Genomic DNA, 57,671 nt, shown 5'->3' with positions numbered 1-57,671 from the left:
CGCCACGAACACCAACCGCCAGCTTGCGAGGTCTACAGCAACGCCGCCAAGCGCCGGCCCAAATGCCGGTGCCAGCACCACGCCGATCGAGAACAGTCCCATAGCCGTTCCGCGAAGGCGGTCCGGAAAGGTCTGGAAGATCAGGAACATCGACATCGGCTGCAACAGACCGGCCGAAACGCCCTGCAGCGCCCGCGACAGGATCAGGAATTCCAGCGTGTGGCTCATCGCGCCCATCAGCGAGCCGACGAGAAACGAAGCCATGCCGAACACATAGGTCGCACGCGGCCCGTACGTGGCCATCGCCCAGGCATTCGCCAGCATCGCCAGCGTGGACGAGGCGAGAAAGGCCGTCGACATCCATTGCGCCTGGTCCTGGCCAAGGCCGAAGGCGCCGATAATGGCGGGCAGGGCGACATTGATGGTGGTGGCTGCAAGCATCGTTGCCATCGAGCCCATCAGCATCGTCAGCAACAGGAACCAGCGATAATTCGCGCCGAACTGTGCAAACCGGTCGCGTATCGCATTGCTGGCGTTGCCGGGAATTTCCAGCGGCGCAGCCACGCCGCCACCCAGCGCCGCCTCGGCACTCACGGCGCCGCCGGGGCGTCCGGCTCGCCGCCAGACTTTCGGATGCGTACACTGACCATTGTGCCGGTGCGAAGGTGAACCGGCTGGGAATCAAGGTCGATGCGCACCTTGATACGCTGGGTGATCTTGGTGAACACGCCATTGGCGTTGGGATTCGGCATCATGGCGGCTTCCGAGAGCGTTGCCTCCCGGATGCTGCTCACCCGGCCCGTCAGGGCATCACCCGGATTGCTGTCAGCGCGCACGCGCACCGGCGCGCCGACATGCACGTTGCGGATGTCCGTTTCCTTGATGTTGGCCGAAACCCAGACCGCGTCCGGATCGTGCATCAGAGCCATGCGGAAACCCTGCAGGGAATGTTCGCCGGCATCGTAGAAGAGCTCGTCGATTACGCCATCGATCGGCGCCCGGATCGTGTGTTGTTCGAGCACGACCTTCTGCGCCTCAACGCGTGCCTCCGCTTTTTGCAGGTCAGCGTCCAGCACCGAGAGATCGAAGTCGATCAGCCGTACTTCCTGGCCGGTGATGCTCGCCGTGCGCTGTTCGGCCGCCGCCGTTTCGCGCTCGGCCTGCGCCCGCAGCAACGCCTGCTGCGCGGTATCCAGTGCGTTCTTCGCCTGGTCATAGGTGCTCTTCGGGATGCGGCCCTGGTCAAGCAGGTTTTTTGTGCGGTCGTGTTCCTGCTGCGCCGTTTCGAGATTCGACCGTGCCGCTTCTACCGACGCCGAAGCCGACCGCGTACCGGCCTGCCGCGCCGCCACCTGGCTTCCCGCCTTGGAGGTTGCCAGTCCGGCGCGCGCTTCCTCGCGCGCAATCTCAGCGCGCAGCCGGTCCGCCTCGGCTTGAAGTTCTGCGAGCAGGAACACCGCCTCGCGGTCGTCAATCGTGTAGATGACGTCGCCCGCCTTCACCCGGTCGCCTTCGCTGACCGCGACGCCGGTGATCCGGCCCGATATGTCGGTCGAGACCGCAATCATGTCCGCGGCAATGCGTGCATCGGAGGTCGAGACGAACGCCGCCCGGTCCATCACGAAATGCACCGCCATCAGCAGGAATACCGCAACTGCGGCCAGCGCCAGACGCCGGCGGGTTGCCGGCGCCCTCAGCATGGCTGCCGCACGCCGGGTGGCCGTCTGCGGCTCGTCTGCAAGGAGTTTAGCGTCGCCGTCCATGTTCTGCACCGGCGGGTAGGCCGCCAGATTTGTCCTCCCTGACGGACCATCCGGGCACATTTCCTGTGCTCTCCGCGCCGCCTCGGCCAATGATCAGACCCTAACGCTGAGGTAAGCAAGCCCTATTCTCCCGCTGTCGGGCAGCGCGCCGCAGCACGGCTCAAATTCGGCATGTATCTCTCCAGCCTGTGCGCCTATAACGCCCCCAAACCTGAGGAGACACGCCATGCGTGAAGTGCATCATTTCATCGGCGGCAAGCCGGTCAAAGGCCAGTCAGGCCGCTTTGGCGACATCCACAACCCGAACACCGGGGAAGTTCAGGCCCGCGTCGCGCTTGCCACCTCGGCCGAGCTGGATGCCGCCGTGGCCGCGGCGAAGGCCGCATTCCCCGCCTGGGCCGCGACCAACCCGCAACGCCGGGCCCGCGTGATGTTCGAGTTCAAGCGCCTCGTGGAGGCCAACATGAACGAACTGGCACACTTGCTGTCGTCCGAGCATGGCAAGGTGATCGCCGACTCCAAGGGCGACGTGCAGCGGGGGCTCGACGTGGTCGAGTTTGCCTGCGGCGTGCCTCATCTCCTCAAGGGCGAATACACCGAAGGCGCCGGCCCCGGCATTGACGTCTTCTCGATGCGTCAGGCCCTCGGCGTCTGCGCCGGCATCACACCGTTCAACTTCCCCGCCATGATCCCGTGCTGGATGGCTGCTGTATCGATCGCCTGCGGCAACACGTTCATCCTTAAGCCGTCGGAGAAAGACCCGTCCGTGCCGATGCGCCTCGCCGAGCTGATGCTTGAGGCAGGTCTTCCTGCCGGTGTCCTGAACGTCATCAACGGCGACAAGGTGGCTGTCGATGCGATCCTGCATCACAAGGATATCAAGGCCGTCAGCTTCGTCGGATCGTCTGACATCGCACAATATGTCTACGCCACCGGCGCCGCCAACGGGAAACGCGTGCAAGCGATGGGCGGCGCGAAGAACCACGGCATCATCATGCCAGATGCGGATATGGACCAGGCCGTCAAGGATATTGTCGGCGCGGCCTACGGCTCGGCCGGCGAACGCTGCATGGCGCTGCCGGTTGCCGTCACGGTCGGCAAGAAAACGGGCGACGAATTCGTCGAGCGCATGCTCGACGCAGCGCGCGGCCTGAAGGTTGGTATCTCGACCGATGCGGATGCGCACTACGGCCCGGTCGTCTCGGCCCAGCACAAGGCGAAGATCGAAAGCTATATCCAGATGGGCGTCGATGAAGGCGCCACGCTCAAGCTCGACGGCCGCGGGCACACGCTGCAAGGCCACGAGAACGGCTTCTTTGTCGGCCCGTCGCTGTTCGACAATGTGAAGCCCGGCATGCGGTCCTACCAGGAGGAAATCTTCGGGCCGGTCCTGCAAGTCGTCCGGGCGGAGTCGCTCGAGGAAGCCGCCGCCCTCGCCACCAACCATCAGTACGGGAACGGCTGCGCCATCTTCACCTCCAACGGCCGCGCCGCGCGCGAGTTCGCCGCGCAGGTGAACGTCGGCATGGTTGGCATCAACGTGCCGATCCCCGTGCCGGTCGCCTACCACACGTTCGGCGGATGGAAGCGCTCCGCCTTCGGCGACACCAACCAGCACGGCCCGGAAGGCATCAAGTTCTGGACCAAGATCAAGACAGTCACCCAGCGCTGGCCGGATGGCGATGTCGGCGACCAGGCCTTCGTCATCCCGACGATGGGGTAGGGCGCATGCGCCGGTTTGACGTCACGGTCACCGGCGGTTGCCAATGCGGCGCCGTGCGCTACCGCACGGACGTCATGCTAGACAACGCCCACCTCTGCCATTGCCGCATGTGCCAGAAGGCGGTCGGCAATATCTTCGCGGCGCTCGTCGCGACACCAAACGTGAACCTCGTCTGGACGCGCGGCACACCGGCTGTCTTCCAGAGTTCTGCCCATGCCGAACGCGGCTTCTGCCGCGATTGCGGCACGCCGCTTTTCTACAACAGCCTCGACAACGACCGGATCAACCTGACCATCGGCTCGCTCGACGATCCGGACCAGTTTCCCGCGCAGGGCCAGGTCGGCGTCGAATCGCGGGTTGCCTGGTTCGCCAGCATCGCTGCCTTCGAAGAAGGCCAGGTCACCGGCGCTGGTGACGACGCCGATTGGGCGGCTTCGATCCGCGCGTCGTCGCGCCAGCATCCGGACCGTGACACACCGGACTGACCCGGGCTGTCAGCCGTCTTGTGGCGCCCTGCCAGCTGAAGTAACTTTCACCTCTGATCAGGCCTCCGGGGGGATTCTATGACGGCTGCTGCGCTTGACGTTCCGGTTGCGGACGACAGCAAGTTCTTTCGCGCGATCATTACGGTCATGGCGATTGTCCTCGTCGCCGGCTTCGTCGTGCAGCTTGCGGCAGGTCGGTCCAGTTTCAACGCCCCCCTCATCGTGCACGTCCATGCCATCTTCTTCATGGGTTGGGTTGCCATTGTCCTGTCGCAGGCCTGGCTCGCGACCAGCGGCAACATTGAGCTGCATCGGCGCCTCGGCCGCGTCGCGGCTGTCTGGGCGCTTGGGATGGTCGTGCTTGGCACGGCCGTGACCGTGCATGCGATACAGTCGGGCCGCACGCCCTTCTTCTTCCAGCCCCAGCATTTCGTCATTGCCAATCCGCTCTCGGTCATCGCCTTCGCGGGCCTGCTGTTCGCAGCCATCCGCATGCGCAAGCAAACCGACTGGCATGCCCGCCTGCAGATTGGCGCGCTGTTGCTGCTGATGGGGCCGAGCTTCGGCCGAATCATCCCCATGCCGCTGCTGATGCCCTACGCCTTCGAGACAGCGGGGCTCGTCGCGCTGGTTTTCCCGGCCTACGGCGCGCTGCGGGACTGGCGCGTGCATGGCAAACCTCATCCCGCCTGGACCTGGCAAGTCGCTGTGTTGATCGGTGTGATCGTGCTGGCCCGCGTCCTCGCGTTCTCGCCCGCAGGAGAGGCCGTTTACGCGGCCGTGACCGCGAACACACCGCTCGCCGGAACCGACGGTCTGGCCTTCCCGCCGCCGCCTCCCATGCCGATGTAGCGTTCCCGGCGACGGTCGGCCCGCCGCACCGCGCCGCGCCCGCGTGGGCTGGCCGTCGCCGCCTGTTCGTCCTAAACCAGCGCCAGCCAAACCTTCACCACGCCAAGCTGGACCGCCTGACATGACGACTTACAAGACCATCACCTTCGAACAAAAGGGCCGCATCGCCCTCGTCACGCTGAACCGGCCGGACAGCCTGAATGCGCTCAACGCCGAGGTTATGTCGGAAGTCGTCGACTGTTTCGTCGCCATCGACCGCAACAAGGACATCGCCGTCAGCGTGCTGACCGGGGCAGGGCGCGCCTTCGCCGCCGGTGCTGACATCAAGGAAATGCAGCCACAATCCTTCGCCGACATGTATGTCGAAGACTACTTCGCCGGCTGGGACCGGTTTGCCGCCAGCCGCAAGCCCGTGATCGCGGCGGTCAACGGCTTCGCCCTCGGCGGGGGCTGCGAACTCGCTATGATGTGTGACCTGATCATCGCATCCGACAAGGCAAAGTTCGGCCAGCCCGAAATCAAGCTCGGCGTCACGCCCGGCATGGGCGGCTCCATCCGCCTCACCAAGGCCGTGGGAAAGGCAAAAGCCATGGACATGGTGTTGACCGGCCGGATGATCGACGGCGCCGAAGCCGACCGGATCGGCCTGGTCTCCCGCGTCGTGCCGCACGACACGCTGATGGAAGTCGCCATGGGTGCCGCCAATGAGATTGCCGCCTTCTCCGTGCCGTCCCTGATGGCGGCGAAGGAAATGGTCGGCCGCGCTCTCGAACTTCCGACCACGGAGGGTGTGAAGTTCGAACGCCGCCTGTTCCAGGGCCTGTTCGGCACCGCCGACCAGAAAGAAGGCATGGCCGCCTTCAGCGAGAAGCGTGCACCCAGCTTCAAGGACAGCTGACGGTGATTCCGTGAAGCGCACGAAGCTTGTGCCAATCGCTGCCGGGCTGTTGATTTTGGGTCTGGTTGCCACATGCGCGTTGTGGCCTGCAGACCAGAGGCTTCGTTGCGCCGATGACGGCGGCGTTTGGGTCAATAGACTGGATGCTTGCATTTGTAGCTACACCGCACTCGGAACTTACTCCGAGAATCCGACGAACGAACAACTTGCGAAGCGCGACGAATGCGAGCGCAAGCCGAGAGGAATAGATTGGGAGGAAGTAGAATGAACATCGCCTTCATCGGCCTCGGCAACATGGGAGGCGGCATGTGTGCCAACCTCGTGAAAGCCGGCCACACAGTCGCCGCCTTCGACCTGAACGCAGACGCGGTCAAAGCGGCGGCCGCCAAAGGTGCGCGCGCTTCGGCGTCCGTTGCGGACGCCGTCAAGGACGCCGAAGTCGTTGTCTCCATGCTACCCGCCGGCAAGCATGTGCATGGTGTCTATTTCGGAGCGGATGGCGTCGCCGCCCACGCTCCCAAAGGCGCGTTGTTGATTGATTGCTCCACCATTGCCGTCACCGAAGCACGCGAAGCACATGCGCAGGCCGACATTTCCGGCTTCATCATGGTCGACGCGCCGGTCTCCGGAGGCATTTCTGCAGCCGAGGCCGGCACGCTCACCTTCATGGCCGGCGGCACGGCCAAGGCCTTTGAGAAGGCCGAACCGATCCTGAAGAACATGGGCAAGAATATCTTCCACGCAGGCGGCGCCGGTAACGGGCAGGCGGCCAAGATCGCCAACAACATGCTGCTCGGCATCTCGATGATCGGCACCTGCGAAGCCTTCAATCTCGCCGAAAAGCTCGGCCTCGACGCTGAAACCTTCTTCAAGATCTCGTCGGTCTCGTCGGGCCAATGCTGGTCGATGACCAGCTATTGCCCTGCGCCTGGCCCCGTTCCGACGTCTCCAGCGAACCGCGATTACAAGCCCGGATTCGCGGTCGCCATGATGCTAAAGGACCTGCACCTCGCCGCCTCCGCCGCTCAGTCTGCCGGGGCCGAAATCCGTCTCGGCGAGATGGCCGAAGCGATCTACCAGTCGTTGTCAGATCGCGGCCTCGACGGCCTCGATTTCTCCGGCGTCATGAAGGACGTGAAGGGCGAAATCCCCCGCAACTGAGCCAGATTACCCGCTCGTCTCAACACCCGCTTAACCATGTCCCGCTGGCATGGGGTTTGCGCCCTCCTTGCCTGAAAGCGCCGCCAGAAGAGCGGCGCCTGAAGCGATTTGGGACAGGCGAAGCCAAAAATGGCCATCGGGGCGCTCGGAAACATTCTCGTTGTAACACATGGAGCCGGCCGTGGACGTCAGGTGCCGACCGGCGAGGTGTTCCTGGCGCGCCTGCGCGAACACGATCCCGCGCTCGCCGCGCGCCTCGTTTTCCACGCCACCGGAACCTCGGCGCCGAGCCTTCAGGGCATTGCCCTTGTCGTCTTCTGGCTCGGCGATCCGCTGCGGCAGAAATACCCGGACTGCTATGCCGAAGCATCCGAGATCGCAGCGGCGGCAACCCGCCGCGCCATCCCGCTGATCAACGCCCCTGACGGCCTGTCCAACACCGCTAAGGCCGTACAGTCCGACATCTGGGCCGCTGCCGGCATCCCGAGCGCGCCCGTCCGCCACGTCACGACCGGTCACGAACTGCTCTACGCCTACGACAAGCTCGACGGCCCCTGCATGCTGCGCGGCAACGAAACCCACGCCGAGCGCGACATCCGCGTCCTGTCCACCCGCGCCGAAGCCGTGCGCGCTGCCCGCGACCTGAAAGCGCCTGCCGCGCTGGTGCGCGTCTGCGACGTGCGCGACGAATTCCGCCGCGCCGGCGCGCCAGCTGACTGTCTCTACAGCCGCTTCCACCACAAGGCCCGCGTCTTCGTTTTTCGCGGCGAAGCGAAAGCGAGCCACCTGTTCTTTTCGCGAAACCTCGCTGTCGGCCTCTCCAGCAGCCTGCTTGAGCGCGAAGACCGCCCGAAGCGCCGCCTCGCCCGCAAGCTGGGTTTCCGCGCCAATCTCGTGCACGAGATGATTGCGGAAGACTGCGCCTATTTCGATGCGCCGGTTGCGAACAAGGACGTGTTCGTCCGCGCTGTGGCAGCGCTGGGGCTGGATGTCGCCGCAGTCGACTACAGCATCCGTCCGGACGGCACCCCCATCCTGTGGGAAGCCAACCCCTACTTCTGCCTGCCGCCGGGCGAGCAGAGTGTGTTCAGTGCCGAACGCGGCGCCGTCGCCCGTGTGCACCAGTCGCTGGACTGGATGGCTGGCTGCCTCTGGGCTGCGCTGCCCGAGCGGCTCGCCTCGTGAGCCTCGTGATTCCCTTCCCCGCCAGTCAGGGCAGGGCGGACCTTGCCCGCAAGTTCGGCTGGACCAGTCTTGCTTCGATCGTGCAGATGCTGGCCGGCCTCGCCTCGGTGATCGTGCTCACGCGCTTCCTCGCGCCGTCCGACTACGGACTGTACGGCATTGCCATCATGGCCATCGCTGTAGGCGAAGTGCTGACCGGCGGCGTTCTCTCCAGCCCGATCGAGCAGAAGGCAGACGTCTCTCGCGCGGACCTCAACTCGGCATTCTGGGCCAATCTCGGCCTCGCGCTCCTCTGCAGCGCCATCACGCTGCCGGTCGCGGCGCTCGCAGCCAACGCCGCAGGGTTCCCGCAAGCTCTGCCGGTGATCGCCGCCGCCTGCATGCTGATGCTGATCACGGCCGCAGGCATCGTGCCGGAAAGTCTGCTGCGCCGCCAGCAAGCCTTCCGTCCGCTCGCCCGCGTCGGCATGGTCTCCGCCCTTACGGGCCTCGGCGCGGGCATTGCGCTTGCGGCCATGGGCACCGGTGTCTGGGCCCTGATCGGCCTTGAAGTCGTGCGCCGGCTCGTCCTCGTCACAGCCAATTTCAACCTTTCCCGCTGGCGTCCGGATGGCGGCCTCGATCTCGCCAGCGTGCGGTCGACGCTGCCGTTCGTTTCCGGCATGCTCGCCGCCAACGCACTCGGCCGGATCGACCGCCTCGCCCCTCAGATTGCGGCCACCGTGTTCTTCGGTCCCACGGGTCTTGGCCTGCTCGCCGTCGCGACCCGGATTGCGGACCAGATACAAGCCTTCGTCGCCCAGCCCGTCGGCGCGATGGCGCTGCCCGTCCTGTCAGATGCCGCCCGCGACACCGGCCGCTTCCACGGCCTGATGGCAGATGCCTGGCGCGCCATCGCGATCACCAGCTTCCCGATGCTCGCCGGCTTCGCGGCGATCGCACCCTTGCTGGTGCCCATGGCCGTTGGCGACGCCTTCGCCAGCGTCGGCCTGATCTCTGCCGTCACCGTGCTCGCGCATATCCGCGTCGTCTCGTCCAAAGTGAACATCGCCGCCACGCAGGCCGCTGGCAAGGCGCTCACCGCCAGCGCTTCGATTGCCGTCAGCGTCGCCGCCCACATCCTGCTTCTCTTTGTTCTGGCACCCCTTGGCATCCTTGCGATTGCGCTGGCTTCCCTTTTGCGCGGCTGGCTGACCTGGCCGTTCGCGGCAGCCTTCGTGAAATCCACCACCGGCTTCGCCTTGTTGCGGCAGGCTGCGATCCTCGTGCCGCCGTTTGCCGCGAGCCTGGTGATGGGCGCGGCCGTCTATGCTGCCTTGCCATTCCTCGCGGCCCACCTGCCGGCGATCGCTGCGCTCGCGCTGCTCGTCGCCGGCGGCATCGTGCTCTACGCGGTCGTGCTCTGGCTCTTCGACCCCTGGGTGCGCCGCGCCCTCGCGTCCGGCCAGCTGCGCCGCCTCATCCGGAGAGGGCGGCCCGCATGATCGTCATCCTCTCCACCTTCAACGGTCAGAGCAGGTTGCGCGACATGCTCGACGCCATGCTCCGTGTCCGGATTCCTGCAGGCACCTCCTTCCACGTCGTCGACAATGACAGCGAAGACGACTCGTTCGCCTTGCTTGAATCCTATGCTGACCGGCTGCCCCTCGTGCTCTACAAACAGTCCGTACGCGGCAAGAACCATTGCCTCAATCTCGTTCTGGACGCTGTGGCCGACACGCTCGATCCGCGCGAACTCGTGGTCTTCACCGACGACGACATTCTGCCCACGGCGGAATGGCTGGAAGAGCTGCAGCTGGCAGCGCACGCCAACCCCGAGTTCGATGTATTCGCCGGCCGTATCCTGCCACACTGGCCGAGCACCGGGAACGACCACCTGGCGCCGGTACGTGCCCATTTCGGCATCCTCTTCTCGCTGACCTCGCAGGCCGAAGGGCCCTGCAAATGCGCGCTCGCCTGGGGCCCCAACATGGCAGTCCGCGCCAGCCTGTTCCAGGCGGGCATCCGCTTCGATCCGAAATTCGGGCCGAACGGCGGGATCGGCTATCCGATGGGGTCGGAAACCGAGCTGATGGAGCGGCTGGAAGCCAGCGGACACCGCGCCTGGTTCGCGGAACGCGCCAGTGTCCGCCACATGATCCGTGCTGCCCAGCTCGACCTCTCCAGCGTCATCCAGCGCGCATTCCGGCACGGCTACGGCGTCGGTTGGCGCCAGCAGCGCCGGAAGGGCAGGGCCGTCCTGCTCGTCAGCCTCTGGTCTGCCACCCGCGGCGTCGTCGCGGCACGCATCCGCCGGGCGCTGGCGCCGAAGGCGAACCCGCTGCTGCATGATTTCCGCGAAGCCTGGGCGATCGGCTTTGCGCAGGGCACCCTCTATGCCTACCGCCGGGCACGCGCGGCGCGGAAGTTCGCCGAACAGTTCCCCGAACGTCGCAGCAGCGTCCGCACCCAGCTTTCCGACTGACCCTGCGGCATCACCGCTTTCACTTGCTTGCCTTCGCGGCAGGTCGGGTCGAATACGTATTGAGCCACCTTCCTCCCGGGTGAAACCTGCAGGCACCAATGGATTGAACGCGCCATCCCGAAGGCGCGCGGGAGGAACACATGGCCGACACTGCAACGCTCAAATCTCCGAAACCCAAGGCGAAGGTCGAACATTTCGATGTCCTGATCGTCGGGGCCGGCATCTCTGGCGTGGGCGCCGCCTGGCACCTCAAGACCCGGATGCCGAAGAAGAAATTCGTTGTCCTCGAATCCTATGAGTCCTTTGGCGGCACCTGGTACATGCACCGCTATCCCGGCATCCGGTCAGACTCTGACCTCTACACCTTCGGCTATCGCCACAAGCCCTGGGTCGGCCCGCCCATCGCCAGCCGGGAAGAAATCCTCAAGTACATGGATGAGGTGATCGCCGAGAACGATCTCGCGCAACACATCCGCTACCGCCACCGCATCACGTCGGCCACCTGGTCTACCGCTCGCAAACGCTGGACCGTGAAGGCAGAGCGCCTCGATACGGGTGAGGCGCTGACGTTCACCGCCAAATTCCTCTGGATGTGTCAGGGCTACTACAAGCACGCCGCCGGTTACACGCCGGAATGGCAGGGCATGGACACCTTCCGTGGCCAGATCATCCACCCACAGACCTGGCCAGAAGGCCTTGACCTGACCGGCAAGAACGTCATCTGCATCGGATCCGGCGCCACGGCCGCCACCGTGGTTCCGGCGATCGCCGGCAAGTGCAAGCACGTTACGCTGCTGCAGCGTTCGCCGACCTATTTCATACCGGCGCGCAACGAAAACCTTCTGGCCGACGAACTGCGCATGCTTGGCATAGACGAGCACTGGATCCACGAAATCGTCCGCCGCAAATACCTGTTCGAGCAGGCCGAGTTCACGCGCCGCTCGTTCGAGGACGCCGAAGCGCTGCGCAACGAGCTTCTGGAAGGCGTCAAGGCCTGCCTCCCGGAAGGCTACGACATGAAACACTTCACGCCGGCCTATCGTCCCTGGCAGCAGCGTGTGGCCTTCGTGCCGGAAGCAGACCTGTTCGAAGGCATCAAGGCCGGCCTTGCCAGCGTCGTCACCGACGAGATCGACCGGTTCACGCCGAAAGGCATCCTGCTGAAATCCGGCAAGGAACTGGAGGCCGATGTCATCATCACCGCCACCGGGTTCGACCTGTCTGTCCTCGGCGGCATTCCGTTCGAGGTGGATGGCAAGCCGGTCAACTGGTCCGACACGATCACCTATCGCGGCATGATGTTCACCGGAGTCCCGAACCTCGTCTGGGTATTCGGCTATTTCCGCGCCAGCTGGACCCTGCGGGTCGACATGCTGGGCGATTTCGTCGTGCGCCTGTTGCAACACATGGACGAGAAGGGCGCCAAGCAGGTCGAGATGGCGCTCAGGCCGCAGGACCACAACATGGAAGTCCTGCCCTGGATGGATCCGGACAATTTCAATCCCGGCTACCTGATGCGATCGATGGACCAGATGCCGAAGCGCGGCGCCAATCCCGAATGGGCCCACTCCCAGAATTACTGGAAGGAAAAGGACGAACTGCCCCGGATCGACCTCGACGCGCCGGAATTCCGCTACAGCTGACCAGCCGGTTTGGCGCCCTCTCTTGCCGTTGCCTTGCAACCCCGGCATGAGAGGCGCCGATGACCGATACCAGCGCCGCCACGCCTGCTGACCAGGGCAAGATCGATCCGGTCTTCCTGAAGGACCTCGCCGACGCCGTCGATGAGCGCGATATCCGCTGGCTGTCGCGCACGCTGAAGCGCCTCCACCCGGCCGACGCTGCGGACGCGCTGGAAGCCCTGCACTACGACACGTTCGAAGAAGCCGTTGAGCTGCTCGGCGGGGAGCTGCCGCCTGAAATCCTGATTGAGCTGCGCGACTCCTATCGCGAAGGCGCCGTCGAGATGCTGCCTGACCAGGCCGTCGCGCAGGCGCTCGACGAACTCGACTCGGACGATGCAACCACCATTCTCGAAGACCTCGAGGAAGACCGCCGCGAGCGCATCCTCGAAGACCTCGCCCCGGTCGACCGGGCCGAGCTGGAACGCAGCCTCGGCTACGAAGAGGAAACCGCCGGCCGCCTGATGCAGACCGAATTCGTGGCAGTGCCCGAATTCTGGACGGTCGGGCAGACCATCGACCATGCCCGCAATCTCGGCACCGACCTGCCGGAAGTGTTCTACGACATCTACGTCGTCGATCCCGCCCACCGCCTTCTGGGTATCGTCTCTCTCGCGAGCCTCCTGCGCCAGCCGCGCGAGATTGCCCTCGAAGACATCATGCACGAGCCGACCACTGAGCTGAACACGTCCACGGACCAGGAAGACGTCGCCTTCCAGTTCCAGAAATACTCGCTCGCTTCCGCGCCGGTCACCGACGCAGCCGGCCGCCTCGTCGGTATGATCACGGTCGACGACATGGTCGATGTCATGCAGTCGGAACACACCGAAGACCTGCTGGCCCTGTCCAACGTGTCGTCAGCCGACGCGTCCGACACCGTCCTCGAAACGGTCAAGGCGCGCCTGCCTTGGCTCGCGATCAACCTGTTCACCGCCTTCATCGCGTCGGCGATCATCTCGATGTTCGAAGGCGCCATCGAACAGGTGGTCGCGCTCGCCATCCTGATGCCCGTCGTCGCAGCCCTTGGCGGCAATGCCGGCAGCCAGGGCCTTGCCGTGGCCGTGCGCGCCATCGCCTCGCGCCAGCTGGACGGCGCCGCGTCCCGCCGCGCCATCTTCCGCGAGATCATGTCCGCCGCCATCAATGGCCTGTTGATCGGCACCGGGGTCGGCGCCATCGCCATGTTCTGGTTCGGCGACACCTCGCTCGGCCTCGTGATCGCTTTCTCGATGTTCGGCACCTTCCTCTGGGCGGGCCTCTCCGGCATCCTTGTGCCGCTCGGCCTCAAGCGCCTCGGTGCCGACCCCGCTGTAGCCTCGTCGGTTTTTGTATTAACCTTGACCGATGTCATGGCATTTTTCAGCTTCCTCGGTCTCGCCACCCTCGTCCTCCTGTAAACAGACGGAAATTCGGCCGTTTCTCGCGTTCGAGGCGAATGGGCGCGCGTTTTGCAGGGCTGGGCTGTAGGCATTTTGGCCGATGTACCAGAACGGGAGCTAAGTCGTTTGGCCCGTCCCATGCGCACGTCTGCACAGGGACTCGAGCTCATCCAGAGCTTCGAGGGCTTCCGGCCGCGCGCCGCCCGCTTGCCCGGTGGCGGCTGGCTGATCGGCTTCGGCCACACCGCCACGGCCCGCGCCGGGCTGCAGATTTCCATGCGCGACGCGCTGCTCATCCTGCGCCACCATGATCTGCCCGCCATCGAGCAGCAGATTGCCGAACAGGTGCTCTCGCCGCTCAGCCAGAACGAGTTCGACGCGCTCGTGTCCTTCGCCTTCAACATCGGTCCGGAAGCCTTCGCCGCCTCCGAGGTCGTCACCGCGCTGAACGCCGGCGACCGTGCCCGCGCCGCCGACGCAATGTGGGCCTGGCGCCTCGCCAATGTCTCCGGCGAACTGCGCGTCGTTGACGCGCTGGCCCGCCGCCGCGCTGCTGAAGTGGCGCTGTTCCTCGAACACCCCACCGGCCGCGCCGCCATCCCCGGCGCGCTCGTCCGGCCACTCGCCCGCCAGGGGCATGACGACGAAGACACCGGCGCTGCCGCGCGTTCGGTCGTGATCGGACCGCGCCCCGCCGATGCCGCGCCGGACGCCGCCGAGAAATCGACCCAGGCCGCCGCCCGCGCCGTCAGCGAGCGCATCGCCCGCATCCTCGGCGAAGCGCCGCCCCAGCCGCCCGCGCCGCCCCCACCGCCGCCGCTCGGTCCCGGCGACGGCCCGACGCCGGAAGAAATCACCGACGCCCTGAAGGCCCTCGTCGGCGACGAACCTTCCGCCACGCTGCCTGGCCGCACCAAGGGTCCGCCGGAGGGTATCGAGCGCCGCCGCGTCGCCCGGCCCGCTGCCGATACGCCGGCTGCAGCCGACGACAGTTTCCTGACCCTGCCACCGGCCGAAGGCGTCGTCGTCGACGACCTCGAAATCGTGCAGGTCGACCAGCGCGACCTTGAGCGCGCCATCCAGGAAAATGGCGACCTCGACACCACCGCCATCCGCAATCTTGGGGCCTGGATGCCGTATGCGCTGCTGTCCGGCCTCGGCCTCGTCGGCCTGATCGCCGGCATCCAGCGCGCCGCCACAGAGGGCAGCAATGCCATGGCGCGCCAGGGCGATGCGCTGGCCGGGCCCGTGCTCGCCCTCGGCGGCGGCTTCCTGTTCCTGATTGCCAGCTACTACCTGTTCCGCGCGCTCACACGCCAGGATTAGCCGCTGACAAGCGCGGGCAGCCTTGCTAGTCAGGGCGCATGATCCCGAACACGTATCCCACGCTGAACTTCGATCTCGGTGAAACCGCGGACATGATCCGCGAAACCGTGAAAAACTTTGCCCAGAACGAGATCGCCCCGCGCGCCGCGGAGATCGACCGCACGGACAAGTTCCCGCGCGACCTGCTGCCGAAGATGGGAGAGCTTGGCCTCCTCGGCATCACGGTCGAAGAGGAATGGGGCGGCACCGGCCTCGGCTATCTCGAGCATGTCGTCGCGATGGAGGAAATCTCCCGCGCCTCTGCCTCCGTCGGCCTCTCCTACGGCGCCCACTCGAACCTCTGCGTCAACCAGCTGCGCCGTTGGGGCAATGACGACCAGAAGGCGCGCTACCTGCCGAAGCTGATCTCGGGCGAACACCTCGGCTCCCTCGCCATGAGCGAGAGCGGCGCGGGCTCCGACGTCGTCTCGATGAAACTGCGCGCCGACAAGAAGGGCGATCGCTACGTCCTCAATGGCACCAAGATGTGGATCACCAATGCTCCGGATGCGGACACTCTGGTCGTCTACGCCAAGACCGATCCGAACGGCGGCTCGAAAGGCATCACGGCCTTCCTGATCGAGCGCGGCTTCAAGGGCTTCTCGGTCGCCCAGAAACTCGACAAGCTCGGCATGCGCGGCTCGGAAACCGGCGAACTCGTGTTCGAGGATTGCGAAGTGCCGGAAGCCAACGTCATGGGCCCGGTCGGCGCCGGCGCCCGCATCCTGATGAGCGGCCTCGATTACGAGCGCGCCGTTCTGTCCGCCGGCCCCACCGGCATCATGCAGGCCTGCCTCGATGTCGTGATCCCCTACATTCACGACCGCAAACAGTTCGGCCAATCCATCGGTGAATTCCAGCTCGTCCAAGGCAAGCTCGCCGACATGTACGTCCAGATGAACGCCGCCAAGGCCTACGTCTACGCTGTCGCCAAAGCCTGCGACCGCGGCGAGACGGCCCGCAAGGACGCCGCTGGCGCGATCCTCTATGCGGCTGAAACCGCCACCAAGCTCGCCCTCGACGCCATCCAGCTTCTCGGCGGCAACGGCTATATCAACGAATACCCCACCGGCCGCCTCCTGCGCGACGCCAAGCTCTACGAGATCGGCGCCGGCACCAGCGAAATCCGCCGCTGGCTGATCGGCCGCGAACTGTTCAGCGAGACGGCGTGACGCAGCATGAGCGCTGCGCCGGTCCTACGCATCGCCGCGCCCGGCGACGCCGAAGCCATCGCCGACGTCTATGCACCCTTCGTGCGGGACACGGTCATTTCGTTTGAGACCACCGTGCCGGACGCCGCCGAGATGCGCCGCCGTATCGCCGCCACGCTTGAGATGTATCCCTGGCTCGTCGCTGAAGACGCAGGCCGCGTCATCGGCTACGCCTATGCCTCACAGCACCGCACGCGCGAAGCCTATCGCTGGTCCTGCGACGTCACGGTGTATCTCGCTGAACAGGCAAGAGGCCGTCGCCTTGGAACCCGTCTTTATACGGAGCTGATGGGATTGTTGCGCCAGCAAGGCTTCCGCAATGCGTTTGCCGGTATCGCGCTTCCGAATGCGGCCAGCATCGCGTTGCACGAAAGCCTCGGCTTTCGCCACCTCGGCACTTACAGAGACGTCGGCTTCAAGCTTGGCGCCTGGCACGATGTCGGCTGGTGGCAACTGGGGATTTCCAGCGGCGAGGCTGCGCCGGCCGAGATCACACCGTTCCGCGATCTGAACCGCTAGGCTTACTTGAACCGCTCCGGCTGGCTCGCAATCAGCGCCTCCAGCTTCGGCATGCCGTCCTTGAGGCCCTTCGTCAGCTGCCCGGTGACCAGCGCGCCAAGGAACAGCGGCGCGCTCGCCTTGCCGCTCCAGTGCAGCTCGCACCCACCTTCGACCGGCACGACCCTGTAGTCTTCAACAGCCGCCGAGACGGGCAGGGTGGAGCGCTCGAACCGGAATGCCATTCGCTTGCCTTCGTCCCACGCAAAGAAAGTCTCTTCGACCTTCTGCGCGCCGATTTCTACCGTGCGCGTCGTGCCCGGACCAAACGGCTTCGGGCTCGTCCACGTCACCTGGGTGATCGCCAGCCACTCGGTCCAGGCCGGCCCGTCCAGCAATGCATTCCAGACCATCTGGGGCGGGAAGGGGAACCGGTGCACCACGCTCGATGGCTTGGCGGTCGCAAGATATTCCTCGCCAACCTGTTTGTGGGCTTTCAGGGCATTGGCCATGGCGGGCTCCTTCAGTCTTTGCGGGACTGGCCTGCCATCATTCCTGCGCACCGTCTACGGACAATCCCGGCCGGAACCGGGCTCACCCAGCGTCAGCCCGCCTGCAGCATCGTGCGCGCCGGCGCGTCCGGCAGGCTGAGTATCTGCGTGATCGCCGTCACCAGCGAGCGCTCGTCGATCGGCTTGGACACATAGCCGTCGAAACCCTTTGCCAGGAACTTTTCCCGGTCGCCGTGCATCGAATCGGCAGTCAGCGCGATCACTGGGGTCAGCCGGTTCAGGCTGCCGGATGTCCGCAGCCGCTTGAACGCTTCGGCGCCGTCGAGACCCGGCATGTGGATGTCCATCAGGACGATGTCGAACTTGTCCTTTTCAAGCACGGCCAGCGCTTCGTTGCCGTCGGCCGCCTCGCTGATGTGGATGCCATGGATTTCGAGGAATGAGCGCGCCACGCGGCGGTTGATCGCATTGTCATCGACCACAAGCGCCCGTCCGCCCGTCAGCCCCTCGCGCGCCTTGCGCGCTGGCGCCGCTACAACGACCTTGCCGCTCTCCATCACCACCGGCTCATCGACATCGGCCTTGAATGTCAGTGTAAAGATCGAGCCTTTGCCCGGCTCGCTGACCGCTGTCACATCGCCGCCCATCATCCGCGCCAGCTTGCGCGTGATCGACAGGCCAAGGCCGGTGCCGCCGAACCGGCGCGTCGTCGAGCCGTCTTCCTGGGCGAAGGATTCAAACACCCGGTCCATCTTGTCGGGCGCGATGCCGCAGCCTGAATCGGACACGTGTATCTTCACCGTATGGGCCGCCGCGCCCGCCGGCTCGCTGCTGACCACGATCATCACCTCGCCCTGCGCGGTGAACTTGATCGCGTTGGACACGAGATTGCCCACGCACTGGCGCACCCGCACCGGATCCAGCACCAGCCGTGACGGTACGCTCGGATGAACGAACAGCTGGATGCCGATGCCCTTTTCGCGCGCCGCGGCCTCGTGCAGCTTGAACAGCCCGCTCAACTTGTGGCGCAGGTCGCAGGCCACCGCCGACACTTCCATCCGTCCCGCTTCGATCTTGGAAAGGTCGAGAATGTCATTCAGCAGCACCATCAGCGTGTTGCCGGAATCGAGGATCACCGCCACCTGTTCGGCCTGCGCCGGCGTCAGGTTGCCGTGCGCCAGCACCTGCGCCATGCCCAGCACGCCGTTGAGCGGTGTACGGATCTCATGGCTCATGTTGGCGAGGAATTCGGATTTCAGGCGCGTCGCCTGCTCGGCGCGGTGCAGCGCATCGCGCAGCTCATGCGCCTTGCGCCGTTCTTCGCGCACGTCCCGCAGCACCGTGATGAACAGCATCTGTCCGGTATCGCCCCAGGGCGTGCTCGAGGTCGAGAACTGTACACGGATGTGTTCGCCGGATTTTGTCACCGCCGCGGCATCGCGCTCCACGCGGATGTTCTGCCCACGTTCGATTTCGGCAATCGTCTCCTTGCCGAATGCGCGCGCACTGTCGAGCTTCTTCACCCCGAACAACATGCCGATGTTCTGTCCGACCACTTCTTCCGGCTCATAGTCGAGCAGGTCGCAGATGGCCTTGTTCACGTACAGCACGTTGCTGTCGATGTCCGACAGCACGATCCCGTTCAGCGCATTGTCGCACGCCGCCCGCGCCAGTTCGAACCGGCGGTAGGCGTCGTCGCGTTCAGCCGCAATGTCGGTCACCTCGTGCGAGCAGGACAGCGCCCCGCGCGGCGTCGGGATGATCATCGTCTTCATCACCTTGCCGAGCATCTTCGCGGCGCGGCCTTTGCCGGTCACGAACGTGCGCGGCTCGCCGGTGTTGATCACCTCAAGAACATGCTTGACCATTTCCGAGCCGCGATAGGCCGGGTCGAATTCGAATATCCGCATGCCCACAATCGAGCCGCCATCCGGCAGGATGGACTCGTTCATCAGCTGGTTGGCGGCCACCCATTCGAGATCCACGATCTCGCCGAGTTCATTTCGCACCGGCGCCGTTTCACAAACGACAATAGGCAGCAGGTCGAGCAGATTCGTATCCATGCCCAATACCCTCCAGGAAAATCAGACTTTTCCCGGCGAATCCTGACGCAACATGCTTAATGCTCTGTTGATGATACAACAGGATATGGCTCAGGCGGGGCAGCACAGCGTGGCAATTTCGCTGGTCTCCAGCGCGGCCTTCGCGGCCACATAGCCCGCCTCCACAGCGGCATCGTAGGCCGTCCAGTCGCGCAACTCGATGCCCGGCAGGTCCGGCAAGACCACCACATCCGCCAGGTCCCGCCCAAGCTTCGGATCATTGCGCACGGTGGCCGCCCGCATCAGCAGGCCCGCAATCGGAGGTGGCGACGAGAAGCCGTTGCGCACCACCCATTGCCAGAAACTCAGCGGCCGCGCGAATTCGTCCTTGTTCAGGCCTTCGGGCTGGCCCGACACATCCGAGCCGATGACAAAGCCGAGGTGCAGCTCCCGCATCATCTCGACCGGGAAATTGTTCAGCACCGCGCCGTCCACGAGGATGTCTTCGCCATCAACCACAGGCGGCAGGATACCCGGCAGGGAAATGGTCGCCCGCAGGGCCTGGCGCAGCTTGCCCGACTTGTGCAGATGCACCTTGCCATTGGTCAGGTTCGTCGACAGCGCAAAGAAGGGGATCTGCATGTCGCCGATCTCGGTCTCGCCGAAATGCTCTTCCAGTCGCATGTTGACGCGCCGGCCCTTCACCATGCCCACCACCGGAAGGTTATAGTCGCCCAGCGGGTTCGACTCGACGAACGCCTTGCGGATGCGCTGGTCGATTTCCGAATCACTCCACCCCATCGCCACGCAGGCCGCGATCACCGCCCCCATCGAGGCGCCGCCCGCAAAGTCGATCGGGATGCCTTTCTCGCGCAGCGCACGCACGACGCCGATATGGCTGTAAGCCCGCGCGCCGCCGCCGGAAAACACGACCCCCACGGAGCGTCCGGCCATCACGCGCGCGAGGCGCATCGCATCGGCCGTGCTGTCGCCGTACCAGTGGAACAGGCGGTTGGCGCCCGCCGCTTCGCGCCACTCCTGCGGCCGCGCCGCGCGGCGCTCTTCGCCCGGATGGATCAGCACGACGTCGACCAGCTTCAGGCGCTGCGCCGGCGAGGTTTCCTCCGGCATCAGCGGCACCGACGGGCGCGCATCGCCCCGCGCCAGCACCCAGATCCGGTCGGCCTGGCGCGTTGCCAGCCGGAACCAGTTGGTATCGCCCACCGTGGCGATCAGGATCACGGTGTCGAAAGCCTGCTCCAGCTCGTCGAAATAGGCCGCCGGCTTCTCGTCGCCCTGCACCTCGTCAACGATCGCCACCTTCTGTCCGAACCGCATCAGCGCCTCGCGCAGCGACCGGGCCCGCTGGCGCGGGTCGATCGTCGGCGATGTGGCCAGCAGCGTGTAGACCTTCGGCACCGTGGCCGCGTCGCGCTGTCCGGTCCGGCCGAGGCGGCGCAGGATGATCCGGATCATGCCTTCCAGCAGTTCCGGCTCGGCCTTCACCAGCTTGTTCCAGCCCGTCCGCGACAAGGCCACGACTTCCGAATCCCGCAGGGCATAGACCGAGCCGGTGTGCGGCTTGTTTTCGACGACGCCGTCGCCGTTCAGGTCCGCTCCGCCGAGGAACAGCGCCATCTCGCCGACCGGCTCACCCGGGCGGATATGCCCTACGAACTCGCTGTTGGCGCCGAACGCGCCCAGCGATCCGGACACCACGAAATAGATCGAATCGGCCAGTTCCCCCGCCAGGAACAGCGGCTGGCCGGCCGGCAGCGAGAACCATCGCGCCTCCTTGCCAGCCGAGCGCATGGCCCGCTGCGACACGTCCTTGAGGAAAGAAATCGTCTTCAGCCCGGGGTTAGGGTCGGTCCGCATCCCGCGATACATGAGCGTTTCCAGAGGGTTTTTGAAGGCAGCCACACCGCACCGATAGCACAAAAGAGTTACCGAACGGGTGACAGTTCCTTGAGGCGCCGCTAATCCTGCGCGTCAATTAAAGGGTGTGTGAATGACCGTTCTCAAGTCGGCGCTGGATGTTTCGGGCGCAAAATTTGCCGCCAACCGCACCGCCATGCACAAGCTGCTGGCCGAGCTGCAGGACAAGACGGCGACAGCCGCCCTCGGCGGTCCCGAAGACTCCCGCCGCCGCCATACCGAGCGCGGCAAGCTGCTCCCCCGCGAGCGCGTCGAACGCCTGATCGACCCCGGCAGCGCCTTCCTCGAGATCGGCGCACTGGCCGCCAATGGTATGTATGACGGCGAAGCCCCTGGCGCCGGCCTCATCACCGGCGTTGGCCGCGTCGAGGGCAGGGAATGCCTGATCGTCTGCAATGACGCGACCGTCAAAGGCGGCGCCTATTTCCCCGTCACCGTGAAGAAACACCTGCGCGCGCAGGAAGTGGCGATGGAAAACCATCTCCCGTGCATCTACCTCGTCGACAGCGGCGGCGCGAACCTGCCGCACCAGTCCGAAGTCTTCCCGGACCGCGAACATTTCGGCCGCATCTTCTTCAACCAGGCCCAGATGAGCGCGAAAGGCATCCCCCAGATCGCCTCCGTCATGGGCTCCTGCACCGCGGGCGGCGCCTATGTGCCCGCCATGTCCGATGAAACCGTCATCGTGCGCAAACAGGGCACCATATTCCTCGGCGGCCCGCCTCTGGTGAAAGCCGCCACAGGTGAGGAAATCAGCGCGGAAGACCTTGGCGGCGCCGATGTCCACGCCCGCCGCTCCGGCGTGGCCGACCACTACGCCGCCCACGATTCCCACGCCCTCGCCATTGTCCGCTCCATCGTCCGTACCCTGAATAAACCGAAGCCTCAGCCCTTCGAGCTGACCGAACCGCGCGAGCCCCTGTACGATCCTGCCGAAATGCACGGCCTCGTCCCGCAGGATGTGCGCGAGCCCTATGATGCACGCGAAGTCATCGCCCGCCTCGTCGACGGCTCCGAGTTCCACGAGTTCAAGAAGCTCTATGGCGAAACCCTCGTCTGCGGCTTTGCGCGCCTTTACGGCATGCCGGTGGCCATCCTCGCCAACAACGGCATCCTCTTCTCCGAAAGCGCACAGAAGGCGGCGCACTTCATCGAGCTGGCTGACCAGCGCCGCATCCCGCTCGTCTTCCTGCAGAACATCACCGGCTTCATGGTCGGCTCGAAATACGAAGCCGGCGGCATCGCCAAGGACGGCGCCAAGATGGTCACCGCCGTCGCCACCGCCTCCGTGCCGAAATTCACCGTCGTCACCGGCGGCAGCTATGGGGCAGGGAATTACGGCATGTGCGGCCGCGCTTACTCGCCCCGCTTCCTCTTCATGTGGCCGAACGCCCGCATCTCCGTCATGGGCGGCGAGCAGGCGGCCTCCGTCCTCGCCACCGTCAAGCGCGACGGCATCGAGCGCAAAGGCGGCAGCTGGAGCGCCGACGAAGAGAACAGCTTCAAACAGCCCATCCGCGACCTCTACGAAGCCGAAGGCAACCCCTACTACTCCACCGCCCGCCTCTGGGACGACGGCATCATCGACCCCGCCGACACCCGCCGCGTCCTCGGCCTCGCCCTGTCCGCCAGCCTCAACGCCCCCTTCGGCGACCGCGGCTTTGGCGTGTTCCGGATGTAGATGAGCCTCGGCTCCGCCAACCGCTTCGACCTGATCCGCCTGCTGCTCGCAGCGGGCGTGTTCGCGTACCACGCAGTGGCGCTCTCGGCCGTCGCGCCGGACAGCGCACTGGAAGTCGCGTTATCCCAGCTCGCGGAAGTCTCGATCCAGGGCTTCTTCATCGTCTCCGGCGCGCTTGTCGCCGGCTCCCTCGCGCGCGCCCGCAACCTCGCCGACTACGCCGGCAAACGCGCTCGCCGCCTTTATCCGGCTTATGCCGTGCTCATCCTCATCCCCGCCGCCATCAGCTTCGCCGCCGCACAGGACGGGCAGGGCGTGCTGCGCTACCTCGCCGCCAATCTCACCTTTGCCAATTTCATTGAGCCAAATCTCCCGGGCCTCTTCGCCGGCAATCGCTTCACCGAAGTCAACGGCGCGCTCTGGACGCTCAAGATCGAGGTGATGTTCTACATCGCCCTGCCGCTGATCCTCCTTGTGCTGAACAGCCTGCGCCGCTTCTGGTGGGCCGGCATCGCGCTCCTCTACATCGCCGGCGAAGCCTGGGCGCTCGGGCTGCCCTCGCTGCAAGACGCCCATCTCGGCAACGCGCTCGCCCGCCAGCTGCCGGGTCAGATCGCCTTCTTCGCGATGGGCATCACCGTCTGGAAGCTGGAACCCGCCTTGCGTCCGCGCTGGGCGGTGCTGGGTCTCGCCGGCGCCATCCTGCTCGCCGCTTCGCTCGCGCACCCGCTGCTCGCGCCGCTGCGCGCCCTGGCGCTCACCGGTCTCATCGCCGCCATCGCCTTCGCCCCGGGTCCGTCCCTGAACGCCGCCCGTTTCGGCGACATCTCCTACGGCCTCTACATCACGCATTTCCCGATCCTGCAGGCCATGCTCGCCGCCGGCCTGCTGCCCGCGCTCGGTGCGCCTGCCTTCTTCGCCCTTGCGACGCTCCTCGTCCTCGCCGCCAGCTACGCGCTCTGGCACCTCGTGGAGAAGCCCGCCTTGCGCCCGTCGAGCCACTACCGCAAGGTGGCCGGAAAGAACCCGCCGCACGAGGAAACACCCCATGAGCGACCCGAGTTTTGACCTCATCCAGTTCGACGCCACCCGCGCCGGCATCGCCATCGTCACGCTGAACCGGCCCGAGGTCCACAACGCCTTCAACGCCGAGCTGATCTCGGAACTCACCGACGTCTTCAAGATGATCGCCGACCAGCCCTCGATCCGCATGATGATCCTGCGCGGCGAAGGCAAGTCCTTCTCCGCCGGGGCCGATCTTGAATGGATGAAGCTCGCCGCGCTGAACTCACGCGAAGACAACGAGGCCGATGCCGGCCGCCTCGCCGAGATGCTGCAGACGCTCTACGAGATGCCGCAGATGACACTCGCCCTCGTGCAGGGCGCGGCCATGGGCGGCGGGGCAGGGCTCGTCGCCGCTTGCGACGTGGCCATCGCCATGAAGGAGGCGACGTTCCGCTTCTCCGAAGTCCGCCTCGGCCTCACGCCCGCTACCATCAGCCCATTCGTGATTGATGCCATCGGCCCGCGCTGGGCCCGCGCCCTGTTCGTCACCGCCGAGTCGTTCGACGCCGCCTATGCCGAAAAGATCGGCCTCGTCCAGTATGTTGCTCAGTCAGCGGATGAAATGGCCGAGCTTGAGGAACACCTCGCCAAGCTGGTGTTCGCCGCCGCCCCCGGCGCCATTGCCGATTCGAAGAAGCTCGTGCGCGATGTCGCAGGCCGCCCGATCGACAAGGAACTCGGCCACAAGACCGCAAAGCGCATCGCCGCGCGCCGGTCATCTGCGGAAGGAAAGGAAGGCGTGGCCGCCTTCCTGGAAAAACGCCGCCCGGACTGGAGTGCCTGACGCGCCCCTAGTCAGGCGAGGGCAGGGGAATGCCCCAGCTGCTCAGCGTCTTGTAGACGGCGTCCACCGGGTTGATGCCCGTCAGCCCCTCTATCGTGTCCCTGAATATGTACACGACCAGCCCCATCATGATCACGTAGACCACGAATTGCATCGCCGATTTCAGGATGAAGGCGCCGGCGCTGAAGGCAATCATGCCCACCGCGCCGAGGATCAGCGCGCCCTGCACCGGCGGCATGCTTTCCGCGATCGCGTAGTTGTAGCCGAAATAGGCGCCAAGTCCGCCGCCGACGATTCCGGCAAGGCCTGCCAGTTGAACACCCGAATTGTAAGCCATCGGACTCCCCCGTTGCATGGTCACCCCGTCATGCTTACGCCATCCGGCGGGCCGGACAAAGCCTCAAAATCACCCTTGCGCCGGCCCACCAGTTGCCGCCATTCAGCCGTGAATTGCGTGCAACCGGGGCTACCATGACAGACCTTCCGCCGCCGCCCCCGCCCAATCGCCTGCGCCAGTTCCTGCACGGGGCCCGCGAAGCCCTGCGCGCCCGCTGGGTGCGCGGCCCCGTCAGCCTCGGCATTTTCGAGTTCGTCAGCTTCGGCATCAAGCAGGCCTGGGCCTGCCTGTTCGGCGGCGCGATGCTCGGCCTGCTGCTGCTCACGCACTTCTTCTATCCGGAGGGCGCCGCCCTCTCGCGCTACGATTTCCTCGTCCTCGCCGCGCTCGCCCTGCAGGTCGCCCTCCTCGTCAGCGGCCTCGAAACGCTGGAGGAGGCGCGCGTCATCCTCGTCTTCCATATCGTCGGCACCATCATGGAGCTGTTCAAGACCGCCCATGGCAGCTGGATCTATCCCGAACACAGCTACCTGCGCATCGGCGCCGTGCCGCTCTTCTCCGGCTTCATGTACGCCGCCGTCGGCTCCTATCTCGCCCGCGTCTGGCGCATCTTCGAGTTCCGCTTCACGCATTTCCCGCCGCTCTGGGCGCAGGGCCTGCTGGCCGCCGCGATCTACGTGAACTTCTTCGCCCACCACTGGCTGCCGGATGTCCGTCTCGCCCTGTTCGCTGTCACGGCCGTCCTCTACCTGCGCACCGTCGTCCGCTTCCGGCCGGACCGCGTTCACCGCCCGATGCCGCTGCTCGTCGGCTTCTTCCTCGTCGCCATGTTCATCTGGTTCGCCGAAAACCTCGGCACCTTCGCCCGCGCCTGGGCCTATCCGGGCCAGGAGGACGTCTGGCAGATGGTGTCTTTCTCCAAGCTCGGATCATGGTATCTGCTGATGATCATAAGTTTCGTCCTGGTCGCCACGGTGCACCGGGCGCCGGGAGGCAAGACCAATGCAGATCACGAAAGTCCTCGTGGCGAACCGGGGCGAGATCGCCGTCCGCATCTTCCGGACCTGCCGCCGGCTGGGGATTGAAACCGTCGCCGTCTATTCCGATGCAGACCGCGCCGCGATGCACGTACGCGAAGCCGATGAAGCCGTGCACATCGGCGCAGCCCCCGCCGCCGAAAGCTACCTGCGCACCGACGCCATCCTCGCCGCTGCGCGCGAGACGGGCGCCAACGCGGTCCACCCCGGCTACGGCTTCCTGTCGGAGAACGCTGGGTTTGCGGAAGCCGTCATCGCCGCCGGTCTCGCCTGGATCGGTCCGCCGCCCGCCGCAATCCGCTCCATGGGCCCGAAAGATGAAGCCAAGCGCATCGCCGAAGAGGCGGGCGTGCCCGTGCTGCCCGGCTACCGCGGCGAGTCGCAGGACATCAGCACACTGACCAAAGCCGCCGAAAAGGTCGGCTACCCGCTACTCATCAAGGCCGTCGCCGGCGGCGGGGGCAGGGGCATCCGTCAGGTGTCGAAAGCGGCTGACCTCGAAGCCGAACTCACCAGCGCCGTGCGCGAGGCGGAGTCCTCCTTCGGCGATGGCCGCGTGATGCTCGAAAAGCTGGTCGAACGCCCGCGCCATATCGAAGTGCAGGTCTTCGGCGACCAGCACGGCAACGCCGTCCACCTGTTCGAGCGGGATTGCTCCCTCCAGCGCCGCCGCCAGAAGGTCATCGAGGAAGCCCCCGCGCCCGGCATGCCGGAAGCTGTCCGCAAGGCCATGACCGACGCGGCCGTGAAGCTCGCCAAGGCCGTCGGCTATCAGGGCGCTGGCACCGTCGAATTCATCGTGGACGGATCAAAGCCGCTGGCGCCGGACACGTTCTGGTTCCTCGAAATGAACACCCGCCTGCAGGTCGAACACCCGGTCACCGAAGCCATCACCGGCACCGACCTTGTCGAATGGCAGCTGATCGTCGCCTCCGGCGGCAAGCTCCCGCTGAAGCAGAAAGACATCAAGCTCACCGGCCACGCCTTCGAAGCCCGCATCTGCGCCGAAGACCCCGCGGACAATTTCCGCCCCGGCGCCGGCCTCATCCTCGAGTTCGGTCTGCTGGAGGAGCTTGACGGAGAAACCCTGCGCTGGGATACCGGCTTCGAATCCGGTGACCGCATTCCCTCGAACTACGATTCCATGATCGCCAAGTTGATCGTCCACGGAGAAACCCGCGAAGACGCGCTGGAGCGGCTCACCGACGCGCTTGCCCACACCCAGCTTGCCGGCGTCGCGTCAAACACGGGTTTCCTTCGCCGCTGCGCCCTGTCGGACGAGTTCGCCGCCGGCACCCACCATGTGAACTGGATCGGCGAGAACCTCGACCAGCTCGCCGCCGTGCCAGACGCACACCGTGCCGCTTCGCTCGCCGCCGTCGCCAGCATCCTGCTAGACGATGAGGGCGCCGCCAGCCCGTGGGACCTGCATGACGGCTTCCGCCTCAACGCGCTTCCCCGCCGCAGCGTCCTGCTCGCCGCCGACGGCGCCGCCACCTTCGTCGACGCGGATGCGCCGCTCGCGGAGGAAGCGCCGTTTCCTCTGGTCACGGATCTTTCGCCCCGGCGCTTCGCAGTCACCTCGGGCGGCGACACCTTCCTCGTCACCATCCCGGAATTCAGCGCCGATGCCGATGCCGCCCTCGGCGGCGACTCGGTCAAGGCGCCGATGCCGGGCAAGGTGCTGTCCGTGCTCGCGAGGCCCGGCGCGCAGGTCACGCGCGGCGACACACTCGCCGTCCTCGAAGCGATGAAGATGGAACACGCCCTGACCGCCCCGCGCGACGGCACCATCGAAGCCGTCCACGCCTCCGCCGGTCAGCAGGTCTCTGAAGGCGAGCTTCTCGTGGCGCTGGTGGAAGAGTGACCTTGCTCCCCTCTCCCTTGGGAGAGGGGTCGGGGGTGAGGGAGTGCCCCGCCCGCCGTCTCGCGCCACGTTCCGGGCGAAACGCCCCCTCATCCCCAACCCCTCTCCCAAGGGAGAAGGGGCTTGAATATCTAAGCCCAGCCCAGCTGCGCCTGCATCGTCGCTCCGCCATCCGCTTTCACGACGCTGAGGTCCAGCTTGCCCAGCGTGGTCCGTCCACAGACCATCGCCGCGTCCGCTGCAAAAAGCGGCCGCACACCCCGGAACGCAAACGACGCAGCGCGCCGCTCCGGCGCCCGCCGCCGCGCCGCTTCCATCATCAGGATCGCCTGCAACGGCCCGTGCACCACCAAGTCCGGATACTTCTCCACATCCCGCGCATAGTCACGGTCGTAGTGGATGCGGTGCGAATTGTAGGTCAGCGCCGAGAACCGGAACAGCAGCACAGGGTCGATCGCCGCTGGCTCCGACCAGTCCTGCGGCTCCGCGAGCAGGGGCTCCACCGGCACATAGGCCTCCGGCAGCGCCGTGTAGACGATGTCTTGTTCCTCGTTCATCAGCTCGGCCCCGCCGCGCGACCAGGCATGGCGCACCGTCACGAACACCATCGCGCCGCTGCGGCCCGTCTTTTCCGCCACCTTGGCAATGGTCGACACCTTGGTCAGCTCATCGCCGATCCGTACCGCGCCTGAAAACGTGCACCGGCTACCCGCCCACATGCGCCGCGGCAGCTCGACCGCCGGCAGGAACCCGCCGCGCGCCGGATGCCCGTCGGGCCCGGTCCCGGCCGCCGTCACGACAGGGAGGAAATACAGCCAGAGCCAAAGCGGCGGCAGCTCGCTGCGCAGCGCATACGCCTCCGGATCCTGCCCGAGCGCCGCCGCCAGCGACCGCGCCGGGCCAAGGCCTACCGCATCGATCTTCACTTCCGTGCGCCCGATCGCGCCCTGGTACGTCCCTGTGCTCATGGCCGCACCGATAGAGCAATTGCCTCAGGCCCGAAAGCCGAAACCGGTGTCGTCAGGCGAGATTGAGCCCCGCCATCCCGCCATCCTCGCGCCATTGCTTGATGATCGCGAAATAGGCATTCGGCCCGCCGCCATAGGGATTGTTCTGGGCCGTCCGGTCGCCCGGCTTGCCCTCGTTGTTGTAATAGCCCGGCGTGCATTCCTCGAGGAATTGCTGGCGCATGATCGACTTGTCGATGATCGTCTGCACCCAGGCGGCTTCGTCCTCCGCCTTCGCCTCGAACGTGGTTGCCTGCCGCGCCTTCACTTCGCGCAGCGTATAGCCGATATGCTCGGCCTGCTCGTCCAGTGCGTGCGGATAGTTCGCGGTGAAGCCCGCCTGTCCGGTGCCCATCAGGAACATGTTGGGAAATCCGTGCACGGTCATTCCGTGCAGAGAACGCATGCCGTCTGCCCAATAGTCGTTGAGGTGCAGGCCGCCGCGCCCCACGGCGTCATAGCCGGCGCGCCGCGCATAGTCGGTGCCCACTTCGAAGCCTGTCGCATAGACGAGGCAGTCGATCTTGTAGGCCTTGCCATCCACCACGATCGAATCCTCGGTGATCCGGTCGACGCCCTGGCCATTTGTGTCCACCAGCGTCACGTTTGGCCGGTTGAACGCGTCGAGGTACTGGTCATGGAAGCAGGGCCGCTTGCAGAACTGGCGATACCAGGGCTTCAGCAGCGCCGCCACGGCTGGATCCTTGATGATCTCGTCCACGCGCCCGCGCACCTGTTCCATCTTCTTGAAGTCGGCGAGTTCCGCCAGCTCCGCCAGCCGCTCCGGCGTCAGGCCCTGGCTGTCGCCCTTCGATGCGATGAACAGGATGTTGCGGATAATGTCCGTCCACCCATCATTCACCAGGTCTTCCGGCTCATAGCCGCCCGAAACCAGCGTATTGAAATTCTCCATCCGCCGGCGCTGCCAGCCGGGCTCGAGGCTCTTCGCCCAGTCCGGATCGGTCGGCCGGTCATTACGCACATCGATGGAGGAGGGCGTGCGCTGGAACACGTAGAGGTGCTTCGCGCCGGCCGCGAGATGCGGCACGCACTGCACGGCGGTCGCGCCGGTGCCGATGATGCCGATCACCTTGTCGCCGATCTTGTCCAGCCCGCCGGCCGGTCCGCCGCCCGTATAGTCATAGTCCCAGCGGCTGGTGTGGAAGCTGTGCCCCTTGAACGTCTCGACGCCGGGAATGCCCGGCAATTTCGGCCGGTTCAGCGGCCCGTTGCTCATCACCACGAACTGCGCCGTGAACTTGTCGCCCCGGTCGGTCTCGATCACCCAGACCTTCTTCTTCTCGTTCCAGGTCATGCCGGTCACGCCGGTGCCCATCAGCGCCTTGTCATACAGGTTGAACATCCGCGCGATGCGCGCCGAATGCTCGAGGATCTCCGGCGCCTTGGTATACTTCTCCTTCGGCATGTAGCCGGTCTCTTCCAGCAGCGGCAGGTAGATATAGCTCTCGATATCACACGCCGCGCCCGGATACCGGTTCCAGTACCAGGTGCCGCCAAAGTCGCCGCCGGTCTCGATCATGCGGATATCGTCAAAGCCCGCCTTGCGCAGGCGCGCCGCCGCCAGCATCCCGCCAAACCCGCCGCCGATCACCGCCACCTCGACATGATCCGTAACCGGAGCACGTTCCACCCGCTCCATGTACGGATCTTCCAGGTAATGCGCGAACTGCCCGGTCACGTTCACATACTGCTCGTTGCCGTCCTTGCGCACGCGCTTGTCGCGTTCCGCCAGGTAGCGGGCCTTCAGCGCCGCCGGGTCAAATCCAAGATCAATCGCACCGGTATCGGCCATGTTCGAGTTCCTCCGAAACAATGCAGGTCCCGCGTCTCAAGCCGCGCCGGTTGCCTGCGTCCAGTTGCGAATTTACCTGCTTCGACCGCCCGGCAACAGTCCTGACCCGGCGTCAGCCGCCTAGTCCGCCCAGCACGCGAACTACCTGGAAAATAAGGATTCCCGCGCCGATCCACAGCCATTTGCTGCTGCCCTTGGAGGTGTCCGGCCCGGCGCTCAATTCCGCCAGCGCCTCGCGCCGGTGGTCCGCCTTGCTTTTCAGCGGCGCCGCCATCGTGCGCCGCAGGCCCGCCATCCAGTCGTTCAGCTGGCGCACATAGGCGTTCGTCACCGGCTGACGCGTCCAGCCATAATACTGGTCCAGCGCATCGAACACCGGCAGGGTCAGCCAGTCCGGCACCCGCTGCTGCGGCGGGTCGAGAAACATGCCCGTCCGGTCACACAGGAACTGGCGCACCCGCCATTGCATCGTCTGGTATTCCTCGATGCCGCTCACCGCATCGTCGTCGATCACCGACAGCACGCGCGCCGGCGCCGGCCCGAAAGGCGAGCCCGTCAGTACATCCACCAGCGCGTCCATCGTCCGTGTGATGCGCGCATCATAGGCGGCCTCTTCCGCTGAGGGCTGATAGTCATAGCCGTCATCTTCGTCGTCATCGTCTTCGTCGTCGTCCTGCGCCAGCATTGCCTGCACGTCCACGACAGCCGGCGCCTGCGGCGCGGCGTCGATGGGCTGCGCGGCGGCCGCCTCGGTGTCCGCCTCATCTGCCTCGTCTTCGTCCTCGAAGTCATCGCCCCGCCAGCGCACCCGCTCGCGCGCCTGCTCGAACGCCTGCCGCAGTGCCACGAAGCCCGCGCGGTCATCTTCCGGCCGGGTCACTTTCAGCCGCTCCGCGTATGCCCGGCGCACATCGGCGTCGGTGGCCGTGCGCGGGTTCAGGCCGAGCAGCTCGAACGGATCAGAAGACATCGCCGCCTTCATAATGGCCGAGTATCTGCTCGATCTGCCGGCGCGCCTCGTTGATCTCGCGCGGATCCTGGCGCGCCATCGCGCCTTCGAACTCTGCAATCAGCCGGCCCACCGATTGTCGCCGGTCGCCCAGCGAATTCTCGAACGCCGCCCGCATGCGCGCGATCAGCGCCGCATTCTCCTGCTGGTCGCGCGGGTGGATCTTGATCGCGGCCAGCGCCTTCAGCCGCTTCTCGATCTCGGCGCGGGGCAGGCTGCCCGGATTGCCCTCGATCACCAGCCGCTCCGTCTTCTTCGTCGCCAGCGGTGTCGCTTCCACTTCCAGCACGCCGGAAGTATCATACGTGTAGCGCAGCTCCACCGACTTGTCGTCCTTAACCCCGCCGCGCAGCGCAACCGTCAGTGTGCCGATCAGGATATTGTCCTTCACGAACGGGCTCTCGCCCTGGAAGATGCGGAACAGGATCTCATGCTGGTTCGGGTGCAGCGGCGACACGACATCGGACTTCGACACCGGCACCACCGTATTGCGCTCGATCATCGGAGAGAAATGTCCGCCCTCGAACTTTCCCTCGCCCACCGGGATGCTCGTCTCGAAGCCCAGCGTGAACGGGCAAACATCCGTCATCACCACATCGTCCAGCGCCTTGTGCCGCGCCGCCAGCCCCGCCTGAACGGCGGCGCCCAGCGCTACGACATGGTCGGGGTCGATCGAATATTCGGGAAACCGCTTGAACAGCCGCGTCACCAGCGCCCGCACGCTGGCCATGCGGGTTGCTCCGCCTACGGTAATGATGCGGTGCAGGTCGTCCGCCCTCAGGCTCGCATCCGAGATCGCCCGCTGGATCGGCAGGCGCAGCCGCTTCAGGATCGGATCGGTGATCTCGTCAAACTTCTCGCGCGTGATGCTCAGCGCCCGCGCCTCGCCCTTCAGGGCAAAGCTCGCTGTCGCCTCCGGCGCCTCGGTCAGCTGCACCTTCATTCGCTCCGCCAGCCCGCGCAGCCGCGCGCCGTCCTCGCGGCTCACATCCTCTGGCTTGATGCCCAGCTGCCGGCCAAGCTCCAGCGCCAGCGCGTCGGTGAAATCCTCCCCGCCCAGGAAGGCATCGCCCGCCGAGGCGCGCACTTCCATCACGCCGGAAAACATCTCGAGGATCGACACGTCGAACGTGCCCCCGCCGAGATCCACCACCAGGAAGGTCGATTCGCCCTGCCGGTCCTGCAGGCCATAGGCGAGCGCCGCCGCGGTCGGCTCGTTGATCAGGCGGTTCACCTTCAGGCCCGCAAACTCCGCCGCCGTGATCGTCGCCTTGCGCTGGATGTCGTTGAAATAGGCCGGCACCGAAATCACCGCCTCGGTCACCGCATGGCCGAGATAAGCCTCCGCATCGGCCCGCAGCGCGCGCAGCACGAAGGAGGAAAGCTCCTCCGCCCGGAAAGCCTTCTTGCCCAGCATCAGCTCATGCTCGGTGCCCATGTAGCGCTTGAACCGCGCCGCCGTCAGCGCCGGGTGCGTCAGCAGCCGGTCCTTCGCCGCGCGCCCCACCAGCAAGGTGCCATCGTCGGCGTAGCCGACCGCCGAGGGGGTCAGCATCTCGCCCAGGCTGTTGGGTACCAGCATGGGCCCGTCATCGGTGAACACCGCGACCAGCGAGTTGGTCGTGCCAAGGTCTATGCCGATCAGGGTACGGGCAGGCTCGGTCATGGGCGGTTGAGGCTTTCTGCGCAGGTCATGGCCGCAGCCTTAGCCGCTCTGCCCGGCAGGTCAAACACCTCCGGGGCCCGGAATTCGGCGTCAGCGTCGCAGCAACAGCCGCTTGCCTTCGCCCGTCTTCAGTTCCAGCGCGCCATCCTCGGTATAGCTCCAGGCGAGGCCATCCGAAGGGCTCGCATTCAGGATGGCGAGGTAGGCGGCTTCCTGGTTCTGCAGGGCTTCGGCGAGACAGGCCCGCTCCGTCACGGCGATGTCGCTCAGCATCACCTTGGTGCTGGTTGACTTGAAGCTACCGCTGAACGTGTTGCAGTTGGTCGAGCCTGAGACACGCCCACCTTCGCCGAACGTCAGCGTCAGGCGCGTATTGTCGATCACGCCGCCGCGGTTGATGTCTTCGACCACCCATTCGCCATTCTCCAGCGACGTGCGATCCGGCATCGGGCGCGGCGGCGGTGCGCGCGGCACCACGGGCGCGGCGGTGAAGCTCACGCCATTGGCGCCGGTGATCACCAGCTTCTCCGGGAAGCCGTCCGCCTTCGGCGCTTCCACGCTGACCGCCGACTCGCCGCGAAGGATCGAGGTGAACACCGCTTCCTGCTGCATCAGGCCGCCATCCAGGCACGCCATCTTGGTCATGCCGAGCCCGTCGATGACGAGTTTTGCGCCGCTCTGCGTGTAGCTGCCGAAGAGGCGGTTGCAGCCGGTCGTGCCGCTCACCTTGCCGTCCGCGCTGAAGGCGATGGCCGGTTCCTTGCCGGCAAACAGGCCGGCGGAGCCCATCTTGAAGACCGACCATTCCGTGCCGGCCAGCGCCATCGTCTTCGGCGCCGGCGCTGCGACGATTTCGGTGCCATTCGCGCCGGTCAGCAACAGCTTGCCGTCACCAGCGATCACGTATGTCGCGGCGCCGCGCAGCACGCTGCCGATGGCCGATTCCCTCGCATTGCCGTCATTGTCGGCGCACGCCATCATGGTCGAGACGACGCCGGTGAAGTCGAGCGACACACCGGACTTGGTATAGCCGCCGGAGAAGCGGTTGCAGCCGCCGAAGCCGCTGACGCGGCCATCCGCGCCGAAGTTCAGGGTCGGCGGATTCGGGCCGGTCACCGGCTTGCCGCCAACGCTTTCGACGATCCAGCCGCCGGCCAGCGGCGAGGCAGGCTCCGCAGCCGGCGGCGGCACGACCTTCACCATCACGAGTTCGCCCATGTCCGCCGTGCCATCGGCGCCCACCGTCACACGGTTGGCCGTATCGGTCGTCCAGAGCAGGTCGCCCTCCGGGCCGCGGATCACGGCGCGCACTGTATAGGTCATCCGGGCATCCAGCGGCGCTTCCGGTGTCAGGACGAAGGCGACCGGCACGCCGGCCTCGTCCAGCGAACCTTTCCACTCGGCCAGCGTCACGGCGGCGGCATCGGCGCGGGACGTATCCTGTAGTGACACCGTCAGTTCGGAGCCCGGTGGCGCCATCATCCGTTCGCGGTAGGTGGCGGTTCCGGTCACGCGCGGGTTCACGGCTTTCTCCATCTGCACGAGCGCGGCGCCCTCGGGTTTATGGCCGGGCACCAGGCAGCAGGCCGACAGGCCCATCGCGGCGGCGAGCGGCACGAACATCATCCGGGCGGAGCGGGATTTCGGGCGAGGGGTCATGCGGCGAATCCTTCTTGTTTCTCAGGGCCGGAGCCAGCCTTCAGCGGCTTTCGGGCTTGGGTTCGTTTCCCACATCCCCGCGACAGGAATGTGGCAAAGTCCGGTACCTTCGTGTGTCTCGTGATTGACAGACCGTGGCGGTCCGATACCTCTGGTTGAGAGTGAGTATTCGGGCGTGAGTGTCGGGCAATGGAAACCAAATCGGATTTTGACCACAAGCGCGGCCGGTGGTTCACCGCGCTGCCGCAGGCGATGCAGGACGACATCCTGCGCAGCTCGGTCCGCATAAAGCTGAGGCGTGGCAAACACCTGTTCCGGCAGGGCGACGAACCCGCCGGCCTGTTCGGCATTGTCTCCGGCGAGGCGCAGGTGATCGGCACCACGCTCGCCGGTCTCGACATCCTCGTCGCGGTCTACCGTCCGGGCGAGTGGACCGGTTTCCTCGCGTGCATCGATGGCGGCGGCTACACGCTCAGCGTTGTCGCCAGCCAGCCGTGCGAAGTGCTGCATCTGCCGTTGCCGGCGGTGCGCCGGATCTTCTTCAACGATGTCGACAGCCTGACGATGATGGTCGCGCCGGAACTGGCGACCCTGCGCTCGCTGTATTTCCATATCACCGAGCAACTCGCCTTCACGCCGCTGCAACGCCTGGCCCGGCGGCTGGTGGATCTTGCCTCCAGTGCGCAGGCTCAGGCGGTGACGTCGCGAACCATCTCGCCGATCACGCAGGACCAGCTGGCGCTGTCGGTCATGGCCTCGCGCCAGTGGACCAACCGCCTGCTGCAACACCTCGAGAAAACCGGCCTGATCACGCGCGGCCGCAGCCGGATCGACGTGCTCGACCTGCCGCGCCTCAACCAGCTCGCCCTGCACGGCGAAAGCGGTTTCACGATGGCCGATCCGATGCGCGCCGACCTGTCCGCCGCGACCTGACCGGTCAGCCCGGCCGGGCGGTGCGGATACCGAACGAAGCGAGCATCCGGCCGAGGGCAATGATGATCGCTGCGCCCGCAATGAAGGCGCCGGTCAGGCCGGCGACATTCATCAGTATGCGCGCATATCCGTGAGCGCTGACATCAATGAAGAAGTACGGGTAAAACCCGTCCAGCGCCCCGCGCACCAGCGCGTAGACGGTGTAGGCGAGGGGATAGACCAGCATGCCCGGAATGGCCGTGAAGGCGAGGCCCTTCTTGTGGTCGAAAACCAGCCACCCGGCCGCGACCAAGGCCGGCGTTGCGGTGTGCAGCAACTGATCGGCGATCAGCTGGTCACCCTGCGGATCCCAGAGGTTCGCCAGCAGCAGGTGATAGATCACCGCGACCGTACCGATATACAGCAGCACCGCCGCGCGGGCCGGAGCCGTGTCGACGAACCGTCCGAAAGCCGAACCGGGCGCCAGCGCCGAAACGCTGGCGGTGACCGCGACGACGAGGTTCGTCAGGATGGTGAAGAAGGCGAGGAACCGCCAGACCGCGAGGACCGGGCTATCGAAGCTGTCGCTTTGCAGCAGGATCCGCAACTGCAGGCCAAGTCCCGCAAAGGCGACGAGGGCCGTCAGTGTACGGAAGGCGCGCTCCACGCTCTACTCCCGCACCACGCAGGCTTTCGGCATTGCCCGGCCGCGCCCGAAGCGAAGGCCTGCTTCGCCCTGTTCAACCACGAACCGCCCGTTCGAGAACTGCGTGGCGGCGCCGGGCTGCGGCTCCAGCTTGTCGAGCTTGACGGCCTGCCCATCCGCAAACGTGACATAGGCCGCCCCCGCTTCCAGCGCGATCTGCACCGGCTCACCGGCGCAGACATAGTCCGTGCCGCCCGGTGTGATCATCGCGGCCGGCCCGCCGCGCGCGACGTCTTCCGGGTTGAACAGGGCGACCTCGATGCCGCTGACGTCTCCGGTATCGGCGATGTCGATGTCGCCGTCGGAGGCGAGCAGGATGGCGTAGCCGTCCTGCACCCGGGCGCGCAGGACGAGGTTGCCGTCCGGGATCAGGTCGAACTCTGAAATGGTGCCGGCGAACGAGGCGGGCGAGCCGCCGGTCACGGGAAATTCCTCTTTCAGTACAAGGTCGTTGAAGTCGATGGTGCGGGTGACGTCGCGCACTTCGACAATCAGCCGAGCGGTTTCCGGCAGGTCCAGCCCCGACCAGCTGGCGGTGCCCGATATCGAGGCGCCGACCGGCGGGGAGAGGACCGCCTCATCCGCTTCCGGCCCGGCGGAGGGGTCCGGTCCGGAAGCGGGCGCCGGGGTTTCCGGCGCGGGGGAGCAGGCTGCCAGCACGAGTGCGCCCGCAGCTGCCAGGAAGCGGAGTGGCCGCATCAATGTGCGTCCGTGATCTCGGTGATCTCGGCCAGCGTTTTGCCGCCGCAGCTGACGAGCACGCCGCGATAGCCGGTCGCCAGCGCGGGGGCGGTGTAGTGGACTTCCTCGGTGGAAATCACCTGCATCGCCATCCCGTCCGGCGCCTTGGGCACCAGTTTCAGCCGCAGCGTCGGCATGGCCGAGCGGTCCATCGGACCTTCCTGCCACTCGAACGTATAGCCGCTCGTGCGCACATCGACCTTGCCGGTGACATGCACCGCCGGCGTCGCACCCGGGCCCGGCATCTTGTTGATCCAGGCGGACCAGTCGCGGCTGTCGAGCACGTCGCAGGCCTCGGGCTGTTCTTCCACGATCACCGTCTCCTCGACCGTCACGATCACCGGCTCTGCCGACTCCGGCGGCGGCGCGAGATCGGCCGACGTATCCTTGTGCCAGGGCATGTAGCTGCACCCGACGAGGGCGAGCGCGGACACGCCGGCCGCGATGGTAACACGAGAATTCAACATGGCATTCCCCTTCTCCTGATGACCAGAGAACATGTTCTGGCAAAGGGGTCTGTCAAGTTAATGACAGTTGAGGCGCGCTGCGTTCGTTTTGCCGAATGCATCGGGGCGGCCCAGTCGCCACCGCGATTTTTGCGATCTTTATCCGGCAGGGCCTGCAGCGGGGTTAGACTGCACGCCATGACACACCTGAACCAGAAATCCGAACCCGTTCCGAAGCGCCTTCGCCCCGACAGCGAGCGCGCCCTTCGCCAGCTCAGGCTCGCCTGGCTGCTTGGCTGGCGCGTGCCCGACATTGCCGCCTGGCTGGGCGTGGCGGAGACGACCGCGCGGCGGCGCTTGCGCGTCAACGGCCTGCGCGGCCCGGCGCTGGACGGCGAGCAGGACCGCCTGATCGCCGACGAGGTGCGCGACCGCACCGCCGACGCGCTGATGGCAAGCGACGACCCGCTGGCGAAGGAACTCGTGGCGATCCTCTCGAAACTGCACACCGCGCGCCCCAAGGCGGCCGCACCGGAAACCCTGAAGGAACAAGATGGAGCGTATACGGATGACTGGCGCGCCCGCACCCTTGATGAGCTCCAACGACTGGTCTCACTGGATGAAACACCAGAGACTAAAGCTGCAGTCCTACCGGCACCGGCATCGGCTGCGCGACTTGCCAGAGGAACTGCAGACCCTGGTCGCGGTGCATCCTTTCCTTCTGGACGCCCGCGATACGCAAGTGGCGCCTGCGGACCTTCGGCGGACGTGGTTGCTTTCGGGTGGACGCGGCGCGGGCAAGACGCGGGCGGGGGCGGAATGGGTGCGATGGGCAGTGTTGCAGGCGGGCTACCGGCGGGTGGCGCTGGTGGCGCCGAGCTTCAACGATGTGCGCGAGGTGATGATCGAGGGACCGAGCGGCCTGATCTGGACCTCGGGCAAGTGGGACCGGCCCGTGTGGCAGCCTTCACGCCACCGGCTTGAATGGCCGAACGGCGCGCTCGCCTATGGCTTTTCGGCGGAAGATCCGGACAGCCTGCGCGGCCCGCAGTTCGACCTAGCCTGGTGCGACGAGGCGGGCGCCTGGACGCGCGGCGAGGCGGTGTGGGACAACCTGCAGATGGCGCTGCGCCTCGGGCCGCATCCGCTGGCGATGGTGACGACCACGCCGCGCGCGACGGCCCTGATCCGCCGGCTGAAGGCCGACCCGATGGTGGTGGAGACACGCACGCCGATGGCGGACAATGCGGACAATCTGGCGCCCGGCTTCGTGGACCAGATGACGGCGGCCTATGGTGGCACGGCGCTCGGCCGGCAGGAACTCTGCGGCGAGATGATCGACGATCCGCCGGGCGCGCTGTTTGTCCGTGCACAGATCGATGCGCTGCGGGTGGACGCAGCGCCGGTGCAGTTCGACGATTGCATCGTGGCGGTGGACCCGTGCGTCTCGGCCGGGCCGAAGGCGAATGCCTGCGGCATCATCCTCGCCGGCGTGAAGGACGGGGTCGGTTATGTGCTGGGCGACAGCTCGGCGCCGGGCCTGCAGCCGCTTGACTGGGCGGCGCGCGCGGTCAGCCTCGCGGAAACCGGCGGGGCCTCGATGATCCTCGCGGAGGCGAACCAGGGCGGCGACATGGTGCGCGAGGTGATTGCGATGACGGGCACGCAGATGCCGGTGCGGCTCGTTTCGGCGCGGCTCGGCAAGCGCGGCCGGGCGCAGCCGGTCGCGGCGCTCTACCAGCAGGGCCGCGTGCGCCACTACGGCACCTTCCACACGCTGGAAGACCAGATGTGCCGGTTCGGCACGCCGGAGGAGGGCGCCTCGCCCGACCGCGTCGACGCCCTCGTCTGGGCGCTGTGGGCGCTGATGGTGGAAGGCCGCGGGCCGCGCGTGAGGGTGGTGGGGTGAGGGGAATTGACTCCTGCGCCAACCCGCGCCAATGGGTGCCATGTCGAAACATACCACACCCAAGGCTGTCGTGGATGCGCTGGAAGCGCTCTACAATGAGGCCGTTTCCGCCCTTTCCAATTCGCTGAACACCTTCCTGCATAACGGGACGCCGCCGGATGGCGAGGCGCGGGCCGGGGGGGCGTTCTGCTATCCGCAGATTCGCCTCGTCTACGACCCCGACGGGCCGCCGCCGCCGATCAGCCGGGCCTTCGGCAAGATGAGCGAGGCGGGCATCTATATCACCACGGTGACGCGGCCGGACTTCTTCCGCGCCTACCTGATCGAGCAGCTGACGCCGCTGATGCGCGACTATGATGTCGACGTGTTCGTCGAGCGCTCGGCCTCCGAGATTCCCTATGCCTATGTGTGGGACCCGTCGCAGGCGGCGGGCCTGGAAGAGATTGCGCCGGCAGAGCTGGTGCGCTGGTTTCCCTCGCCGCAGCTGACGCTGATCGGCGACGAGGTGGCGGACGGCGAGCCGTTCGATGCGGGCAGCGAGCGGCCGCTGGCGCTGTTCGACGCACAGCGGGTGGATTTCTCGCTGAAGCGGCTGCAGCACTATACCGGCACGCCGGTCGAGCATTTCCAGCACTATGTTCTGTTCACGAACTATCACCGCTATGTTGATGCGTTCTGCGACTGGGCGCTGACGCAGCTCGGCGGCAAAACGCGTTATACTTCGCTGTCGGTGCCGGGCGGGCTGGAGATTTCCGTGCCGACCGAGGGCAGCCGGGCCTCGATCGAGGCTTCGCCCTGGCGGCGCTTCCAAATGCCGGCCTATCACCTCCGGGCGAAGGACGGCGCGGGCATCACGCTGGTGAACATCGGCGTTGGCCCGTCGAACGCCAAGACGATCACGGACCACCTGGCCGTGCTGCGCCCGCAGGTCTGGCTGATGGTCGGCCATTGCGGGGGTCTTCGCCATTCGCAGACCATCGGCGACTATGTTCTGGCGCACGCCTACCTGCGCGAGGACCATGTGCTCGACCAGGTGCTGCCGCCGGAGATTCCGGTGCCGCCGATTGCGGAGGTTCAGGTGGCGCTGCAGGAGGCGGCCGCGAAGGTGACCGGCGAGAAGGGCGAGGCGCTGAAGAAGCGGCTGCGCACGGGCACGGTGGTGACCACGGACGACCGCAACTGGGAGCTGCGCTTCTCGGCGACGGCGCGCCGGTTCAACAAGAGCCGGGCGGTGGCGATCGACATGGAGAGCGCGACGATCGCGGCGAACGGGTTCCGCCTGCGGGTGCCCTATGGCACGCTGCTGTGCGTGTCCGACAAGCCGCTGCACGGCGAGATCAAGCTGCCGGGCGCGGCGAACCGGTTCTACGAACGCGCCATCGGCGAACACATCCGTATCGGGATCGAGACACTGGAGCGCCTCGCCGTCGACGGCGGCGCGGCGCTGCACAGCCGCAAGCTGCGCGCCTTCGACGAGCCGCCGTTCCGGTGAGCGGCGACGCGGTCAACTGGCCGGACCTCAAGGCGGCGGCGTTGGCGGTGCAGGCGCGGGCTTATGTGCCGTATTCGGAGTACCGGGTCGGGGCGGCGTTGCTGACGGCGGGCGGCGAGGTGGTTTGCGGGTGCAATGTCGAGAATGCGACCTATGGGGCGACGTGCTGCGCCGAGCGTACCGCGGTGTTTGCGGCGGTGGCGCAGGGGCATACCTCCTTCCGGGCGATTGCCGTGGCGACCAACGGCGAGGCGCCGGGCACGCCGTGCGGCATCTGCCGGCAGGTGCTCGCGGAGTTCGGCGATGATATCGAAGTATTGTGCTTCACGCCGCAGGGCGGCGAGGCGCGCTACCGGCTGAGCGAACTGCTGCCGCATGCATTCAGGCTGAAGTAGGCGGCTGCTTCCTGCGCGCGCCACGCGGCAGGAAGAGCATGAATTTTGCGAGCGGCCGCTTGAAGAGCAACAGGTAGGCGACATGCAGCCCGACGAGCGGGAGGAAGAGGTTGCCGGCCAGTTCGTGGATTTCCGACAAGGGGCCTTCTCCACGTTCTTCATGCCGGCCGCGCCCTTCATGCTCATCCTCGTCGTCGTCCTCGGCGTAGTTGAGTTCGAGGCTGCTCGGCGCGGCCATGCGTTCGGCGGCTGGGCGACCAAGGCCAAGCGTGCGCCCCTGGTCGATGGCAATACCGGTCCCGGTGACCGTCAGCAGGCTGAGCGCGATGCCCAGCATCAGTGTGCGGCTGATGGCCGGGTGAGTGGCAATACCTTTCAGCTTCAGGCCTTCGAAGTCCGGGTAGAAGCGCATCAGGCCGACCTGACGCTCACCGCCTAGCGCCCACAGGAGACGAAGCACGATGACCGCGGCGACGCCGTAGCCGAGCCAGGCATGCGCCGGAAAGACTTCACCGGTCAGGTAGGCCGAGATGGCAAGCAGGGCGAGCAGCGCATGGTAGAGGCGCACGCGGTTCATGATGTTCAGCATGGGGGCTCGATTGCGGGAGGGACGGTGAGGGGGGGGCGCGCGCATTGGAGCGTAGGGTCTCCGCGGCGGGCGTCGATACGTAGTTTTCCATGCGGGCGCTTGCCTTTGCGGCGCAATTGCACTTGCGCAAAATCAGCAAATCAGATGGTTTGGGCGGATGAACCTGCTTTCGTTCGGAAAAAATTTCGCGTGCGTGTGCGTCGCGGCCGGCCTGCTCGCGGCTTGCGTGTCGGCGCCGCCGCGCCTGGATGAGGCGGCGATCCTGGCTGAGGTTGAGGCGGTGGACCTGGCCGCCATGAGGGCGCAGAATTCGGGCGACCTTGAAGCGTTCGCGAATTACCTGTCCGAGGATTATGCCTATATCGACTTGTCGGGAAACCGCATCGGCAAGGCGCAGATGCTGGCGCGGCGGAGCGAAGACAAGCGCGCCATCATCTCGGAGACGTCGAGCGAGGACGAGTCGATCCTGCTTGCGCCGGATGTCGTAATGTTCCGGGGGCGGACGGATCTGGTGTCGAGCTATTATGGCGGACTGCCGAGGCCGGGGTCGACGCGGTATTCCGTGATCTGGCGCAAGGAAGCGGACGGCCAGTGGCGGATGGTGGCCGCGCAGACGACGGACCGGATCAAGCGGGAATATCCGGTGAAGGTCGAGACGGCGATTCCGGCGGATGTGTTGTCGCTCTATGCCGGGACCTACGTGCTCGAAACGGAGACGCCCCTGGCGCTGGTGCTGGAGGCGGCGAGCGGTCACCTGCTCGCCTCGATCGAGGGGCAGTTCGAGGGGATGGTGTTTCGCCCCGAAAGCGAGACCCGCTTTTTTGCGACCGAGCGCCCGTTCGAGCTGGTGCTGTCGGAGGACGCCTGCAGCCTGACCCTCGTGACGTTCGGCGCGGAGACGGCCGGGACCCGGATTGTGGATTGAGCGGCTTGCGCCTGGCGGCAATTTGAGGTGACGTGACAGGCTCGGCACCGGGAGCCGTCAGTGGGACAAGACACGGATACGATTGACGAAATCCGGCCGCTCGAGGGGGCGGACGACGCGCGCACGCGGGTATTCCTGTCGTATTCGCGCAAGGACGGCGACGTCATGGGGCGGATCGCGGAGGGCTTGCAAGGGGCAGGCTTTCTCGCGGATTTCGACAAGGCGAGCCATGATCCGCACAATGTGACGGCGGGGATTTCGGCCGAGGATGAGTGGTGGAAGCGGCTGCAGGAGATGATCGCAGCGGCGGACGTGATGGTGTTCCTGGTGTCGCCGGATTCGGCGACGAGCCCGGTGTGCGACGAGGAGATCGCGTATGCCCGGGCGCTGGGCAAACGGATCATCGCGGTGCTGGCGCGGCCTGTGGACTTTGCGAAGGCGCCGCCGCGGCTGTCGGCGCTGAACGTGCGGATCGATTTTTCGGAGAGCGGGCCGGGGTTTGAGGCGGCGCTGGCGGGGCTGGTGACGGCGCTGGAGATGAATGTCGGCTGGCACCGGGAGGGGCGCAAGTATTACGCGCGGGTGCAGGAATGGGACGTGGCCGGACGGCCGCGCAGCCGGCTGCTGCGCGAGGGGGCGGTGGAGGAGGCGCAGCGCTGGGCGCTGGCGCGGCCGAGGAACGAGCCGGAGCCGGGGGAGCTGTTCCTCGCCTGGATCGCGGCAAGCCGGGAGCAGATCAAGCGCGATGCCGCGAGGCGGGCTTTCTGGCGGCGGGTGACCGGCCTGTTCGTCGTGACGACGCTGGCGGCGGTGCTGGTGGGGGCGTGGTTTGTCGTCCGTGGGCAGAGGAGCCTCGGGCGCAGCGAGAGCCTGATGCTGGCGCGCACATCCGACCAGTTCTACAATTCCGGCGACTACCTGCACGCGCTGCACCTCGCCATCCTGGCGTCGCGTGACAGTTTCCTGGCGCCGGCGACCGATGAGGCGTGGGCGGCCTTTGCAAAGAGTGCTCAGGCGCTGAACCTTGTGCGGGGGATCACGGTTTCGGACGACCCGAAGATCGAGATCGCGGCGGCGACGCCAGTGGCGGGCGGCAAGAGCCTGCTGGTGGAACTGACGGACGGGTCGGCAGAGCTGTGGAGCCTCGAGACGGCGGAGCGTCTTGCGGGGCCGTTCAGGTTCGAGGGGCCGTCGAACGGGATGCAGAAGGCGATTTCGGCGGATGGTCGCCTGATCGTGCTGTTCTGGGGCGAGGTGGCCTATGGCGTGCGCGCGGATACGGGCGCCGTGATCGGGCGGTTTGCGTCCGATGTGGATGCCTACCTCTCCTTTGGCATGGGTGTTCCGTTTGCTGACGGATCGAAATTCCTGCTGCGCGACCAGAAAGACGGGATCGGCCTGCGGGACGGGATGACTGGCGAGAAGATCGCGGTGCTGGGCAGCGGGCTCGGCATGGTGATCGAAGCGCAGGTGTCGGACGACGGGCGCACGGCGCTGCTGGTGGGGCAGTCGGCGTACGAGGTGTGGAACCTCGAGACGCTGCAACCGGCGGCGCCGGCAAGTCCGTATCCGGAGTTCCAGAGCCGGGCATTCCACCTGTCGCCGGACGGCACGCGCGCGCTGGTGCCCGCCGAGGGCGGGCTGCGCTACCTCGATGTGACAAGCGGCGCCGTGGGCGCGCTGGATGCGCCGGTGCCGCTGGACACGGTCGAGGCGGAGTTCGTGCCGGCGCTCGGGCGGCTCGTGCTGCTGGACGGCGACAACCACGCGCAGATCCGCGACATGGCGACGGGGGCGCTGGTTGGCGAGCCGGTGGTTTTCGAGTCGACGGCGGAGCCACTGAAAGCGTCGATCGACGGCGAGCGGCTGGTGGCGCTGTCGTATCTCGTGGGCACGAGAGTTTACAGTCTCAGGACGGGCGAGGTGTTGTCTTATCAGGCGGAGGGCGAGACGCCGCAGCGGGCGGCGGTTCTGTTGCCCGGCACCAATGGGTACCTGACGTTTGACGGACGCAGCGTGCAGCTGCGCTTCTCGCAGGACGGCGAGTCGCAGCCCGAACAGCTGATCCAGGAGCATCCCGGGTATATCGAGGAAATTGTGCCGGCGCCGGACGGACGATCGTTCCTGACGTTCACCTCGATCGGGGAGGTGCGCCAGTGGGAGACGGAATCCGGCCTGCAGGTGGGCGGTCCCTGGAAGCACACCAACTACTATTCGCGCAGCGGTTATCTCGGCAACGGCGATACGTTCCTGACGGTGACCGGGGCGAAGGCGTTTGTCTGGGCTTCGCGGCCGTACGCCAGCACGCGGGCGCCGGTTCTGGACGACGGTCGGGTGGTTGGCAATTCGATGATGTCGGCAGACGGACGGTTCGTGTTCGGATGGAACGAGGCAGGGCGGGCGGTGCTTTGGGATGTTGCCGCAGGAAAGGCCATCGGGCCGGGCATCCTGACCGGCGAGGAAGGCTATTGGGGCGCCGCGTTTGACCCGGCGAGCGAGCAACTGGCGCTGTGGTACGAGAACCAGCTGCAGCTGGTGCCGACGGCGACAGGCGTGGGCGGCGAGACGCTGGCCGAGCATGAAGACGTGGTGACCGAAGGTGCGTTCACGCAGGATGGCACACGCCTGGTGACCGTGGACGCGAGCGGGGTGGTGTATGTCTGGGACACGGCGACGCTTCAGCCTGTGGGCGAGCCGCGGATGCATCAGGCTTACGCGCTGCCGCCGATGGACGGGGCGCGCAAGCGCATGCTGGTTTATGACGGGATGCAGGCCTATCTCGTCGACCTAGTAACAGGCGCTGTGATCGGGGCGCCGCTGGAGCATGTGTGGCACGGATCGGGGGATGAAACGTCCGGTCTGGTGGGCGGCGGCGCGATCTCGGCGAATGGCGAAGTTGCGGTGACGTTCACGGGCGAAGAGGTGCGGGTATGGGACGCCGCGACGGGCGCCGCGCGGGCGGAGCCGATCACCGGCGGCGAGGCGCCGCTGAAGGCTGTATTGTCCGCCGACGGATCACGTGTGCTGGTGCTGTTCACCAACCATGCCGAAGTGTTCGACACGGCGACGGGCGAGTCCGTGCAGAGCTTCGCCGAAGGGCAGCTGGCTGAAGACGGCGCGCTGACCTCCGACGGCAGGGTGGCCGCGACCTGGGGCGGGCGGGCGCAGGTGCAGCTTTGGGATGTCGGGACGGGCGAGCCGCGCGGCAATCCCTATGACATCGGCATCGTGGAGCAGACGGCTGAATTCACGCCGGACAACACGCGGCTGGTGCTGACCGAGCCGACCGGGACGTTCCGGATCGCGGACGCCGCGACCGGCGACGTGTTGCGCCAGATGGACCTCTATTCCTTTGGCGGCCATGCGTTCTGGAAGCCGGAGACCGGGCAGCTGCTGACGCACCGCTATAATGGCGAGACTGAGGTGTGGGACATCTCGTTTGCGCTGCGGGCGGGGGCGACGAGCGATGATCTGGCCGAGGCCTGCCGGGTGAAGCTGGCGGGGTCGCCGTCCGTGCGCAAGCTCGACCAGTGGGCGACCTTCGCGGCGCCGATCCTGCGCGGGCGGGAGGGGGAGGATGTGTGCGTGGCGCCGGTGGTGCCGTGGTGGGAGAAGGCGGCGGGGGTCGTCTTCGGGTGGATGTTCGAGTGAGGCAGGACGTCTGATGGCGGACATTTTTCTTTCCTATGCACGGCGCGACCGTGAGGTCGCCGAGAAGGTGAAAGAGGCGCTCGAAGCGGCGGGGCTGTCGGTGTTTTTTGATGTCGAGGGGCTGGACGGGGGCGATGTGTTTCCGGACGTGCTGGACCGGGAGGTCAAGTCGGCCGGGGCGGTGATCAGCCTCTGGTCGCAGCACTCGCTGAGCCGACCATGGGTGAAGCAGGAATGCTCCATCGGGCTGAAGCGGCGCTGCCTCATTCCGCTGACCATCGAGGCGCTGGGCGAACTGGATGTGCCGGTGGCGTTCGAGGGCGTGCAGCAGATCGACTTCACGGGCTTTCACGGGCGCACGGACACGGCGGAATGGCGAAGGCTGATGCGGTCGCTGTCGCGGACGCTGGGGCGGCCGGAACTGGCCGACGAAGCCGTGCCGGCGCGGACGTCGGCGAAGGCGGCGGTGAAGGCGAAGGTGCCGGTGCAGCGCACACCGAAGCGGCCGGCGGCGCCGTGGCTGATCTTCGGGGTGCTGGCGGTGGGTGTGATCGGGGCGATCGCCGCCCGGCAATATCTGGCGGACAACAAGATCGCAGAGCTGGAACAGCCGGAGACGGCAGAAACGGCGGCGGCGGATGCGGCGGATCAGCCGGCCGCCGAGGCGGTGCCGGCGGGGCCGGAGGACGAGCCCATGGCAGCAGCGCCTGCGCCGGCGGGCGTGACCGCGTTGCAGCCGGGTGAGGCCTGCGGGGATGTGTCGGCGCGGGTATATTTCGATTTCGACAAGACCAGCCTGACGATGGAGGCGGAGTCGGTGCTGGAGGAGGCGTTGACGGCGGGGTTTGACTGCGAGCTGCTGGAAGTGGGCATCGAGGCGCATGACGACCTGCAGAACAGCCCGTCCTATGCCGAGGGCGTGTCACAGAGGCGGGCGGATACGATTGCCCAATGGCTCGGGGCGAACGGGGTGATGGCGGAGCAGATCACGTCAATCGGCTATGGCTCGTCGCAGCCGCTGGCGCCCGGCCAGCGCAGCCCAGCCAACCGGCGGGCGGACGTCATTTTCGACCTGGAACCCCCGTATTCGCCCTGACGGCGGCAGTCGCAGCTGCGTTACACTTCCCCCGCTTCCCATAAAACGTTGATTACCATAACGTTAAAATCCAGGCGTCGCGGAGTGGGACCATGGCGGATGAAAAAGGCGGGGGCCTGTTCGGGGCGCCGAGGCGCTCAACCCGGTGGATCCGGGCGGAAGTGAAGGGCGCGCCCTCGGCCGGCGGGGCGATTGCGTCGGACGCGGCCTATGTGAGCCTGGACCTGGTGGACCTGAAGCTGGCGCGGTCCGGGGTGCTGACGAGCAAGTTTCACGCGCTGTTCCTGTCGGACCTGTCAGTGGCGACGCAGGTGCAGACCAAGCTGCGCCAGAGCGCGATGATCGATCCCCGGCAGGTGCGGGAGGGGATTTCGGCCAAGAACGCGGCGGCGGTGGACCCGGCGGTGACGTCGATCTGCTCGCAGATGCCGTGGCATGGGCGGCTCGACGGCGAGTTCGTTGTGCTGGCGCTTCGCTCGGAAGCGATGCTGGGGGCGCTGCTGGACCTGAATGACAAGCTTTCCTCGGCGGTGCGCAATGATCCGGGGCAGCCGGAACCCGGCGCGCCGGAGGAGGACGAGGACGGCCACGAGAGCGTGCTGCTGGCGGCGGTGGCCGGCAAGGTGGCGAGCAAGTTCCTGAAGAAGATCGGCTATACGGCGGCGGTGGAGATTGCGCGGCTGCTGAAGGCGCAGGACGGGACCTATCAGACGCGCCTGCGGGTGCCGGTGGCGGAGGTGCCGTTCGAGGCGGGCTATTACGTGATGCTGCCGGGCGGCAAGGGCGAAGGCACGGCGGAGCTGGATTTCGGCAACGGGCGCCTGACGCCGGAGCTGCGCGTGGGCGGCAAGCGGGTGAGCGGGCGCGACTATGCGGTGGTGCGCGTGACGGCGACCGGGCAGCACGAGAACATCGAGGATGTGCCGGCGGTGGGCGATGCGTGGATCACGCTGCAGCGCGTGCTGCAGGCGGGCGGGCAGCCGGACGAGGCGCTGAACGCCTTCCGGCGGGTGGTGGCGATCTCGCCTTACCTGATCGCGGCGGACCGCAAGCGGCTGCAGGACCGGGCAGCGGAGATGGTGGAGGCTGTGCGGCCGTTCCTGGCGGCGGCGCCAGCGCCGGCTGCGGGCGGCGAGGATGGGCGCGAGTCGGTCACGTCTGGCGAGCTGATGCGGTTCGCCTTCCGTACACTGAAGGACGCCTGGGCTTCCGGCGCGCTGAAGCCATTGGCGGATGCGGCCGTGAAAACGATCACGGGCGAGCCGGCGGAGAAGGCGGCGCCCAAGTCCGAGCCGAAACCCGAGACCAAGGTGGCGCCGATGCCTGCGGCTGACCGGTTCGATACGGCGCTCAGCTTCTGCTTCAAGTGGGAAGGTGGCTACAGCGACCAAAAGGCCGACAAGGGCGGCAAGACGAATTACGGGATCACTGAGAAGGTGTATCACGAGTGGCTGGACTCGCGCGGCGAGGCGCCGAGGCCGGTTTCGGAGATCACCAAGTCCGAGGTGCGGGCGATCTACTGGTCGGACTACTGGCTGGCGGCGCGCTGTGACCGGCTGAAGCGGCAGCTGGACCTCTTGATGTTCGACGCGGCGGTGAACCATGGGCCGGGCGGGGCGTCGAAGCTGCTGCAGCGGGCGCTGAATTCGCTGGGCGAGAGCCTGAAGGTGGACGGCGCGATCGGCGGGCAGACGTTCACGGCGATCGGCCGGCACGCGACGAAGGATATCTGCAAGCAGTACCTCACCGAGCGGCGGGCGCTGTTCCACCGGATCGTGGCCAATGACAAGAGCCAGGAAGTATTCCTGAAGGGCTGGTTGAACCGGGTCACTGATCTGGAGAAAGCCACCGGGGAAGGCGGCACGCACAGTGATTATGAATCGCTGGGCGGTGACATTGTGCCGGAGAATACGCCCTTCGCCGGGTATGTGGATTAGGAGCGCGTCATGTCGGTCGAGCAGGCCATCCGTGAACTGAAGGATGCGGGCTTCGAGAACGAAGCGGAGCTCGCCGCGAAGGCGGCGGCGCTGACCGATGCGGTGATTGCGGCGCAGGATAACGGCTCGCCGGAACTGAAGGCCGGTTTCAAGGCGCTGCGCAGCGCGCGGGCGCATCAGGCGGTCGAAATGGCAGCGCAGTTCATCGAGGCGGTCGGCGTACGGCGCGGATGGCTGCTGCAATACCACGCGCAGGCGCTGGTGGAGCGAAATGCGCTGGTGCCGGCGCTGGCGCTGATCCGGGATGCGCGGGCGGCGGCGCAGGAGGAAGCGGACGCCTTCACCGAGACCGAATGCTGGAGCCTGGAAGGGCGCGCCTACAAGCAGTTGTTCGTGACCGCGACCCAGCGGCGCCCACCGGCGGCGCGCGATGTGTGCGAGGGATTCCTGCGCAAGTCGGCGGCGGCTTACGGCTTCGCGTTTGCGCGCCTGCGCGGCACGCCGGGCGCGTATTTTCCGGGAGGAAACCTGCTGGCCCTGTGCGCGATCGCGCAGCGCTGGCAAATCTTCCTGCCGCTGGCGGTGCCGGCGAATGACATTGCCAACGAGATCGTTGCGGGCGTGAACGGTCAGGCGGAGCCGGCGGCGTGGGACGTTGCCTCGGCTGCGGAAGCCTATGCGCATCTCGGGCGCTGGGATGAGGCGAAGGCCGCGATCCGGCGCTATCTCGACCTGGCGGGCGGGGACGCCTTTGCGATCAACGGGACCCTGCGCCAGTTCGAGCAGATTTGGGGCATCACGCCGAATGAGGCGGACAAGGCGGAGATCACCCACCTGCTGCGCTATGCGCTGATGGCGTCCGACCAGGGCGGCATCAGGCTGAACCCGGCGCAGACGCGCGAACTGCTTGCGCCGCATACGGACGAGATGCTGCCGGAAGACGCAGCCGGCGCGCAGGCGGCCGACCGCGCGCTGCACCAGTATGAGAAGGTATTCGGCAATGACGGGCCGTTCCGGATCGACCGGCTGAAGACGATCATCGACTTTTCCCGCTGCGTGGGCCGCGTGATGATGGACACCGTGCAGGGGAGTGATGCGACGTTCGGCACCGGCTTCCTGCTGAATGGCGAGTGCGTGCATCCTTCGCTTCAGGGCGAGGTGTTGTTCATCACCAATGCGCACGTGATCTCGCCTGATCCGGCTGACCAGCCCGCGATGGGTGTGGGTGACGGACGGGTGCGGTTCGATGCCGCGAACTTCTCGGACGCGTTCCCGCTGGACGAGCATCTGTGGACATCTTCGCCCACGGAGCATGACGTCTCGATTTTCAAGCTGCGCCAGAATACGCCGCGCTATCCGGACCTGCGCGCGCTGGGCGGGATGTGCAAGATGGCGGACGGCTTGCCGAAGCTGAAGCAGCGCGAGGCGGTCGAGAGCAAGAGCGGCGTGCCGCAATACCGCGACAAGGCGACCACGGTGTATGTGATCGGCTATCCGCTGGGCCGGGAACTGTCGATCTCGCTGAGCGACAATGATCTGATCGATTACGAGAACGTCCGTATCGGGACGGTGCCGGGGCCAGAGCCGCGGCGGCTGCATTACCGAGCACCAACGGAACCGGGCAATTCCGGCAGCCCGGTTTTCAACAGCCGGACGATGGAGCTGATCGGCCTGCATCATGCGGGCGGCCTGCGCCCGCGCCTCAACGGGCAGGGCGGCAAGTACAACGCCAATGAGGGCCTGTGGCTGCGGCCGCTGTTCAATGCCTTCAAGCTGGCCAAGGGGCTGAACTAGCGGGCGGGAAGGCCAGCCGAGGAGGAGCGAAATGCCATTCGTGGACATGACGGCGCAGGTGTCGGACTTTGAGTCGCTCGACGCTGATACCGGGCTGGAAGCCGTCCGCAAGGCAACGCATGTGGGCCGGGGCGAGGCGCGCCGCCGGCTGATTGCGGTGGCGATCCTGGCGGACATGGAGAAGCAGGGGCGCACGCTGGCTGTTGTGACCCGTCCGTATGCGTACATGCATGAGGTGCGCGGGGCGATGGTGTCGGTGGAGATTCCGCTGGGCTTCGTGACAGACTTTGCTTCGATCCCGAGCTTTTTCCATTTCATCGTGCAGCCCTTCGGGCGGCATGCGCCGGCGGCGGTGCTGCATGATTATCTCTACGCGCTCGGCCAGAAGAAGGCCCGCCGGCTGGCGGACCGGTTGTTCCTCAACGCCATGCGCGAGGCGGGCGTCGGCGCGCTGCGGCGCTCGCTGATGTACCGGATGGTGCGCTTCTTCGGCGGCGGCGGGTATGGCCTGAAAGACGACTGGAAGTTCGTCGATATCGAGACAGGCGAGGATGTCGATCCGCCCTACGCGGCAGATGGGTTTGGCTGGGCGCCGGAGAAGCAGAAGAAGGCGGGCAAGGCGAAAGCCTGAGCCTCAGGCCAGCGCGAGGGCGAGGGCGTTGATGAGGGCGTCCTTGCGGCGCTCCCAGTCAGGCAGGTCGTCGTAGGGCACCATCAGGGGATGGGTTTTCGCCGCGGCGTCCTTCACGGCGCCGTGGCGCCAGCCGTCGCGCTGTTTCTGGGCGACCCATTGTTCGTGCTGCGTGCGCCCGCTGGGGGAGGTGTGCTCGATGGCATGGCGAACGCTTTCGCGGGTGGAGGCGTGCATCCAGTCCGGCGCATCGTCCCAGGCGGGAATGTCGTGCTGGCCGTGGGCAGCGGCCCAGCCGCGCAGGGCTTCGTGAACGGTGCGCGCGATGGCGTCGAGGTGGTCTGGCGGAGGTGGCATATGGATCAGTCAATCGTCCTTGGAGCCGAAGCGCGCGCGAATTCCGGTGAGCAACGCGGCCGCGCGCTCCTGTATCTCAACGGTGCGGCGTAGTTGCAGTTCCAATGTCTGGAATGCGAGTCGCTCGGTTGCAAGCGCGGTGCTCAGCGAGGCGCGGTTGACCTGGCCTGATGTGCAGAAGGAATGGATGGCATCGAGATAGTCGGAGGCACTGCCGGCAACCTGTCCGTAGGAGCGGCGAGCGTCGTGCATGTCGGTGTACAGCGCTGCGATCTTTACGCCGTCATCGCGCGAGGCGCGCATGACACGGTTCATGTTGGCGCTCCAGGCGGCGTCGGTGATGGTGAAACGGGGGTCGCTGAGATCGGTGAGCCGCGCGGTGACGCCGCGGGTGCGCTCGACAGTGCGGCCGATGGCGGCGCAGGCTTCGGTGGCGCGGTTGACCTGCAAGGGATCTTCGAGCAGTCCGGATGTGGCCAGCCAGTCCATCCGCTCGTTGTAGAGATTCACAAGGCGCGCCGGGTCGGCATCGGTGTCGAGATTTTCGGCTGGAAACAGGCCCGCGATGATCTCGATACCCGGCGTGCGGAGCGCTTCGGAGACGGCGAGGACGCTTTGCGCCAGGGTGACCGAGTTGTCGGCCATGGCCTGCATGGTGCGCGCGTTGGCTTCGAGCTCTACTTCGATCTCGGCGAAGGTGAGTTCGACGGCGCGCTGCTCGACATAGCGTGCGCCGAACCAGGTGCCGCCGGCTGCAAGCACGGCGAATGCGAACGCCGCAGCCGCCAGCGCACGCCAGCGGCGGGTCCATTTTCGCAGGCGGCGCACGCCGCGCAGGATATCCGCCTCCGGATTGCCGGTGGGTTCAAGGACGGTAACGGAGGAAATGTAGGGCGGAAGGGACGCGTAGGGCGTGGCGGCGATCATCACCGGCAGGACGCGTCCGACCGCGTTCGGCCAGCGCGCTTCGGCAGCGGCGACCTCCGAAAGCGTATAGGCGCCGGGGCGCACGAATGACGGGCTGATCAGGCAGACAATCGCGTCCGACCGGGCGATCGCCGCATTGATGCGCTCGTTATAGTCGCCGCCGGGCGGAAGGTCGTTGCGGTCAAAGAATACGGAAAAGCCGGCATTGCGAAGGGCCTGCGCGATCCGGCTGGCAGCGGGCCGGTCGTCGGAGGAGTAGGACAGGAAGATCCGGCCCCGGTATCCGGAGAGGTTTTGGGTGCCCCGCATGGTTGCATCATGCTTCAAAACCGGCGGCGCTGCCATCGCAATCTGGAAACGCCGCCTTGCCCCGAGGTGACACGGCATTGTCACTGGACGGGGGCGGCGGGGCGTTTTACCTCCCGTGCATGACACAGACACGACCCCGCCTGCTGGGCTTCGAGACGGTCCGGAATTTCCGGGATTTTGGCGGATACCAAAGCCGGCTGGGTGGCCGCGTGAAGATGGGACGGCTCTACCGGTCGGGCCACCATGCCGAGGCGAGCGAGGAAGACCTGGCCGCAATGGACGCCCTCGGCATCCATGTGCAGGCGGACCTGCGCCGGCCGGATGAGCGCGAGAAGCAGAAGAGCCGCTTCGTCGCGCCGGTGACGATCACCCATGATGGCGGACGCGAGAGCGAGGCGCCGCACATGCGGTTCCTGTCGCGCGTGACCGTCGATGCGGCAGACGCCGACCAGTGGATGTCGGAGTACTATGCGGCCGCCCCGTTCAAGGCGCACCATCAGGAACTGTTCCGCGACTGGTTCGTGAAGCTGGCCGAAGCGCCGGGCGAGACGGCGGGCCTTGTGAACTGTGCGGCCGGCAAGGACCGCACGGGCATCCTGTGTGCGCTGACGCACCATGTGCTGGGCGTGTCGGACGCCGACACCCGCGCGGACTATGACCTGACGAATGAAGCTGTAGGGGTCGAACTGCGGCTGCCGGAAATGGCGACCTACTTCAACCAGATGATCGGCAAGGATTATCCGGCGGAAGTCTACCGCCCCTTCATGGGTGTGGACCTCAAATACTTCGACCGGGCCTTCGGCGCGATCAATGCCAAGGCGGGTTCGGTGGATGGCTACCTGGTCGACGTGCTGGGCGTGGACATGGCGCTGCAGGACGAGCTGCGGGCGAAACTGATCGAGCGCTAGCGCGCCGGTTTCCGGCATTGGCAGACGATTCAAGGCGGCGCGGGCAGGCTGCGCGCGGCGCCTTCACAGGCTGTTCATGTCCGTTAATGTTTTCGTTCATGTCATGACCTGAAGGAAAGCCGGAGCCGTTGCGATTCCTCGCCAGGATCTTCGATTCGGCCCGTGAATTCGGGATCGGGGCGGCGCGGTGGACGACGCGCGTGCCGGCCATCGTGATCAAGGGCGGGCAGCGCCGGACGCTGGGCGTGGCGCTGCTGGCGGTGTCGATCCTGTATTTCGGGGCGCTCGCCTGGTTCGGCTGGCTGAACGGGGCGCTGCTGATCAATGGCGAGGCGCGCTGGAAAGCGTTCGAGTTTGCCGACCTGCGGGCGCGGGCGGTGGCGCTGTACGACAGCGAGGGGCGGTATTTCGGCATCGTGCATCCGGAGACCGAGAACGACCATCTCGGCGAGTTCGAACGCAGCGAGCTGAGCCCGTTCGGCGAGTCGCCGGACCACAAGGCCGTGCCGGTTGCTGAGGCGCCGCCTTATTTCTGGCGCTGCGTGGTGTTCAGTGAGGACCGGCACCGGGGCGAATGGCGCAACCGGTTTGGTGTGGACGCGCTGCACCTCGCGCGGCTGCCCGTGAGTTCACGCGGAGGCTCGACCCTGGAGATGCAGCTGGCCCGGTCGATGTGGAAGATGCATTCGCGCAACTCCAATCCGATGTGGCGCAAGCTGCATGAACTGAGCGAGGCACCGGTGCTGAACCGGTATCTCGTGAAGGACGGCGACACGGCCGGGCTGGAGCGTTGGTTTTCCGAGCATATTCCGTTGGTGCAGGGCGGCGGCGACGAACAGGGCAGCATCTACGGCGTATATGCGGCCGGGCAGTTCCTGTTCGGCAAGACGGCCGAGGAGCTGGACCCCGCCGAGCAGCTGGTGCTGGCGGCGGCGGTGCGCCGGCCGATCGCCTGGCCCGCCAGCGAGGAAGCGCGCGCCGAAATCCTGTACGACCTGATCGGCGTGGACGAGAAGAAGAGCCGCAAGCGCGCGATGCAATGCGCAAGTGACTCGGCGCGGCTGGCGGACGGGACGCGCGTGATCCCCGACAAGCGGGTGCGTGAGGCGACGCGGGCGCGGCTAGACCAGCTGCGTGTGCCGGCGAATGTCGGGCAGACGGACCCGGCTTTCCTCGAGATCCTGCGGATGGAGGGCGTGACCGCCGAGGTGCCTCTGATGGCGCCGATGCGGCTGGCGAAGGAGCTGGCGCCGAACGTGCAGCGCGAAGTGGTGGCGGAGCTGACGGACCTGCTGGCGCCGGTGGAGGAAGCGGCGGCGGTGAAGGCGTCGGCGATCACGCCGGCCAAGCGCCAGCCGACGCGGCTGACTGGCACACACCCCTGGCGCGGCAAGGTGCGCGAAGTGGCGGTGACGCTGGACGTGGCGAAGAATTCGCAGTTCCGGGCGCGGGCGCGCGAGGCGGCGATGACGCTGGGCGAGGAGCTGGAAGCGGGCGGGCGGTATCGCAAGGGCGCGCTGCCGCAGCGCGTTGTCAACGAACTGGGCAGTCTAAGCATCGTGGAGGGCGACACGCCGCTGGTGATTGCGGCGGCGGACGAGACGGGGCGGATCGTGCGCTATTACAATTCGTCAGCGACGACGGCGTATTCCGGATACGGCGACACGCGCGCGTCGATCCGGGGGTTTGGCCGGGGCCCGTATGACCGGACGCAGGAGACGCGGTCGGTGGGGTCGGTGGCGAAGCTGGCGGCGGCGCTGCTGCTGGCGGAGGGCGGAGAGGACAACCCCGACAAGACTGTCAGCAATGCGTGCATGCCGGGGCTGCAGCAGCGGTGTGCAGGCGCCGCGAGCGGTGCGACGCCGGCGCGCGTGACGCTGCGCCGGGCGTTCGGTTCGTCGCTGAACCCGGCGGTGGTGCGCGCGCTGGGCGAGGGCACGACCATCCAGCACACGCTGGACCTGATGAACACGCTGGGCTTTTACCTGCCGGAACGCCACCGGCAGACGCCGATGGCAACGAACCTGGCGCTCGGCCGGTTCGCCGGGCGGCCGCGGGCGGTGCACTGGCTGGCGGCGGTGACGCTGGCGGCCGTGCGCGGACAGGGCGGCGGCGTGACGGAGCCGTATTTCGTGGAAAGCTACAAGCGGATCGAGCCGCTGGCCGATGGCAGCTACACGTTCCGCGAGGAGACACCGAAGCGGACCGTACTGCCGGACCTTGAGGGCATCGGCGAGGCGCAGGCGAAGTTCCTGCGCGCGGTGCTGAGCCAGCCGGTGTGTGACACGAAGGACGGCACGCTGCGCCGGCTGAGCGCGTGGTGCGCGGCGGCGAGCAAGGATGTGGCGCTGCACGTGGCGAAGACCGGATCGGTCTCGGCGGGCAGCGGGGCGGCCTTCAACGAGTCCGACTGGTGGATTGCCGGCGGCATCGAGTTTGCCGACGGGCGAGCCTATTCCTATGTGATTTCCTTGGGTGCAGGCTCCAACAAGGGGGCCTTCGCCAAGGACCTTGGCGGGGGGTACGTTGTCGCCGATTGCTGACGTGTTGCTGCGTGATCTCCTGGAGGACGTGAATTGAAGTTTCCCTGGCAATCGCGCGGCGATGACGAGACGGGTTCCTCCGCAGACGGAGGACGCCGCGCAGCATCTGCAGGCGCGGCGGTGGACGCAACGGCGAAGCAGCTGAGCCGGATGGCGGCGGCGACGCGGGCGCTGCCGATCTTTGCGTCGGTGCCGATGTTCTGCCTCGCGGTGTTCGTGACGATCTCGTTCATCGGCACCTATACCGGCATGCTGCAGGTGCTGCGCTCGGGCGACAACAGCTTCGGCTTCTTCGGCGTGGCCGGCGTGTTCCTCTTCAT

49 protein-coding genes (2 of these 49 only partly in view) are annotated in these 57,671 nt (G+C 66.4%); 31 read left to right on the top strand and 18 right to left on the bottom strand.

Annotated features, from left to right (window positions below; all coding sequences use genetic code 11):
• Positions 1-465, bottom strand: the 5' end (the start) of a protein-coding gene (locus IPK75_17340) for a DHA2 family efflux MFS transporter permease subunit (protein ID MBK8200115.1). Its footprint begins 1,029 nt before the window's first position; only the first 465 of its 1,494 coding nucleotides appear in the window; its start codon is at positions 463-465; its stop codon lies beyond the left edge, outside the window.
• 125 nt (positions 466-590) lie between these two features.
• Positions 591-1,763, bottom strand: a complete 1,173-nt coding sequence (locus IPK75_17335) for an HlyD family secretion protein (GenBank protein ID MBK8200114.1) — start codon at positions 1,761-1,763, stop codon at positions 591-593.
• A gap of 226 nt (positions 1,764-1,989) precedes the next feature.
• Between IPK75_17335 and IPK75_17330 the strand changes: the two genes are divergently transcribed.
• From IPK75_17330 to IPK75_17270, 13 genes are all read left to right on the top strand, one after another.
• Positions 1,990-3,486: a CoA-acylating methylmalonate-semialdehyde dehydrogenase gene (locus IPK75_17330; protein ID MBK8200113.1), complete on the top strand. Its 1,497-nt coding sequence runs from the start codon at positions 1,990-1,992 to the stop codon at positions 3,484-3,486.
• A gap of 5 nt (positions 3,487-3,491) precedes the next feature.
• On the top strand, positions 3,492-3,971 hold the full coding sequence (locus tag IPK75_17325) for a GFA family protein (GenBank protein MBK8200112.1): 480 nt from the start codon (positions 3,492-3,494) through the stop codon (positions 3,969-3,971).
• A gap of 78 nt (positions 3,972-4,049) precedes the next feature.
• Complete coding sequence (locus IPK75_17320; GenBank protein ID MBK8200111.1) at positions 4,050-4,823, top strand: hypothetical protein; 774 nt, start codon at positions 4,050-4,052, stop codon at positions 4,821-4,823.
• A 121-nt stretch (positions 4,824-4,944) separates the two neighbouring features.
• Positions 4,945-5,721, top strand: a complete 777-nt coding sequence (locus tag IPK75_17315) for an enoyl-CoA hydratase/isomerase family protein (GenBank protein MBK8200110.1) — start codon at positions 4,945-4,947, stop codon at positions 5,719-5,721.
• Positions 5,722-5,985: 264 nt separating this feature from the next.
• A complete protein-coding gene (gene mmsB, locus IPK75_17310; GenBank protein ID MBK8200109.1) occupies positions 5,986-6,882 on the top strand; it encodes a 3-hydroxyisobutyrate dehydrogenase in 897 nt (298 codons plus the stop codon).
• 129 nt (positions 6,883-7,011) lie between these two features.
• On the top strand, positions 7,012-8,067 hold the full coding sequence (locus tag IPK75_17305) for a hypothetical protein (protein ID MBK8200108.1): 1,056 nt from the start codon (positions 7,012-7,014) through the stop codon (positions 8,065-8,067).
• Positions 8,064-9,551 carry an oligosaccharide flippase family protein gene (locus IPK75_17300; GenBank protein ID MBK8200107.1) on the top strand — a complete coding sequence of 496 codons (1,488 nt, stop codon included), beginning with the start codon at positions 8,064-8,066 and terminating at the stop codon, positions 9,549-9,551. Before IPK75_17305 ends, IPK75_17300 begins: the two co-directional genes overlap by 4 nt.
• Complete coding sequence (locus IPK75_17295; protein ID MBK8200106.1) at positions 9,548-10,531, top strand: glycosyltransferase; 984 nt, start codon at positions 9,548-9,550, stop codon at positions 10,529-10,531. Before IPK75_17300 ends, IPK75_17295 begins: the two co-directional genes overlap by 4 nt.
• A 140-nt stretch (positions 10,532-10,671) precedes the next feature.
• Positions 10,672-12,174, top strand: coding sequence for an NAD(P)/FAD-dependent oxidoreductase (locus IPK75_17290; protein ID MBK8200105.1), 1,503 nt, complete (start codon positions 10,672-10,674; stop codon positions 12,172-12,174).
• Between the two features lie 59 nt (positions 12,175-12,233).
• Positions 12,234-13,610, top strand: a complete 1,377-nt coding sequence (mgtE, locus tag IPK75_17285; GenBank protein ID MBK8200104.1) for a magnesium transporter — start codon at positions 12,234-12,236, stop codon at positions 13,608-13,610.
• A 120-nt stretch (positions 13,611-13,730) separates the two neighbouring features.
• A complete protein-coding gene (locus IPK75_17280) occupies positions 13,731-14,918 on the top strand; it encodes a lysozyme (GenBank protein ID MBK8200103.1) in 1,188 nt (395 codons plus the stop codon).
• Positions 14,919-14,956: 38 nt separating this feature from the next.
• Positions 14,957-16,129, top strand: a complete 1,173-nt coding sequence (locus IPK75_17275) for an isovaleryl-CoA dehydrogenase (GenBank protein ID MBK8200102.1) — start codon at positions 14,957-14,959, stop codon at positions 16,127-16,129.
• Positions 16,130-16,135: 6 nt separating this feature from the next.
• Entirely contained in the window at positions 16,136-16,687 is a 552-nt protein-coding gene (locus IPK75_17270; GenBank protein MBK8200101.1) for an N-acetyltransferase, read from the top strand.
• A 2-nt stretch (positions 16,688-16,689) separates the two neighbouring features.
• On the opposite strand, the gene IPK75_17265 is transcribed toward IPK75_17270, so the two are convergent.
• The 3 genes from IPK75_17265 to IPK75_17255 all read right to left on the bottom strand — a co-directional run bounded on the left by IPK75_17265 (position 16,690) and on the right by IPK75_17255 (position 21,110).
• Positions 16,690-17,178 carry an SRPBCC family protein gene (locus tag IPK75_17265; protein MBK8200100.1) on the bottom strand — a complete coding sequence of 163 codons (489 nt, stop codon included), beginning with the start codon at positions 17,176-17,178 and terminating at the stop codon, positions 16,690-16,692.
• Positions 17,179-17,270: 92 nt separating this feature from the next.
• Positions 17,271-19,241: a response regulator gene (locus IPK75_17260; GenBank protein ID MBK8200099.1), complete on the bottom strand. Its 1,971-nt coding sequence runs from the start codon at positions 19,239-19,241 to the stop codon at positions 17,271-17,273.
• A gap of 90 nt (positions 19,242-19,331) precedes the next feature.
• A complete protein-coding gene (locus tag IPK75_17255) occupies positions 19,332-21,110 on the bottom strand; it encodes a patatin-like phospholipase family protein (protein MBK8200098.1) in 1,779 nt (592 codons plus the stop codon).
• A 121-nt stretch (positions 21,111-21,231) separates the two neighbouring features.
• On the opposite strand from IPK75_17255, the gene IPK75_17250 reads away from it, so the two are divergent.
• From IPK75_17250 to IPK75_17240, 3 genes are read left to right on the top strand one after another with little or no spacing between them, the layout of a single operon-like run.
• Positions 21,232-22,839 carry a methylcrotonoyl-CoA carboxylase gene (locus IPK75_17250; protein MBK8200097.1) on the top strand — a complete coding sequence of 536 codons (1,608 nt, stop codon included), beginning with the start codon at positions 21,232-21,234 and terminating at the stop codon, positions 22,837-22,839.
• Complete coding sequence (locus IPK75_17245; protein ID MBK8200096.1) at positions 22,840-23,907, top strand: acyltransferase; 1,068 nt, start codon at positions 22,840-22,842, stop codon at positions 23,905-23,907.
• A complete protein-coding gene (locus tag IPK75_17240) occupies positions 23,888-24,688 on the top strand; it encodes an enoyl-CoA hydratase/isomerase family protein (GenBank protein ID MBK8200095.1) in 801 nt (266 codons plus the stop codon). The genes IPK75_17245 and IPK75_17240 overlap by 20 nt, the downstream gene beginning before the upstream one ends.
• Positions 24,689-24,695: 7 nt before the next feature.
• On the opposite strand, the gene IPK75_17235 is transcribed toward IPK75_17240, so the two are convergent.
• Positions 24,696-25,025 carry a hypothetical protein gene (locus IPK75_17235; GenBank protein ID MBK8200094.1) on the bottom strand — a complete coding sequence of 110 codons (330 nt, stop codon included), beginning with the start codon at positions 25,023-25,025 and terminating at the stop codon, positions 24,696-24,698.
• 134 nt (positions 25,026-25,159) lie between these two features.
• Between IPK75_17235 and IPK75_17230 the strand changes: the two genes are divergently transcribed.
• Both IPK75_17230 and IPK75_17225 read left to right on the top strand, forming a co-directional pair.
• The gene (locus IPK75_17230) at positions 25,160-26,110 is read left to right on the top strand and encodes a DUF817 domain-containing protein (GenBank protein MBK8200093.1); all 951 of its coding nucleotides are present in this window, start codon (positions 25,160-25,162) and stop codon (positions 26,108-26,110) included.
• Positions 26,028-27,929: an acetyl/propionyl/methylcrotonyl-CoA carboxylase subunit alpha gene (locus tag IPK75_17225; GenBank protein ID MBK8200092.1), complete on the top strand. Its 1,902-nt coding sequence runs from the start codon at positions 26,028-26,030 to the stop codon at positions 27,927-27,929. Before IPK75_17230 ends, IPK75_17225 begins: the two co-directional genes overlap by 83 nt.
• Before the next feature lie 131 nt (positions 27,930-28,060).
• Here the strand turns inward: IPK75_17225 and IPK75_17220 are convergent, their stop codons facing one another.
• The 5 genes from IPK75_17220 to IPK75_17200 all read right to left on the bottom strand — a co-directional run bounded on the left by IPK75_17220 (position 28,061) and on the right by IPK75_17200 (position 35,083).
• Positions 28,061-28,897, bottom strand: a complete 837-nt coding sequence (locus IPK75_17220; protein ID MBK8200091.1) for a MaoC family dehydratase N-terminal domain-containing protein — start codon at positions 28,895-28,897, stop codon at positions 28,061-28,063.
• Positions 28,898-28,949: 52 nt separating this feature from the next.
• A complete protein-coding gene (locus tag IPK75_17215; GenBank protein ID MBK8200090.1) occupies positions 28,950-30,749 on the bottom strand; it encodes an NAD(P)/FAD-dependent oxidoreductase in 1,800 nt (599 codons plus the stop codon).
• Between the two features lie 112 nt (positions 30,750-30,861).
• Positions 30,862-31,719: a hypothetical protein gene (locus IPK75_17210; protein MBK8200089.1), complete on the bottom strand. Its 858-nt coding sequence runs from the start codon at positions 31,717-31,719 to the stop codon at positions 30,862-30,864.
• Positions 31,709-33,424 (bottom strand): molecular chaperone HscC, encoded by a 1,716-nt coding sequence (locus IPK75_17205; protein ID MBK8200088.1) that lies wholly within the window; start codon positions 33,422-33,424, stop codon positions 31,709-31,711. Before IPK75_17205 ends, IPK75_17210 begins: the two co-directional genes overlap by 11 nt.
• Before the next feature lie 90 nt (positions 33,425-33,514).
• Positions 33,515-35,083: an META domain-containing protein gene (locus IPK75_17200; protein MBK8200087.1), complete on the bottom strand. Its 1,569-nt coding sequence runs from the start codon at positions 35,081-35,083 to the stop codon at positions 33,515-33,517.
• Between the two features lie 189 nt (positions 35,084-35,272).
• Here IPK75_17200 and IPK75_17195 point away from each other — a divergent pair, with 189 nt between their 5' ends.
• On the top strand, positions 35,273-36,016 hold the full coding sequence (locus IPK75_17195) for a Crp/Fnr family transcriptional regulator (GenBank protein ID MBK8200086.1): 744 nt from the start codon (positions 35,273-35,275) through the stop codon (positions 36,014-36,016).
• A gap of 4 nt (positions 36,017-36,020) precedes the next feature.
• Here IPK75_17195 and IPK75_17190 read toward each other — a convergent pair whose 3' ends face one another.
• The 4 genes from IPK75_17190 to IPK75_17175 all read right to left on the bottom strand — a co-directional run bounded on the left by IPK75_17190 (position 36,021) and on the right by IPK75_17175 (position 38,491).
• Positions 36,021-36,662: a Pr6Pr family membrane protein gene (locus tag IPK75_17190; GenBank protein ID MBK8200085.1), complete on the bottom strand. Its 642-nt coding sequence runs from the start codon at positions 36,660-36,662 to the stop codon at positions 36,021-36,023.
• A gap of 3 nt (positions 36,663-36,665) precedes the next feature.
• Positions 36,666-37,400, bottom strand: a complete 735-nt coding sequence (locus tag IPK75_17185) for a YbaY family lipoprotein (protein MBK8200084.1) — start codon at positions 37,398-37,400, stop codon at positions 36,666-36,668.
• A complete protein-coding gene (locus tag IPK75_17180; GenBank protein MBK8200083.1) occupies positions 37,400-37,909 on the bottom strand; it encodes a hypothetical protein in 510 nt (169 codons plus the stop codon). The genes IPK75_17185 and IPK75_17180 overlap by 1 nt, the downstream gene beginning before the upstream one ends.
• Positions 37,910-38,047: 138 nt before the next feature.
• On the bottom strand, positions 38,048-38,491 hold the full coding sequence (locus IPK75_17175) for a hypothetical protein (GenBank protein ID MBK8200082.1): 444 nt from the start codon (positions 38,489-38,491) through the stop codon (positions 38,048-38,050).
• 16 nt (positions 38,492-38,507) lie between these two features.
• Between IPK75_17175 and IPK75_17170 the strand changes: the two genes are divergently transcribed.
• From IPK75_17170 to cdd, 3 genes are read left to right on the top strand one after another with little or no spacing between them, the layout of a single operon-like run.
• Positions 38,508-39,797, top strand: a complete 1,290-nt coding sequence (locus IPK75_17170) for a DNA-packaging protein (protein MBK8200081.1) — start codon at positions 38,508-38,510, stop codon at positions 39,795-39,797.
• Between the two features lie 31 nt (positions 39,798-39,828).
• Complete coding sequence (locus IPK75_17165; protein MBK8200080.1) at positions 39,829-41,289, top strand: AMP nucleosidase; 1,461 nt, start codon at positions 39,829-39,831, stop codon at positions 41,287-41,289.
• Entirely contained in the window at positions 41,286-41,684 is a 399-nt protein-coding gene (cdd, locus tag IPK75_17160; GenBank protein ID MBK8200079.1) for a cytidine deaminase, read from the top strand. Before IPK75_17165 ends, cdd begins: the two co-directional genes overlap by 4 nt.
• Here the strand turns inward: cdd and IPK75_17155 are convergent.
• Complete coding sequence (locus IPK75_17155) at positions 41,671-42,273, bottom strand: cytochrome b/b6 domain-containing protein (GenBank protein ID MBK8200078.1); 603 nt, start codon at positions 42,271-42,273, stop codon at positions 41,671-41,673. The two genes, cdd and IPK75_17155, sit on opposite strands and share 14 nt — an antisense overlap.
• A 157-nt stretch (positions 42,274-42,430) precedes the next feature.
• On the opposite strand from IPK75_17155, the gene IPK75_17150 reads away from it, so the two are divergent.
• From IPK75_17150 to IPK75_17125, 6 genes are all read left to right on the top strand, one after another.
• Positions 42,431-43,198 (top strand): nuclear transport factor 2 family protein, encoded by a 768-nt coding sequence (locus tag IPK75_17150; GenBank protein MBK8200077.1) that lies wholly within the window; start codon positions 42,431-42,433, stop codon positions 43,196-43,198.
• A 60-nt stretch (positions 43,199-43,258) separates the two neighbouring features.
• Positions 43,259-46,849, top strand: a complete 3,591-nt coding sequence (locus IPK75_17145) for a toll/interleukin-1 receptor domain-containing protein (protein MBK8200076.1) — start codon at positions 43,259-43,261, stop codon at positions 46,847-46,849.
• A 13-nt stretch (positions 46,850-46,862) separates the two neighbouring features.
• Positions 46,863-47,945, top strand: a complete 1,083-nt coding sequence (locus tag IPK75_17140; GenBank protein ID MBK8200075.1) for a TIR domain-containing protein — start codon at positions 46,863-46,865, stop codon at positions 47,943-47,945.
• 92 nt (positions 47,946-48,037) lie between these two features.
• Positions 48,038-49,882: a hypothetical protein gene (locus tag IPK75_17135; protein ID MBK8200074.1), complete on the top strand. Its 1,845-nt coding sequence runs from the start codon at positions 48,038-48,040 to the stop codon at positions 49,880-49,882.
• A 9-nt stretch (positions 49,883-49,891) separates the two neighbouring features.
• Complete coding sequence (locus IPK75_17130) at positions 49,892-51,676, top strand: trypsin-like peptidase domain-containing protein (protein ID MBK8200073.1); 1,785 nt, start codon at positions 49,892-49,894, stop codon at positions 51,674-51,676.
• 31 nt (positions 51,677-51,707) lie between these two features.
• A complete protein-coding gene (locus tag IPK75_17125; protein MBK8200072.1) occupies positions 51,708-52,307 on the top strand; it encodes a DUF1353 domain-containing protein in 600 nt (199 codons plus the stop codon).
• A gap of 3 nt (positions 52,308-52,310) precedes the next feature.
• Here the strand turns inward: IPK75_17125 and IPK75_17120 are convergent, their stop codons facing one another.
• Positions 52,311-52,664 carry a hypothetical protein gene (locus IPK75_17120; protein MBK8200071.1) on the bottom strand — a complete coding sequence of 118 codons (354 nt, stop codon included), beginning with the start codon at positions 52,662-52,664 and terminating at the stop codon, positions 52,311-52,313.
• A gap of 9 nt (positions 52,665-52,673) precedes the next feature.
• On the bottom strand, positions 52,674-53,900 hold the full coding sequence (locus IPK75_17115; protein ID MBK8200070.1) for a toll/interleukin-1 receptor domain-containing protein: 1,227 nt from the start codon (positions 53,898-53,900) through the stop codon (positions 52,674-52,676).
• A 119-nt stretch (positions 53,901-54,019) separates the two neighbouring features.
• On the opposite strand from IPK75_17115, the gene IPK75_17110 reads away from it, so the two are divergent.
• The 3 genes from IPK75_17110 to IPK75_17100 all read left to right on the top strand — a co-directional run.
• A complete protein-coding gene (locus IPK75_17110; GenBank protein ID MBK8200069.1) occupies positions 54,020-54,808 on the top strand; it encodes a tyrosine-protein phosphatase in 789 nt (262 codons plus the stop codon).
• Positions 54,809-54,936: 128 nt separating this feature from the next.
• Positions 54,937-57,351 (top strand): transglycosylase domain-containing protein, encoded by a 2,415-nt coding sequence (locus IPK75_17105; protein MBK8200068.1) that lies wholly within the window; start codon positions 54,937-54,939, stop codon positions 57,349-57,351.
• Between the two features lie 33 nt (positions 57,352-57,384).
• Positions 57,385-57,671: the 5' end (the start) of a hypothetical protein gene (locus tag IPK75_17100; GenBank protein MBK8200067.1), read on the top strand. The gene runs 1,678 nt beyond the window's last position; only the first 287 of its 1,965 coding nucleotides appear in the window; the start codon lies at positions 57,385-57,387; the stop codon falls past the right edge of the window.

Source organism: Acidobacteriota bacterium, assembly GCA_016712445.1.
Classification (GTDB): Bacteria; Pseudomonadota; Alphaproteobacteria; order Caulobacterales; family Hyphomonadaceae; genus Hyphomonas.
This window is presented reverse-complemented; position numbering and strand designations above follow the sequence as displayed.

Coding starts and splice junctions, on each gene's coding strand:
- IPK75_17335 (MBK8200114.1), bottom strand. CDS start 1,763: ATGGACGGCGACGCTAAACTCCTTGCAGACGAGCCGCAGACGGCCACC.
- IPK75_17330 (MBK8200113.1), top strand. CDS start 1,990: ATGCGTGAAGTGCATCATTTCATCGGCGGCAAGCCGGTCAAAGGCCAG.
- IPK75_17325 (MBK8200112.1), top strand. CDS start 3,492: ATGCGCCGGTTTGACGTCACGGTCACCGGCGGTTGCCAATGCGGCGCC.
- IPK75_17320 (MBK8200111.1), top strand. CDS start 4,050: ATGACGGCTGCTGCGCTTGACGTTCCGGTTGCGGACGACAGCAAGTTC.
- IPK75_17315 (MBK8200110.1), top strand. CDS start 4,945: ATGACGACTTACAAGACCATCACCTTCGAACAAAAGGGCCGCATCGCC.
- mmsB (MBK8200109.1), top strand. CDS start 5,986: ATGAACATCGCCTTCATCGGCCTCGGCAACATGGGAGGCGGCATGTGT.
- IPK75_17305 (MBK8200108.1), top strand. CDS start 7,012: ATGGCCATCGGGGCGCTCGGAAACATTCTCGTTGTAACACATGGAGCC.
- IPK75_17295 (MBK8200106.1), top strand. CDS start 9,548: ATGATCGTCATCCTCTCCACCTTCAACGGTCAGAGCAGGTTGCGCGAC.
- IPK75_17290 (MBK8200105.1), top strand. CDS start 10,672: ATGGCCGACACTGCAACGCTCAAATCTCCGAAACCCAAGGCGAAGGTC.
- mgtE (MBK8200104.1), top strand. CDS start 12,234: ATGACCGATACCAGCGCCGCCACGCCTGCTGACCAGGGCAAGATCGAT.
- IPK75_17280 (MBK8200103.1), top strand. CDS start 13,731: ATGCGCACGTCTGCACAGGGACTCGAGCTCATCCAGAGCTTCGAGGGC.
- IPK75_17275 (MBK8200102.1), top strand. CDS start 14,957: ATGATCCCGAACACGTATCCCACGCTGAACTTCGATCTCGGTGAAACC.
- IPK75_17270 (MBK8200101.1), top strand. CDS start 16,136: ATGAGCGCTGCGCCGGTCCTACGCATCGCCGCGCCCGGCGACGCCGAA.
- IPK75_17265 (MBK8200100.1), bottom strand. CDS start 17,178: ATGGCCAATGCCCTGAAAGCCCACAAACAGGTTGGCGAGGAATATCTT.
- IPK75_17260 (MBK8200099.1), bottom strand. CDS start 19,241: ATGGATACGAATCTGCTCGACCTGCTGCCTATTGTCGTTTGTGAAACG.
- IPK75_17255 (MBK8200098.1), bottom strand. CDS start 21,110: ATGTATCGCGGGATGCGGACCGACCCTAACCCCGGGCTGAAGACGATT.
- IPK75_17250 (MBK8200097.1), top strand. CDS start 21,232: ATGACCGTTCTCAAGTCGGCGCTGGATGTTTCGGGCGCAAAATTTGCC.
- IPK75_17245 (MBK8200096.1), top strand. CDS start 22,840: ATGAGCCTCGGCTCCGCCAACCGCTTCGACCTGATCCGCCTGCTGCTC.
- IPK75_17240 (MBK8200095.1), top strand. CDS start 23,888: ATGAGCGACCCGAGTTTTGACCTCATCCAGTTCGACGCCACCCGCGCC.
- IPK75_17235 (MBK8200094.1), bottom strand. CDS start 25,025: ATGGCTTACAATTCGGGTGTTCAACTGGCAGGCCTTGCCGGAATCGTC.
- IPK75_17230 (MBK8200093.1), top strand. CDS start 25,160: ATGACAGACCTTCCGCCGCCGCCCCCGCCCAATCGCCTGCGCCAGTTC.
- IPK75_17225 (MBK8200092.1), top strand. CDS start 26,028: ATGCAGATCACGAAAGTCCTCGTGGCGAACCGGGGCGAGATCGCCGTC.
- IPK75_17220 (MBK8200091.1), bottom strand. CDS start 28,897: ATGAGCACAGGGACGTACCAGGGCGCGATCGGGCGCACGGAAGTGAAG.
- IPK75_17215 (MBK8200090.1), bottom strand. CDS start 30,749: ATGGCCGATACCGGTGCGATTGATCTTGGATTTGACCCGGCGGCGCTG.
- IPK75_17210 (MBK8200089.1), bottom strand. CDS start 31,719: ATGTCTTCTGATCCGTTCGAGCTGCTCGGCCTGAACCCGCGCACGGCC.
- IPK75_17205 (MBK8200088.1), bottom strand. CDS start 33,424: ATGACCGAGCCTGCCCGTACCCTGATCGGCATAGACCTTGGCACGACC.
- IPK75_17200 (MBK8200087.1), bottom strand. CDS start 35,083: ATGACCCCTCGCCCGAAATCCCGCTCCGCCCGGATGATGTTCGTGCCG.
- IPK75_17195 (MBK8200086.1), top strand. CDS start 35,273: ATGGAAACCAAATCGGATTTTGACCACAAGCGCGGCCGGTGGTTCACC.
- IPK75_17185 (MBK8200084.1), bottom strand. CDS start 37,400: ATGCGGCCACTCCGCTTCCTGGCAGCTGCGGGCGCACTCGTGCTGGCA.
- IPK75_17180 (MBK8200083.1), bottom strand. CDS start 37,909: ATGTTGAATTCTCGTGTTACCATCGCGGCCGGCGTGTCCGCGCTCGCC.
- IPK75_17170 (MBK8200081.1), top strand. CDS start 38,508: ATGAAACACCAGAGACTAAAGCTGCAGTCCTACCGGCACCGGCATCGG.
- IPK75_17165 (MBK8200080.1), top strand. CDS start 39,829: ATGGGTGCCATGTCGAAACATACCACACCCAAGGCTGTCGTGGATGCG.
- IPK75_17155 (MBK8200078.1), bottom strand. CDS start 42,273: ATGCTGAACATCATGAACCGCGTGCGCCTCTACCATGCGCTGCTCGCC.
- IPK75_17150 (MBK8200077.1), top strand. CDS start 42,431: ATGAACCTGCTTTCGTTCGGAAAAAATTTCGCGTGCGTGTGCGTCGCG.
- IPK75_17140 (MBK8200075.1), top strand. CDS start 46,863: ATGGCGGACATTTTTCTTTCCTATGCACGGCGCGACCGTGAGGTCGCC.
- IPK75_17135 (MBK8200074.1), top strand. CDS start 48,038: ATGGCGGATGAAAAAGGCGGGGGCCTGTTCGGGGCGCCGAGGCGCTCA.
- IPK75_17130 (MBK8200073.1), top strand. CDS start 49,892: ATGTCGGTCGAGCAGGCCATCCGTGAACTGAAGGATGCGGGCTTCGAG.
- IPK75_17125 (MBK8200072.1), top strand. CDS start 51,708: ATGCCATTCGTGGACATGACGGCGCAGGTGTCGGACTTTGAGTCGCTC.
- IPK75_17120 (MBK8200071.1), bottom strand. CDS start 52,664: ATGCCACCTCCGCCAGACCACCTCGACGCCATCGCGCGCACCGTTCAC.
- IPK75_17115 (MBK8200070.1), bottom strand. CDS start 53,900: ATGCGGGGCACCCAAAACCTCTCCGGATACCGGGGCCGGATCTTCCTG.
- IPK75_17110 (MBK8200069.1), top strand. CDS start 54,020: ATGACACAGACACGACCCCGCCTGCTGGGCTTCGAGACGGTCCGGAAT.